Annotated in this window: 47 protein-coding genes (1 of these 47 running past the window's edge); 36 read left to right on the forward strand and 11 right to left on the reverse strand. The window is 49.1% G+C overall.

Going from position 1 to position 57,671, the window contains the following annotated elements; all coding sequences use genetic code 11:
* Positions 1-53 precede the first annotated feature (53 nt).
* The 4 genes from ACS5WU_RS12260 to ACS5WU_RS12275 are packed head-to-tail and all read left to right on the forward strand — an operon-like array spanning position 54 to position 3,976.
* The gene (locus ACS5WU_RS12260) at positions 54-1,541 is read left to right on the forward strand and encodes a sugar ABC transporter ATP-binding protein (RefSeq protein WP_302761133.1); all 1,488 of its coding nucleotides are present in this window, start codon (positions 54-56) and stop codon (positions 1,539-1,541) included.
* The gene (locus ACS5WU_RS12265; RefSeq protein ID WP_052740592.1) at positions 1,538-2,512 is read left to right on the forward strand and encodes an ABC transporter permease; all 975 of its coding nucleotides are present in this window, start codon (positions 1,538-1,540) and stop codon (positions 2,510-2,512) included. Before ACS5WU_RS12260 ends, ACS5WU_RS12265 begins: the two co-directional genes overlap by 4 nt.
* A 15-nt stretch (positions 2,513-2,527) precedes the next feature.
* Entirely contained in the window at positions 2,528-2,935 is a 408-nt protein-coding gene (locus ACS5WU_RS12270; RefSeq protein WP_052740591.1) for a cupin domain-containing protein, read from the forward strand.
* 18 nt (positions 2,936-2,953) lie between these two features.
* On the forward strand, positions 2,954-3,976 hold the full coding sequence (locus ACS5WU_RS12275; protein WP_059109543.1) for a sugar ABC transporter substrate-binding protein: 1,023 nt from the start codon (positions 2,954-2,956) through the stop codon (positions 3,974-3,976).
* Between the two features lie 57 nt (positions 3,977-4,033).
* Here ACS5WU_RS12275 and ACS5WU_RS12280 read toward each other — a convergent pair whose 3' ends face one another.
* Both ACS5WU_RS12280 and ACS5WU_RS12285 read right to left on the reverse strand, forming a co-directional pair.
* A complete protein-coding gene (locus ACS5WU_RS12280) occupies positions 4,034-5,512 on the reverse strand; it encodes a TRM11 family SAM-dependent methyltransferase (protein WP_059109542.1) in 1,479 nt (492 codons plus the stop codon).
* Positions 5,509-6,570 carry an undecaprenyldiphospho-muramoylpentapeptide beta-N-acetylglucosaminyltransferase gene (locus tag ACS5WU_RS12285; protein WP_059109541.1) on the reverse strand — a complete coding sequence of 354 codons (1,062 nt, stop codon included), beginning with the start codon at positions 6,568-6,570 and terminating at the stop codon, positions 5,509-5,511. The genes ACS5WU_RS12280 and ACS5WU_RS12285 overlap by 4 nt, the downstream gene beginning before the upstream one ends.
* Positions 6,571-6,934: 364 nt before the next feature.
* Here ACS5WU_RS12285 and ACS5WU_RS12290 point away from each other — a divergent pair, with 364 nt between their 5' ends.
* Complete coding sequence (locus tag ACS5WU_RS12290) at positions 6,935-8,044, forward strand: MGDG synthase family glycosyltransferase (protein ID WP_046444488.1); 1,110 nt, start codon at positions 6,935-6,937, stop codon at positions 8,042-8,044.
* A 217-nt stretch (positions 8,045-8,261) separates the two neighbouring features.
* Here the strand turns inward: ACS5WU_RS12290 and ACS5WU_RS12295 are convergent, their stop codons facing one another.
* The 3 genes from ACS5WU_RS12295 to ACS5WU_RS12305 form a co-directional block, all read right to left on the reverse strand.
* The gene (locus tag ACS5WU_RS12295) at positions 8,262-8,963 is read right to left on the reverse strand and encodes an alpha/beta hydrolase (RefSeq protein WP_059109540.1); all 702 of its coding nucleotides are present in this window, start codon (positions 8,961-8,963) and stop codon (positions 8,262-8,264) included.
* A 46-nt stretch (positions 8,964-9,009) separates the two neighbouring features.
* Positions 9,010-9,663, reverse strand: a complete 654-nt coding sequence (locus tag ACS5WU_RS12300) for a trimeric intracellular cation channel family protein (protein ID WP_052740589.1) — start codon at positions 9,661-9,663, stop codon at positions 9,010-9,012.
* A 105-nt stretch (positions 9,664-9,768) separates the two neighbouring features.
* The gene (locus tag ACS5WU_RS12305; protein WP_307756990.1) at positions 9,769-11,253 is read right to left on the reverse strand and encodes a radical SAM/SPASM domain-containing protein; all 1,485 of its coding nucleotides are present in this window, start codon (positions 11,251-11,253) and stop codon (positions 9,769-9,771) included.
* A gap of 449 nt (positions 11,254-11,702) precedes the next feature.
* Here ACS5WU_RS12305 and ACS5WU_RS12310 point away from each other — a divergent pair, with 449 nt between their 5' ends.
* The 19 genes from ACS5WU_RS12310 to ACS5WU_RS12400 all read left to right on the forward strand — a co-directional run bounded on the left by ACS5WU_RS12310 (position 11,703) and on the right by ACS5WU_RS12400 (position 35,626).
* A complete protein-coding gene (locus tag ACS5WU_RS12310; RefSeq protein WP_046444485.1) occupies positions 11,703-12,461 on the forward strand; it encodes a DeoR/GlpR family DNA-binding transcription regulator in 759 nt (252 codons plus the stop codon).
* A 67-nt stretch (positions 12,462-12,528) separates the two neighbouring features.
* Positions 12,529-13,788 (forward strand): zinc-binding dehydrogenase, encoded by a 1,260-nt coding sequence (locus ACS5WU_RS12315; RefSeq protein WP_046444484.1) that lies wholly within the window; start codon positions 12,529-12,531, stop codon positions 13,786-13,788.
* A 197-nt stretch (positions 13,789-13,985) separates the two neighbouring features.
* Positions 13,986-14,729 carry a MerR family transcriptional regulator gene (locus ACS5WU_RS12320; RefSeq protein ID WP_302761922.1) on the forward strand — a complete coding sequence of 248 codons (744 nt, stop codon included), beginning with the start codon at positions 13,986-13,988 and terminating at the stop codon, positions 14,727-14,729.
* 188 nt (positions 14,730-14,917) lie between these two features.
* Positions 14,918-15,988 (forward strand): Gfo/Idh/MocA family protein, encoded by a 1,071-nt coding sequence (locus tag ACS5WU_RS12325; protein ID WP_465089180.1) that lies wholly within the window; start codon positions 14,918-14,920, stop codon positions 15,986-15,988.
* A 43-nt stretch (positions 15,989-16,031) separates the two neighbouring features.
* Positions 16,032-17,087, forward strand: coding sequence for a sugar ABC transporter substrate-binding protein (locus tag ACS5WU_RS12330; RefSeq protein ID WP_302761918.1), 1,056 nt, complete (start codon positions 16,032-16,034; stop codon positions 17,085-17,087).
* 110 nt (positions 17,088-17,197) lie between these two features.
* Entirely contained in the window at positions 17,198-19,027 is a 1,830-nt protein-coding gene (locus ACS5WU_RS12335) for a sensor histidine kinase (protein WP_302761916.1), read from the forward strand.
* On the forward strand, positions 19,005-20,594 hold the full coding sequence (locus ACS5WU_RS12340) for a response regulator (protein WP_465089181.1): 1,590 nt from the start codon (positions 19,005-19,007) through the stop codon (positions 20,592-20,594). The genes ACS5WU_RS12335 and ACS5WU_RS12340 overlap by 23 nt, the downstream gene beginning before the upstream one ends.
* A 171-nt stretch (positions 20,595-20,765) precedes the next feature.
* Positions 20,766-21,599 (forward strand): chemotaxis protein CheW, encoded by an 834-nt coding sequence (locus tag ACS5WU_RS12345; RefSeq protein WP_302761296.1) that lies wholly within the window; start codon positions 20,766-20,768, stop codon positions 21,597-21,599.
* Positions 21,600-21,844: 245 nt separating this feature from the next.
* Positions 21,845-22,333, forward strand: a complete 489-nt coding sequence (locus ACS5WU_RS12350) for a complex I 24 kDa subunit family protein (RefSeq protein WP_046444477.1) — start codon at positions 21,845-21,847, stop codon at positions 22,331-22,333.
* Positions 22,334-22,518: 185 nt separating this feature from the next.
* Positions 22,519-24,393 (forward strand): NADH-quinone oxidoreductase subunit NuoF, encoded by a 1,875-nt coding sequence (locus ACS5WU_RS12355; RefSeq protein WP_302761300.1) that lies wholly within the window; start codon positions 22,519-22,521, stop codon positions 24,391-24,393.
* 29 nt (positions 24,394-24,422) lie between these two features.
* The gene (locus ACS5WU_RS12360) at positions 24,423-26,141 is read left to right on the forward strand and encodes a [FeFe] hydrogenase, group A (RefSeq protein ID WP_059109236.1); all 1,719 of its coding nucleotides are present in this window, start codon (positions 24,423-24,425) and stop codon (positions 26,139-26,141) included.
* A complete protein-coding gene (locus ACS5WU_RS12365) occupies positions 26,138-26,380 on the forward strand; it encodes an NAD(P)H-dependent oxidoreductase subunit E (RefSeq protein WP_046444474.1) in 243 nt (80 codons plus the stop codon). Before ACS5WU_RS12360 ends, ACS5WU_RS12365 begins: the two co-directional genes overlap by 4 nt.
* Before the next feature lie 158 nt (positions 26,381-26,538).
* The gene (locus ACS5WU_RS12370; RefSeq protein ID WP_059109244.1) at positions 26,539-28,257 is read left to right on the forward strand and encodes a [Fe-Fe] hydrogenase large subunit C-terminal domain-containing protein; all 1,719 of its coding nucleotides are present in this window, start codon (positions 26,539-26,541) and stop codon (positions 28,255-28,257) included.
* Positions 28,241-29,413 carry a SpoIIE family protein phosphatase gene (locus tag ACS5WU_RS12375; RefSeq protein WP_046444473.1) on the forward strand — a complete coding sequence of 391 codons (1,173 nt, stop codon included), beginning with the start codon at positions 28,241-28,243 and terminating at the stop codon, positions 29,411-29,413. The genes ACS5WU_RS12370 and ACS5WU_RS12375 overlap by 17 nt, the downstream gene beginning before the upstream one ends.
* The gene (locus ACS5WU_RS12380) at positions 29,414-30,982 is read left to right on the forward strand and encodes a hypothetical protein (RefSeq protein WP_046444472.1); all 1,569 of its coding nucleotides are present in this window, start codon (positions 29,414-29,416) and stop codon (positions 30,980-30,982) included.
* Between the two features lie 235 nt (positions 30,983-31,217).
* Complete coding sequence (locus tag ACS5WU_RS12385) at positions 31,218-31,343, forward strand: hypothetical protein (protein ID WP_268904089.1); 126 nt, start codon at positions 31,218-31,220, stop codon at positions 31,341-31,343.
* A gap of 213 nt (positions 31,344-31,556) precedes the next feature.
* Positions 31,557-34,193 carry a response regulator gene (locus ACS5WU_RS12390; protein ID WP_465089182.1) on the forward strand — a complete coding sequence of 879 codons (2,637 nt, stop codon included), beginning with the start codon at positions 31,557-31,559 and terminating at the stop codon, positions 34,191-34,193.
* A gap of 27 nt (positions 34,194-34,220) precedes the next feature.
* Positions 34,221-34,559, forward strand: coding sequence for an Hpt domain-containing protein (locus tag ACS5WU_RS12395; protein WP_302760428.1), 339 nt, complete (start codon positions 34,221-34,223; stop codon positions 34,557-34,559).
* Between the two features lie 14 nt (positions 34,560-34,573).
* Positions 34,574-35,626 (forward strand): response regulator, encoded by a 1,053-nt coding sequence (locus ACS5WU_RS12400; protein ID WP_046444471.1) that lies wholly within the window; start codon positions 34,574-34,576, stop codon positions 35,624-35,626.
* Positions 35,627-35,683: 57 nt separating this feature from the next.
* Here ACS5WU_RS12400 and ACS5WU_RS12405 read toward each other — a convergent pair whose 3' ends face one another.
* Complete coding sequence (locus tag ACS5WU_RS12405; protein WP_465089183.1) at positions 35,684-36,394, reverse strand: hypothetical protein; 711 nt, start codon at positions 36,392-36,394, stop codon at positions 35,684-35,686.
* A gap of 167 nt (positions 36,395-36,561) precedes the next feature.
* On the opposite strand from ACS5WU_RS12405, the gene ACS5WU_RS12410 reads away from it, so the two are divergent.
* The 5 genes from ACS5WU_RS12410 to ACS5WU_RS12430 all read left to right on the forward strand — a co-directional run bounded on the left by ACS5WU_RS12410 (position 36,562) and on the right by ACS5WU_RS12430 (position 41,770).
* A complete protein-coding gene (locus ACS5WU_RS12410; protein ID WP_046444469.1) occupies positions 36,562-37,803 on the forward strand; it encodes a deoxyguanosinetriphosphate triphosphohydrolase family protein in 1,242 nt (413 codons plus the stop codon).
* Positions 37,804-38,112: 309 nt separating this feature from the next.
* Entirely contained in the window at positions 38,113-39,057 is a 945-nt protein-coding gene (locus ACS5WU_RS12415) for a hypothetical protein (RefSeq protein ID WP_302760429.1), read from the forward strand.
* A complete protein-coding gene (locus ACS5WU_RS12420) occupies positions 39,054-40,487 on the forward strand; it encodes a VanW family protein (protein WP_465089184.1) in 1,434 nt (477 codons plus the stop codon). The genes ACS5WU_RS12415 and ACS5WU_RS12420 overlap by 4 nt, the downstream gene beginning before the upstream one ends.
* Positions 40,488-40,522: 35 nt before the next feature.
* Positions 40,523-41,218, forward strand: coding sequence for a PRC-barrel domain-containing protein (locus tag ACS5WU_RS12425; RefSeq protein ID WP_046444466.1), 696 nt, complete (start codon positions 40,523-40,525; stop codon positions 41,216-41,218).
* 168 nt (positions 41,219-41,386) lie between these two features.
* Complete coding sequence (locus ACS5WU_RS12430) at positions 41,387-41,770, forward strand: desulfoferrodoxin (RefSeq protein WP_046444465.1); 384 nt, start codon at positions 41,387-41,389, stop codon at positions 41,768-41,770.
* A 172-nt stretch (positions 41,771-41,942) separates the two neighbouring features.
* On the opposite strand, the gene ACS5WU_RS12435 is transcribed toward ACS5WU_RS12430, so the two are convergent.
* From ACS5WU_RS12435 to ACS5WU_RS12450, 4 genes are all read right to left on the reverse strand, one after another.
* Positions 41,943-42,506 (reverse strand): acetate uptake transporter, encoded by a 564-nt coding sequence (locus ACS5WU_RS12435; RefSeq protein WP_046444464.1) that lies wholly within the window; start codon positions 42,504-42,506, stop codon positions 41,943-41,945.
* Positions 42,507-42,587: 81 nt separating this feature from the next.
* A complete protein-coding gene (locus ACS5WU_RS12440) occupies positions 42,588-43,241 on the reverse strand; it encodes a class I SAM-dependent methyltransferase (protein WP_302760431.1) in 654 nt (217 codons plus the stop codon).
* Complete coding sequence (locus tag ACS5WU_RS12445) at positions 43,238-43,849, reverse strand: hypothetical protein (RefSeq protein WP_059108946.1); 612 nt, start codon at positions 43,847-43,849, stop codon at positions 43,238-43,240. Before ACS5WU_RS12445 ends, ACS5WU_RS12440 begins: the two co-directional genes overlap by 4 nt.
* Before the next feature lie 14 nt (positions 43,850-43,863).
* Positions 43,864-44,490 carry a DUF4004 family protein gene (locus ACS5WU_RS12450; RefSeq protein WP_059108945.1) on the reverse strand — a complete coding sequence of 209 codons (627 nt, stop codon included), beginning with the start codon at positions 44,488-44,490 and terminating at the stop codon, positions 43,864-43,866.
* A gap of 329 nt (positions 44,491-44,819) precedes the next feature.
* Between ACS5WU_RS12450 and ACS5WU_RS12455 the strand changes: the two genes are divergently transcribed.
* From ACS5WU_RS12455 to fliB, 6 genes are all read left to right on the forward strand, one after another.
* Entirely contained in the window at positions 44,820-46,310 is a 1,491-nt protein-coding gene (locus ACS5WU_RS12455; RefSeq protein WP_302760432.1) for a sugar ABC transporter ATP-binding protein, read from the forward strand.
* 17 nt (positions 46,311-46,327) lie between these two features.
* On the forward strand, positions 46,328-47,338 hold the full coding sequence (locus ACS5WU_RS12460; RefSeq protein ID WP_046444460.1) for an ABC transporter permease: 1,011 nt from the start codon (positions 46,328-46,330) through the stop codon (positions 47,336-47,338).
* 77 nt (positions 47,339-47,415) lie between these two features.
* On the forward strand, positions 47,416-48,588 hold the full coding sequence (locus tag ACS5WU_RS12465; protein WP_302760433.1) for a substrate-binding domain-containing protein: 1,173 nt from the start codon (positions 47,416-47,418) through the stop codon (positions 48,586-48,588).
* Positions 48,589-48,897: 309 nt separating this feature from the next.
* Positions 48,898-50,655, forward strand: coding sequence for an L-fucose isomerase (locus tag ACS5WU_RS12470; protein WP_059108943.1), 1,758 nt, complete (start codon positions 48,898-48,900; stop codon positions 50,653-50,655).
* Between the two features lie 115 nt (positions 50,656-50,770).
* Positions 50,771-51,556, forward strand: a complete 786-nt coding sequence (locus tag ACS5WU_RS12475; RefSeq protein ID WP_302760434.1) for an SDR family oxidoreductase — start codon at positions 50,771-50,773, stop codon at positions 51,554-51,556.
* Between the two features lie 256 nt (positions 51,557-51,812).
* The gene (gene fliB, locus ACS5WU_RS12480) at positions 51,813-53,087 is read left to right on the forward strand and encodes a flagellin lysine-N-methylase (protein ID WP_046444457.1); all 1,275 of its coding nucleotides are present in this window, start codon (positions 51,813-51,815) and stop codon (positions 53,085-53,087) included.
* A gap of 9 nt (positions 53,088-53,096) precedes the next feature.
* Here the strand turns inward: fliB and ACS5WU_RS12485 are convergent, their stop codons facing one another.
* Positions 53,097-53,687 (reverse strand): DUF2271 domain-containing protein, encoded by a 591-nt coding sequence (locus ACS5WU_RS12485; RefSeq protein WP_197408896.1) that lies wholly within the window; start codon positions 53,685-53,687, stop codon positions 53,097-53,099.
* Positions 53,688-54,112: 425 nt separating this feature from the next.
* Here ACS5WU_RS12485 and ACS5WU_RS12490 point away from each other — a divergent pair, with 425 nt between their 5' ends.
* On the forward strand, positions 54,113-57,671 hold the 5' portion of the coding sequence (locus tag ACS5WU_RS12490) for an FILTED domain-containing surface protein (protein WP_465089185.1). 1,436 nt of this gene lie beyond the right edge of the window; 3,559 of the gene's 4,995 nt are visible here — the first part of the coding sequence; its start codon is at positions 54,113-54,115; its stop codon lies beyond the right edge, outside the window.

Raw genomic sequence — 57,671 nt, forward strand, 5'->3', positions numbered from 1 at the left:
TACCCATTAAAAACAAGTAAGAGGGGGTGGGATGTGTGGAGCCTGTATTGAAAATGAGAAATATTGACAAACGGTTCGGAAACTTTTATGCGCTTCAGGATGTGTCGTTCGATGTATATCCGGGGCAGGTAAACGTGCTGATTGGTGAAAATGGCGCGGGAAAATCGACACTGATGAAAATATTATCCGGCGCGCATCAAAAGGATGGAGGAACCATTTCCATCGACGGGCAGGAAGTCGAAATCAAGAGTCCGATCCACGCCGAACAGCTTGGAATTGGCACCGTATACCAAGAGCTTATGCTTGTGCCGGAGCTCAGCATTGCGGAAAATATGTTTCTGGGCTCAGACCTGAAAACGAACCGGATTGGCGTTGTGAAATGGAAGGAAATTTACAGGGAGACAAAGCGGCTGCTGCAGGAACTGGTTGGAATTGACGTTGATCCGCATACGAAAGTCAAGGAGTTGGGGATCGCCTATCAGCAGATGATTGAGGTGGCGCGTGTCCTCAGCAGGAAAATCCGTATCCTGATTATGGACGAACCAACGGCGGCGCTGACCGAAAAGGAAATACAAAAGCTGTTTACAACCATACAGGCATTGACGGAAAAAGGGATTGCGATCGTATATATTTCGCATAGGCTGGAAGAAATTTTCCAGATCGGAAATAATATCTGCGTTTTGCGTGACGGACGGCTTGCAGGAAATATGGATACGAAAAAATCCAGTCAAAATGATCTGATCCAGATGATGGTCGGACGTGAAATCAAGGACAAGTTCCCCAAAGTAAATTTTGACGATATTCCCAAGGAAGAAGTCCTGCGTGTGGAGGGACTCACACGGGAAGGCGTGTTCAGCGATGTCTCCTTTACTGCGCGCAAGGGTGAAGTGCTGGGATTTGCCGGGCTGATGGGAGCGGGGCGTACAGAAATCGCAAGGGCGATTTTTGGGGCGGACAAGCTGGATGCGGGGCGTATTTTTATCCACGGCAAAGAAGTGAAAATCCATAATACACGCGATGCAATCCGTAAGGGAATTGCGCTTTTGCCGGAAGACCGTAAAAAACAGGGCCTTGTATTAAAGCACGACGTTGCAAAAAATATCACGATTGCAAACCTGGAAAAAAACAGCGGAAAAATGGGAATACTAAAGAAAAACAGGGAAGAGCAGCAGGCTGCGAAATATATCAGCATGCTCAAAATCAGCGTTCCCGATCCGCAGAAAGCAGTATCGACCTTGTCAGGCGGAAACCAGCAAAAGGTCGTCATTGCAAAATGGATTTATGCGGACTCGGATATCCTGATTCTGGACGAGCCGACGAGGGGGATTGACGTAGGTGCAAAAACAGAGGTATATACGCTGATCAATAATTTTGTAAAGGAAGGAAAAGCAGTCATTGTCATATCTTCAGAGCTGCCTGAGCTGCTTGGAATATGCAGCCGCATCCTGACCATCAGGGAAGGACGGATCACAGGGGAGTTTGATAATACCGTACACCAGGAAGATATTTTAACTGCAATGATAGGAGGGGATCAGGGATGAATCAGGAGATGGATGTTCAATTAGGAAAAAGCAAAAAAAATTTGTTGCACAACAATCAATTCATTTTGGTAATGATTTTGATAGCGCTGTGCGTTGTATTATCGCTCGTCACGGAGCATTTTGCGTCGCTGCTTAACATTTCTGCGGTGCTGACGCAGATGTCGATCAATGGAATTCTTTCTGTAGGGATGACGTTTTGCATCATCACAGCGGGAATCGACCTGTCGGTTGGCTCGGTGCTGTCGCTGTGCGGAGTCATTCTGGCCTCCTGCCTGCAAGCGGGTATGCCTGGGTTTGTCGCCGTCACGCTGACCGTGCTTACAGGGCTTGGCTGCGGCACGCTGACCGGCGCGCTGGTATCGAAGGGCAAGCTTCCACCGTTTATCGCAACGCTGGGGATGATGAGCATCGCGCAGGGGATTGCCCTGATGATTACGGACGGACGGCCCATTACGGGCGTACTGACAAGTATTGTTCCGATTGGTTCCGGAAAGCTTGGAATCATACCAAACGCATGGCTGCTGATGGTCGCCTGCTTTGTAGCCGCATATTTCATATTAAACCACACAAGGATGGGCAGATACCTCTATACCATCGGCGGAAATGAGGAAGCAGCAAGGCTTTCCGGCGTACGGATACCATTCTTTAAAGCCAGCGCCTTTGCGGTAAGCGGTCTGTGCGCCGCCATCGCGGGAATCGTGATGGCGGGAAGGCTCAATTCCGCAGAGCCAATCGCAGGGACAGGACAGGAGCTGGACGCGATTGCGGCAGTAATTATAGGCGGCACCAGTATGGCGGGCGGCGAAGGAAAAATCACAGGCACCTTTATCGGTTCGCTTATCATGAGCGTCGTGCGCAACGGCATGATACAGCTTGGGGTTGGTTCATATCCGCAGCAGGTTGTGATCGGTTCTATTATCATCTGTGTGGTCATGATGGACATGCTGAGCAGGAACAGGAAAAATAAATAAGGGAGGAGAGAAGCAATGGTAAAACGGTTGAGGAACTTAAAGGACGTTCCGGTTGATACGGGCTTGAAGGAGGAAGACGGCTGGAACAAAATGGCAGTGCAGTGGATTTGCTCACAGCAGACAATGGGCTCAAAAAAGGCCGTTTTGGGCCGTACGGTTTTTCCGCCGAACGGTGCGTCGCATGAAAGGCACACGCACGACTGCGCGGAAGAGATCCTGTATGTGGTTTCCGGGCATGGCAGGGCAATCAGCGGGGACGAGGAGTTTGAGATCGGGCCGGGAGACGTGGTCTACGTTCCTGTTGGAGACGTTCACTATTTCATCAATACGGATCCGCAGCAGGAAATGGAAACGATATGGCTTTACGGCGGCGCAGGATCGCTGGAAGCATCGGGATATCGACCTGTAAACGAGAAAAAATAAGAAAATGGGGTGGAAAAAATGAAAAAATTGATGTTGGCAGTCGCTGTATTACTGGTCATGGTGTTTGCGCTCTGCGCGTGCGCTCCGGCGGAGCAGGCCGCGAGTCCTGCGGCAGAATCGGCTGATGCTGCTTCCGCAGGCAGCGAAGGCAGCGCTGCGGCAGACCAAACGGATGGAAAGAAACTGAAATTCTGCTTTGCGGTAAAGAACCTGACCAATCCTTACTTTTTGGAAGAAGCAAGGGGAGTAGAGGAAACGTGCAAGGAGCTTGGAATTGAAATCGACGTTCAGGCGACAAACAAGGATACGGAAATTGACAAGCAAATCCAGATACTTGATAATTTCCTGTCTCAGAAGCCGGATGCAATCATCGCCGCGCCTTTATCGTCAACCGCTATCGTACCATTTATCCAGCGTTGTAACGAGGCGGGAGTACCGTTTGTCAATATTGATACTGCGGCCGACGAAACAGAAATGGAAAACATGGGCGCAGAGTCGGTCACCTGCGTCATCACAGATAATTACGCGGCGGGTGAGGAATGCGCGAAGGCGCTTATCGAAGCGCTGGACGGCAAGGGCAAAATAGCGGTTCTGGAAGGAACGGCAGGCGCACAAACGGCTGAGGAACGCAAAAGCGGATTTTTGAGCGTAATGGAGAAGGACGGCAGCGGGATTGAGATCGTAGCGTCGCAGCCTGCCAATTATAACCGCAACGAAGGATATACGGTATTCCAGAGCATACTTGCCGCACATCCGGATATTACCGGATTATTTGCTGCCAACGATGAGATGGCGCTGGGCGCGATCAGCGCGATTGAAGAAGCGGGAATGACCGGCAAAATTTCAGTTGTCGGAATCAATTTTGCCGCGGACGCGCAGGAGGCCATCAAGGAAGGAAAAATGCTTGGCTCTGTCAATCAGGATCCTTACACGCTCGGAAAGCTTGGCGTGGAAAAGGCATACGCATACCTGCAGGGTGAAGAAGTGGACGACCTTTATATGACGCCCAGCGTGATGATGTATCAGGATGATATCAAATAAAACGGGAAGAAAATAAAAACAGGCGTTGCCCGCTGACGGCAACGCCTGTTTTTCAGGTTACTTTGTTTTTTTCTTGCGGATAACATAAACCGCCGGATAAAGGCCGCCCGCGTCGAAGGTTGCGCGCTTCAATACATTGAACCGGCCGTTGCTTTTGATCAGATTTTCCGTCAGGTTTTTTTCGTGCGTATATAGCACTGCAAGGCCTTCGTCGGTTAATATTTCAGGCAGAATCGTAAAATAAGAGCGGTAGAGCCGTTCATTCCTGGAATGGTTGCCCACCCGCAGCCCAAACGGCATATTGACAATGATTTCGTCATATCTTTTGGCGGTGAATTTCAGGCAGTCGATGTAGTGGAACTGCGGATGTACATGCGCATACCGGCTGTTTTCCTTGGCTGCTTCCACTGCCGTCATGTTGATATCGGCGCCCGTGAGCGAATGGTGCGGATAAAAGCCGCGTTCGTAAAGCATGGTGCCGCTGCCGCAGAAGTTATCGAGCACGCGCGCGTCCGGATCGAAAAATTCGCTTGCGTAAGCGCATACGCTTGCAGCAACGCCGGGATTCACACTGGCGGATATTGCCTTTTTACGGTACGAAAACCGGTCGTCGGTCAGTGGATTCAAAAATACCTGCGCCATATCTCCATCCATTTCGATCAGTATTTCAATGGAATAAGAGGAGGGCGTATTGATAAGCTCATTCATGGCAGCCACACATTTTTTGATGAGGTCCAGACGCACCTCGTGGGAAACGCTGCGCACCTCGAGGCGGTAGCCTGTCACGCCTGTACGCTGCATGATTGCCCGTTCCCTCTGCGCCAAAAATTCGGGGAGCTGGGCGACCGGCGCGCAGCCAAAATAAATATATGCGTCCGTATAAGCGCGGAGCTGGTAAATATCGTAAAAATTGGTAAGGCCGGAAACAGCGATGTATTTTCCAAACTTTTTAGGGCTCAGTCCCGCGTCTTTGCACTGGGAATAAGTTACGTTCAGATTAGGGGAAGCCAGCACGACAATATCGTTGGGAAGAACGCGCACACGCGCCTTTTTACGGATGATAAACCCTGCAAGCGCTTTGTCGAGCGCCGCCTTTTCCTCCTCGCGGTGTTTTTCGAGATCGCTGCGCAGCTGGTAGGAATCCAGAAAACGCTTTGCCCGGTCGTTTTTCGCCCGCCCGATTGCAAGCAGGTAGGAAGGCAGCGTGAACATGGTTTGTTCGTGCATGATCGCGTCGATCAGGTCGTCCAGATACTGGCTTGCGCATGTATTTCCAATGATTTGTGCCGCGTGCATACGCATTTTTGCGTCGCCTGTGCGTAAAATCTTTAAAATGCCGTCGATATTTGCTTTTACAAAATCGGCGGCGCGGCTGTCAGCGTCCGCAATCACACGCAAAGCAGCGCGTGCGCTCGAACCCCTGACCAGGTTAAAGACGGTTTGAAGCTTTTCTCCCTTGATGATTTCAGCAAGGCCTTCCTTGCGTTCGGACGCAGGAAGGGTATGATAGTTTTCTACAAAATTCTGAATGTTCATTTTACTCCGATACTCTCTAAAATAATACGCTGGACGTTTTCCAGACCGTTGGCTTCGGTGCTTTGCTCCATATTGGAAATCAATACTTCGCGGTTTGCCATCAGGTCATTAAGAGCTTCAGGCAATGTGTCCGCGTTCAGGTTCTCCTGCTCTAATACTCTCGCATAACCACGTTTCACGAAGTAATTCGCGTTCAGGATCTGATCGCCGCGGCTTGCGGATAATGGAAGAGGAACCAGTAATGCCGGGAGCTTCAAAGCGAGAAATTCAAAAACCGCATTTGCCCCGCTGCGTGAAAGTGCAAGGTCGGCAGCCGCAAAAATATCATTCAGCCCTGAATCGATATATTCAAACTGCCTGTAATTTGCTTTGCCGTTTAGTGCGGGGTTCAGTTTTCCCTTGCCGCGAAGATGGACAATACTGTATTTTTGCAGCAGCTCGTCCGCCACGGCGTCTACAGCGTCGTTGACCGCCTGGGCGCCCAACGATCCTCCCATTATTAATAACACGGGAAGCTCGCCGCTAAACCCAAGTTTTGCAAGACCCGCTTTTTTATCGCCGGTCAAAAGGTCGGCACGCACAGGCGAGCCCGTGAGGATTCCCTTGCCGTCGTGGGCCTGGGGCGTATCAAAGGAAAGGCATATTTTTTGTGCCTTTTTGGTGCAAAGCCTGTTTGCAAGGCCCGGGGTATAATCGCTTTCATGCAGGATGACGGGTATCTGGAGCTTTGCCGCGGCCCACGCGACGGGGACTGATACAAAGCCTCCCTTTGCGAAAACAAGGTCGGGTTTTATTTCCCGCAATACTTTTTTTGCTTCTCCATAACCCTTGAATATCTTAAAAACATCGCTTACGTTTTTTGCGCTTGCGTAACGACGCAGCTTGCCGGCGCTGATTGCGTGATATGGAATATCGTGCACCAGCGTATGCTCTATGCCGTCCGCCGTGCCTATATAGTGCACTTCTATGCCATGCTCCAAAAGACCTGGAACAAGCGCAAGGTTGGGCGTTACATGCCCTGCGGAACCGCCGCCCGTCAAAACGATTTTTTTACTCATAGCGTAACCACCTGGATATCATTTTGGTATTGTGCGGAAATCCCCGCTGTAATGAGGAATTTTCCAAAACAAACCTTACTTATCATAGCATAACGCTTTGCCTGCCGCAACCAGATACCGAAAGAAAAATATGGGGCAGGATAAGGAGAAGCGGGCTCATTATTGCAGTTTGCCAAATGGTTATGCAGCAAGTATTTGTTAGAAACTGCTGTGCAGCGAACCTTATGGCGGCGCAGTCATGTGAAGCCATAAGTGATACGCTGTAAATCGTAAGAATACTTTCATTTTTGATTTATTGAACCTGTTTTGGGTTTATGTTATATTAAAGTTACAATGATAAGAATAATAGTTGGAAGGAATCAACATGAAGGTACTCGTATTAAGCATGACCGTCGGACAAGGGCATAACTCCACCAGTAAAGCCCTTCGTGCGGCTTTACTGAAAAAAGGGCATGAATGTGATATACTTGACACTTATAAGTTTCTGAATAAAGCGATTGGCCTTGGTTTTGACAAGGGCTATACGGCAATGGGAAGGTTTATTCCCAAGCTCAATGAAAACATCTACAAAGCCGCGGAAAAAGCAAATGGCCGCGCAGATATGAAAATGTATTTTCCATGGGCGTTTGCAAATCTTGCCAAAAACAAGCTGCAGCGTTATATTGACGAGGCAAAGCCGGATGTAATCGTTTGTTCGATTGTAATGACGGCAATGCTGATTACCGCGTTAAAAGAGGCGGGAACCTATGACGAAAGCATTAAAAGCATCGGGATCGTCACGGATTACGCTCTGCATCCGTTCTGGGAATATACGGCAATGGATTATTTTGTCGCGGCGAATGAGCTGATGATACCGGAGTTTACACAGCGCGGCATACCGGAAAACAAAATACTTGCGACGGGAATTCCGATTGCACCAAAATTTGCGCACTCGATGGATAAGTGCGAGGCGCGCACGGCGCTTGGACTGAACCAGGATGTTTTTACCGTACTCCTTGCGGCGGGGGGAATGGGCTTTTCGGGCATGATTCCGGTTATGGAGGAAATAGACCATCTTGAGGATATGCAGCTTGTCGCAGTGTGCGGTTCCAATACGCGGCTCAAAAACAAGCTGAAAGGAATGGAGTTCAAAAATCCTGTGCATGTGCTTGGGTTTGTGGATAATATGGAGCAGTATCTTGACGCGGCAGACGTGGTCGTGACCAAGCCGGGAGGTTTATCGACCTCCGAGGCGATCGGAAAATGCAAGCCAATGGTTTTGATGAAGCCCATGCCGGGCGTTGAAAACATGAACCTTGCATTTTTGCTGAACAATTCGCTGGCAGTTCATTCCAATCAGTATCAGCCGGTTGGGCAGGTGCTTTCCCAGTTGCGGCTCAATGATATCAAAATGAAGGAAATGGAACGAGCCCAAAAGAAGTGGGGTAAAAAGCACAGCGCGAAAACGCTGGCGGAGTTCATCGAAAAATTATAAAAAATCAATCATGTAAAATCCCTTTCCAGATTTTCGGAAAGGGATTTTTTATGATAGGACATTCAAGGTAAGGCGGGCGATAAAATAAAAGAAATGAAGAGGTCGGTTATTGTGGAGTTTCCGTTGCGGAGGAAGTGGCTCCCATCGAACACTTCGGAGACAAAAATTCCACGCTGCGGCATAAACAGGTTGGAAACAGGGCTTTGCCATGTGCCGGCTAAAGAGTTTTTTTGATCCAGGCCTTTAAGGCCTGAAGCTCTTCCGGCGTATGAAAATAATGTTCCGCATGCTCTGCAATTTGCAGATCGCAGGGGAATTTTGCCACAAAATCCAATATGGTCTCTTTTTCGCAGAGGTCGTCATGAGCGCCGTACAGGATATGCGTGGGCGTGTTCCATTTGGCGACAGGATGCGATTTCACATAACAATAATAGTCCCAGTACAAAGTTTGTCCAACCGGCGTACAAACGGCCTGCTCTTTTTGAAGCTGCGTTTCAGTAACGTGGAACCAGTCCATCATGTTTTCGATCAAACGCCGCATATCCAGAACGGGAGAAAGAAACCATGCTTTCCAGAGGTGTTCATCCGCGTAAGCAAGCAGGCTGAAATAAACGCCGATACTGTTTGCATAGAGGCCGATTTTCTTCCAGCGCGCTTTGGCGTACTGCATGACGGCAATCAAATCGGCTACGCAATACTGTACCTTGCAGGGCGTATCCTCAGTCTTTCGTTCGCCGTGCTCCGGCAGGTCAAAGCTAAGGAGCTGATAGCCGTTTGCCGCTGCCTCTTCGGAAAAAATCCGGATCGGCGTATCTTTTTTGTTTGATTGATTTCCATGGACGGCGATGACCACCGTTTCAGAATCCCCGCCCCAGACAATCGATGGGATACCGTTTATTTCTATTTCCTTGCTTTGCATTTGTTTTCTCCTGTCAGGGGAAGGCCCTAGAGCCAGTTTGATCAATTTATTCCGCGTGGTATTTGAGCTTTGGAAGCCCAACGCCGCGGAAAATGCCCAGAAACCGCAGGCCAAGGATCAGGCCGAAGCATATCCCGGTGACCACTTCGCGCGGCAGGTGTCCATAGAGCAGGTATAGCATCACCGAACCGGCGATGCAGCAGGCCGCGTATATCGTTCCTGAAAAGATGATCGGCATACGCAGTACAAGGATGTCGCGCAGGATGCCGCCTCCGCAGCCGGTGATGGTGCAGATAAAGACGCAGGTAAGCATATTGCCGCCCTGATCCAGAACCATCAGCCCTGCGGACGTGCCAAAGGTAGCAAGGCCCACCGCGTCGGCAACATCAAGAACTTTGCCTACATTGTATTTTCTCAGCACAGTATGGCTGCGGGAATAAATTTTGTTGAATACAAGCGCGCCGACGATTGCGATTGCAACCGTGACGATATAAGAATAGTTCGTAAAAAAAGCAGGGATACCTTTATTGAGCAGGATATCGCGCAGGATGCCGCCTCCGCACGCAGCCGTGATCGCAAGGACAATAATCCCCATGAGATCCAGATGCTTTTGCAGCGCAATGATTACGCCGGATACACTGAACGCAAGGAGGCCGATGATTTCAAGCGCGGTGGGGAAGGTAGAAATAATCTGTTCCAATTCGATACTTCCTTTTGAAAATTGCCACTGCTATTGTAACATAGATTGAGGCGGGGGAGAATAAAAAAAGCATCCTTTCAAAGGATGCTTTTTGTTTGTCCGGGATTAGTCCAAACCAGCGGGTTTTTCTGTTGCACGGTCGCACGGAACATGTCCGCAGTTACCGCATGCAGCAGCGCCCTGGCCGTTTGTGGTATCAACGCGCTTATCCATAGCGTGGTTGATGATGCCGTTGAACGGATAGTGACCGCAGCTCCAGATTTCGTCTGCCTTGGTCTTCCAGTTTTTCGCAATCGTATCTGTCTTTGCCGTCAGCACGTCAACGCCCTCAAGGTCGAGGTCCTGCGTCGGATGTGCGCCGGATTCGTTGACGGCCTTACGCAGACCGTCCGGATTATCAAGCAGCGGACACGGACGAAGCAGGTTATCGGAGAACGGCTGGCCTTCCTGATATTTCCGGAAGAGCGGGCTGCCAAGAGCCTCTTCAAGCGTGCACTCGTTGATATTGTGCGTCGCATAATGGATGAACGCGCACGGCTCGCAGTCTCCGTTGGAGTTGATGTGGAAGTAACGCCTTCCGCCTGCGATACATCCGCCGACATATTCGCCGTCGTTCCAGAAGTCAAGGATAAAGATCGGCTTGTATTCACGCATTTCGCGTACTCTCTGATACATATGAGCCCTTTGCTCAGGCGTTACGCACAGGTCAAGCACAGCGTCTTTGCCGATAGGCATATAGGTGAACAGCCATCCAAACAGGCAGCCGGCTTCGATCATTGTGTCGTTCCATTCGTCGCTTGCGATTGTCTTGTAGTTCTGGCTGTGGTAGCAGGCGGAATAACCAAACGGAATACCCGCGTCCTTCAAAAGCTTCATCGCCTTCATAACTTTGTCGTATGTGCCCTTGCCGCGGCGGGCGTCCGTTTCCTCGGGCGTGCCTTCCACAGAAATCATAAACGTAAAGTTACCCACACGCAGCAAATCCTGAACGAAATCCTCGTCGATCAGCGTCGCGTTCGTGAATGCGCCAAACGCACAGTCCGAATGCTTTTCTGCAAGGCGAATCAGGTCCTTTTTACGAACGAGCGGTTCTCCGCCGGAGAACAGGTATACATAGATACCAAGCTCTTTGCCCTGCTCGATGATCTCGTCCATCTTTTCATAGGTCAGGTTGTAGTGCTTGCCGTACTCGGCAGCCCAGCAACCGATACATTTCAGGTTACAGGCGGATGTCGGATCCATCAGGATCGCCCACGGAACCTGAACGCCCATTTCCTTGCCCTTCTCCTGTGCGATCGGCATACCCTTAACGCCGGAGTTCAGGAAGAAGTTCAGGATGAATCTCTTCAGGTAATTTGTATTGACGTCCGTCAGCACGCGCTTCATCAGTACGCCCTGCCAGGTCTGCTCATCCCACCAGTCCTGGAAGTTCTTAACAGAACTGTTCCAGCGGTTTCCTTTGGTGAAGTTATCCGCCCACTTCAACAGCTTGGGAAGATTTTTCACCGGATCTTTTTCCAGATACTTAAAGGCAGCCGAGAAAGCAACGTTTGCTCCCGCCCCTTTAATTGCGTTTTTCATACTTGCCATAATAAACCTCCATATAAGTCCAATTCTTTTGCTACCAGGTAGCTGTCCATTTTTGTAAACAAAACTTCTATATCTAAAGCGCCCTGTTTCGGACGATTGATGACGGAGCATTTTTCGTCAAAATTTAATACGAACCATAGTTCATTTAATAAAATAATAAAGACATTTGGGTAGGTTGTCAAGCCGAAAAAAGGCTTTTTAATGCGCTTAAATAAGAATTTGGAGACTTGTGAACATGCGTTCATTTAAAAAAAGCGATATTGACGCATTTCCGCAATTTTTTCAGGTTTCGTTCAAATATAAAAAATTAAAAATTTTTTTTATTAAATTATGAAAACAACAGAAATCAAATATAAAAATGATAAAAATTATCAAACAGATTTACATTTTTGTTGAGAAATGAACATTATTATGTTACAATATAAAAAAATACGCAAAGGGATTTGAAGATGAATACGGAAAGACGGGAAGAGATCAAAGAATTGCTTCGCGAGCGCGGAGAGGTAAAACTGAAAGACCTAGAACAGCATTTTCCGAATTGCTCCAGCATGACGCTGCGTCGCGACCTCAAGTTTCTGGAAGACAACGGCTATGTAAAGCGTACACGGGGAGGGGCGGTGGCCATGAGCAGGCTGTCGATTGCCGCGGAGGATATTTATTCTGAGCGCGCCCTGGAAAACGTAGCGGAAAAATATGTGATCGCCAAAAAGGCGTTGCAGTTCATTGAGCGGGGGCGCTCCATTTATGTGGACGCAGGCACGACGATGATGCTGTTCACACGCGAAATGGAGGACGAATACCTTTCCATTATGACCTCGGGCGTGAATATCGCAATGGAGCTGATCAAAAAGCAGAAGCCGAGCGTTACGCTCATCGGCGGACAGGTCAACCGTTCTACGATTTCCGTTTCAGGAATCAATTCCTGCAATTTTATCCGTGAGGTAAATATCGATATCGCCTTTATGGCGGCAAGCGGATTTTCGGTAGAAAATGGCTTTACGAGCGGAACCTACACGGAATGCGAAATCAAAAAGGAAGTTGTTAACCGGGCGCGGAAAACGATTATATTAATGGATAGCAAAAAAGTCGATAAGATCATGCCGTTTACATTTGCATATATGGAAGATATCAACGTACTTGTTTCAGACGACAGCCTCGAAGGAGAGATCGTCCGTGAAGCAAAACGGCGGGACGTTCAAATCGTATAAGTTTTATGGTATGATTGCACCAAAGGGTTTTTTACAATGATAGAATCTTAGGAGTAGGAGAATTGGTATGAAAACAAAAGCGGTTAGATTGTATGGAAAAAGTGATTTGCGGCTGGAGGAGTTTGAACTGCCGGAAATGAAGGACGACGAGATACTGGCAAAAGTGGTATCAGACAGCCTGTGTATGTCCAGCTACAAAGCGGCAATCCAGGGGGGAGACCACAAACGCGTGCCAAATGACGTTGCGGAGCATCCGACGATTATTGGTCACGAGTTTTGCGGCGAGGTTGTGAAGGTTGGCAAGAAGCTCGAGGGCGTGGCAAAGCCGGGCGACAAATTCACCGTGCAGCCGGCAATGTTCTATAAGGGTTCGCTGGAAGCGCCGGGATATTCTTATCAGTATTATGGCGGGGATGCAACATATATCGTGATTCCGCCGGAAGTATTTGAAACCAACTGTTTTTTGAAATATGAAGGGGATTCCTTCTACCAGGGTTCGCTTGCAGAGCCGATGAGCTGCATTGCAGGCGGCGCTCATGTGAACTATCATACGAAGTTTGGTTCGTATGAGCATGAGATGGGCATTAAGGAAGGCGGAAAAATGGCGCTTCTCGCAGGCGTGGGCCCGATGGGCCTTGGCACCATCGATTACGCGATCCATGCAGACCGCCGTCCGTCGCTTTTGGTGGTCACGGACATTGATCCGGTAAGGCTTGCGCGCGCGGAAAAGCTTTTCACCGTGGAAGAAGCCAAAAAGCAGGGCGTGGAGCTTCACTATGTAAATACGGCTGAAAAGGACGAGGCTTATGTGATGGGCCTTTCCGGCGGCACGGGTTTTGACGACGTTTATGTGATGGCTCCGGTGAAGCCGGTTGTGGAGATGGGAGACAGGCTCCTTGGCATGGATGGCTGCCTCAACTTCTTTGCAGGCCCTACCAACACCGAATTTACGGCTGAATTTAACTTCTATGACGTACATTATGCGGCAACGCATATCTGCAGCAACTCCGGCGGGAATACGGACGATATGCGCGACGTGCTTAAGATGATGGCAGCGGGCAAGCTCACTCCATCCGTCATGATTACGCATGTGGGCGGCCTGAACTGCGTGCCGGAGGTTACGCTCAAGCTGCACGATATCCCGGGTGGTAAAAAACTGATCTATACGCAGATCGATATGCCGCTTGTGGCGATTGACGATTTTGCAGAGCTTGGAAAAACAGATCCGATGTACGCGGAGCTTGCGAAAATCGTGGAGAAAACGAATGGCCTGTGGTCCAGCGAAGCGGAGAAATACCTGCTTGCAAACGCAAAACCGATCGGCTGAAAAAAGAATATGACAAAAACAGGCCGGGTATCCGGCCTGTTTTTTATATCAGGATTTTGCCTCTTACTGTTTGCACGGAAAACGAATCAAACTTTTTTTGTTTATGCGCTTGACTCTCACGTTACGTTATAGTGTAAGGTAAGCATATGGGGACATGCGGCCTGCGCGGCCCAGCCCCCGCGCCAAAGGGGAAAACGATGAAAAAGACAGTCAGGGAAGTATCGAAGCTTTGCGGAATCAGCGTGCGCACGCTGCATTATTACGACGAGATCGGGCTTTTGCACCCAAGCGAGGTCACACCGGCCGGTTACAGGCTGTATGGCAGGGAAGAGCTCTCCCGCCTGCAACAAATCCTGTTTTTCCGTGAACTTGATTTTTCCCTGAAGGAGATCGCAGAGATTATGAACGATCCCGCCTTTGACGCGCGCAAGGCGCTTTTGAACCAGAAAGAGCTGCTGTTGCTCAGGCAGCGCAGGCTTGGCAGGCTCATAAGCCTTGTGGATAAAACCTTGGAAGGAGAAACAAAAATGAGCTTTGAAGAATTTGATATGAGCGAAATCAGGGAAGCACAGGAAAAATACGCCGATGAAGCAAAGCAGCGCTGGGGCGGAACGGAAGCGTACCGTGAAAGCAGCGAAAAGACAGCGGAATACGGCGCGCAGGACTGGGAGCGCATCGAGCACGAGGCCAATGAAATCTATGCGGGCTTTGCCGCACATCGATCGGAAAGCCCGGACGCGCCGCAGGTGCAGGCGCTGGTGGGAAAATGGCAGGAGCACATCTCGCGCAATTTTTACCGCTGCACGGATGAAATACTTGCTGGATTGGCGGAAATGTATGTGGCGGACGAACGGTTCCGCAACAGCATCGACGCACACGCGCCGGGGCTTGCAGAGTTTATGGCTGCCGCTATCAGGGCTTATGTCAGCGTGAAGGCATAGCGCGTTGGCATGGTAAAATTACAGGATTGAAAAAACAGGCAGGGATTCCGGCCTGTTTTTTGTTTGATCAAAATCCATCCGCATGTAAAAATAGTTCTTTTTTATAAGAATTCTTTTTTTATTCTATGTATTGCGGGAAAACAAATTTTTATAATAAAAGCATCAAAACACGAAAAGGAGAATGACGGATGGGGAAAGTAAAACTGGCGCTTGTCGGCTGTGGATTTATTTCCGACGTTCACGAAAAAGCGTTTCGTGAGTTGCAGGATAAAATTGAAGTGGTGGCGTGCTGCGATATTGTAATCGAACGCGCACAGAAAATGGCGGAATTTTTGGATTGTCCGCTGGCTGTTGAGGATTACAGGGAGCTGATGGATGTAGCGGACGCTTTCCTGCTGGCGCTGCCGCATGACCTGCATTACGAAATTGGCATGGACTGCCTGAACCATAAAAAGCACGTGCTGATGGAAAAACCGCTGGCGCTCAGCGAGGACGAGTGCCTGGGGCTCATCCGGGCCGCGGAAGAAAACCACGTAAAGCTGATGGTCGCCTATATCATGCGATATCATCCGATGATCGCAAAGCTCAAGGAAATCATTGACCGGAAGGAGTACGGGGAGCTGTTCCAGATGTCGATCTGGACGGAACAGTACACCTATTATGAGGATGAGTGGACAACCTCGGCGACGCGCCTTGGCGGCGGGCAATTTTTCAGCCACGGCTGTCATTACGTAGACCTTTTACTGTGGTATCTCGGCAAACCAATAAAGGGTGCGCATATGGGAACAAACCTTTGTACGCCATGGATGGAAATGGAGGGTACCAGCAATGCGATCTTCGAGTTTGAGGGGGGCAGGCTCGCCTATCATTTCGGGACATGGGGAGCAAAAGGGACGCGCCACAGCTATGCAATTAATACATTTTTTGAAGATGGTATGGTAGAATGTTGTTTAAACGAAGGTAAAATGTATTTGCACAAAAGCAGTAACTTTACAAAATATTTCGAAAAATCAGATCAGGAAATCCTTATTTTTGAATGCGAACCCACAAGCCATCTTCCCAAATATGAAATCGAACATTTTGCGGATTGTATCCTTGAAGACAAGGAACCGCTTACTTCAGGCGCGGCAACCTTACAGGGGCATCGCGTAATCTGGCGTATGTACGAAGCGGAAAAAAAGAATGTAATCGCCGACCTGCGGGGCTTGGCGCTTGACGATCCATGGGACAGGACAGGAGCGGGAAAGCTCCCTGTGTGAAGAAAAGCAAACCGAACAGGAAGGGAAAGTGAGGAAAATAGATATGAAAAGAATTGGTGTATTGCTGCTTGCCGTTTTGATGGCAGCTATGTTATTTGCGGGCTGCGCGCAGCCCGCAGCGGAAGCCTCCGCGAGTGAGCAGGCGCAGTCCTCCGCGGACGGAGCAAAGGAAAGCGCCTCTGAAAACAGCGCCGGCGGCGAAACGGACGGAAAACGGCTCAAAATGGGACTGTCGCTTTATTACCGTACGGATGAATATTATACGGATATCGAAAACTGCATGAAGCTGGAGGCAGACAAACTTGGAATCGATTTGATTGTGCAGGATGCGAACGCAGACCTTTCCAAGCAAATCCAGCAGGTGGAGGATTTTATTTCGGAAGGCGTGGACGCGATTATTATGTCGCCTGTAGATCCGGTTGGGAGCGTAGCGTGCGTGGAAGCCGCCAAGGCGGCGGGAGTGCCTGTTTTCACCTATGACGGCATTATGGAAGACAATACGGACGTTACCGCGTATACCATCTGCGATTTTTACGCGGACGGATACAGCATGGGCGAATGGGCCGCCGATTATATCACCGAGAACCTCGATGGCAAGGCAAACGTAGCGATACTCGACTATCCCACGTCGCCGGTTGTCTGCGGAGAGCGCGCCAATGGATTCTCGGATGCAGTTTCAAAGCTTGAAGGCGTGAACGTCATTTCGCGTCAGGATGGCAAAGCGACCAGAGCGGACAGCATGGCGGTAGCGGAAAATATTTTGACCGCAAACCCGGACAATGTAGATTTGTTCTTTGCAATCAATTACGAGTCGGGAGCGGGCGCCGCCGCTGCGATCGAGTCTATGGGATCGGATGCTGTGGTAACGTGCGTAGGCTGGGGCAAGGAAGCGCTTGAAAAGCTTTCCTCCGGCGATAAGCTGATGAAAGCATACCTGCTTGGCAATCCGATGGACCATGCAAAGATTTTGGAGGTCGCCAAGGATTTCATTGAAGGCAAAGAGATTGAACAGGAAGTAACCTATCAATATATCGCTGTGGACAGCGAAAATCTGGACAGCAAGGTGGACTGGAAGAGCATTATTGAGTTGCGCCAGTGATTTTTCTTCCTCCTGGAGGCGGGGCGGACGCGCTGCCTCCGGGGGAAACTCCTATGGTTCCGGAAGCAAAGTGGGTTCGTAAAACAGAATAAGGAAAACGCACAGGGTGAATGGATTTATTTCTGTCGCCCTGTTCGGCTATGATCGAAATGGGTGGGGAAAACATGCGAAAAATTCATACCTGGTATAATAATCTGGAGTTCCGTAAAAAGCTTGTTATTTGGTTTTTGCTGCTTGCGTTGCTGCCGATTTTATTTCTTGGCGCGTTTACCTTTCAAAATTCCCTCCAATCAGGGGAAGAGCGTTATATGAAGGACATGGCTTTCGACCTGCGGCAGGTGCAACAGCAGGTGCAGGAACAACAACGCGGGATTGAGCTGCGGGCTATTGGGCTGGGCAGCAATAAACGCATGATAGAAGTTTTGTCGGAGGCGGACGCAGGGACGGAATACATGAATGTCAATTTCCAGGTGGAGAAGATGCTCTATGAGGATTCTGTAACTTCCGTAATGGATGCGGCTTATATTTTTTCGCGCGGGGAAGCTTATACAAACCAATCCGGCCGTAAATATGAGGAGGCCCTTGCGGGCAATCTTGGGGAATACCAATTAAGGCTTGCAAACGGGGAAAACGGCTTTTGGGGAAAACCGATTGACGCGGGCGGCGCCTATACCCTTCCATTTATCCGCGGAATCAAAGATTATGGCACAAAAACGCAGCTTGGGCTTGCAATAGCAAATTACGATGAAAGCAGGATCAGCGGCATTACCTCAAACGGAGTACGATTTGCGGATAATGTCCTTGTGGTAGGCCCGGATGGAACCGTTTTATCCTCCTGGGATAAAGCTCTCATTGGAAGCAACGTGCAGGAGCTGTTTGGTTTTTCCATGCCGGATGAGGAAGAGAGCTCCTTTTACCAAACCGTAGACGGACGAAAAAAATTATTCTCCTATTATGCCACGCCGCCGTCGGGATGGAGATATTTGGGCGTTGTGGATTACGCGAGGGTAATTGCCGCGAGCGATTCCATCATCGTCATAACGATAGCCGTCCTGATTTTTGCGGTATGCCTGTGCGCGCTGCTTGCATTTGTGGTATCCAAAAACATTACAAAACCGATCAAAAAGCTGATTCGTATTATGGACGCGGTAGAGGATGAAAACCTCACGCCGCGTTTTATCCCGCTTTATACAGACGAGATCGGCAGGCTGACGCAGAGCTTTAACAATATGACGCAAAGGCTGCGGGTATCGCTCGCGAAAACGATCGAAATGCAGCTGCAGCACCAGAAAGACCAGTACGACGCGCTTACCTCACAAATCAATTCCCATTTTTTCTATAATACACTGTCCTCCATTATCTGGCTTACCAACAGGGGCAAAAAAGAAGAAGTCATTGAACTCGTGAACGCGCTTTCCCGTCTTTTCCGTATTACGGTCAGCGAAGGCGCGGAATTTATCCGCGTGCGGACGGAGGTGGAATGCGTCAGGAGCTACCTCGAGATACAACAGATACGGTATCAGGACCGTTTTAAATTTATATTTGATGTAGAAACAGGCGTGCAAAACGGCTTTATGATCAAAACCGTGCTGCAGCCTCTTGTGGAAAATGCGATCTACCATGGAATCAAGGACGCCGGAGGGAAAGGAACGATCCGCGTGATTGGCAAGGCGGAAGGAGAGAACCTCGTTTTCGAAATCTGGGATAACGGCAGGACGGCGAAGGAAGCCGGATTTGAACGGATCAATTACAATCTGGAGCACGGGCTTCCGATTGAAGGAGACCACGGGATCGGACTGAAAAATGTCAACGACAGGATACGGTTCCATTTTGGCCGGGGATATGGCGTTACACTGCACCGTGTGGACAACCAGACGGTTTGCATCGCGCGCATGAAGCAAAGAAAGGAGGCGCCGGATGTACAGGATATTGGTTTGTGACGATGAATGGCTGGTAAGAGAGGGGATCGTAAAGGAGGCCGAAGCGTTTCCTGAACTGGAAATATCCGCAGTAGAAAACGGGGAGGAGGTGCTTTCGGTGCTCAGGGAAAAGCAGGTGGACGGCCTGATTCTTGATATTTGTATGCCAAAGGTGAGCGGAATCGACGTCCTGCGTGAAATGAGCAATATGCAGGGGAACAATACGGCAGTTATTATCCTGAGCGGCCATGATGAATTTGAATACGCGCAGGCGGCGATGGCATACGGCGCAAGCGAATACATTCTAAAGCCCGTAACGCCGCAGGCAGTAAAAAAAGCCCTTCGGACGCTGGTACGCCAGATTGAGAAGCGCAGGGCGCTGCAGGAAGAAATAAAGACGCTGACACAGCAGTTACAGAAGATACGGCCGGCTATCCGCGACCGATTTTTCCAGGATTTGTTAGACGGAAAGATCGAAATGGAGCGCATTGCAAATGTAAAAAGCTTTCTTGGAATTGACGAAGGCGCGGCGCAATACCAAGTGGTTTTATTAGGTGCGGTAATCGAAAACGGCAGTGATTCCAAAGGGGAGGAAGAATACCAGTTAAAACTTTTTGCGCTTGGAGAGATCATTGAAAAGAAGCTTTCCGGGCTCAGGGAATGTATTCTTTTCCATATTTCAACAAAGCTGTTTGCATTGCTTGTTACGGACTGCGGCGGGATCGCTGCGCTTATGACTGAGGTGGAGGCGCTTCAGGAAACCTTTGGAACGGATTACGGTGTGCTTTTGCGCGCGGGCATCGGCAGCAGTGTGGAAGACCTGCGAAATTTAAGACAATCATATTCCGACGCGCAGCAGGCCCTTTTTTATGCGGAGGAGATCGATGCGGGCAGCATCGTTGGAATCAAGGACATCAAAACCAATCCCGATCCTTTGTCCTTCCAGATTGACCGGGAAAATATCATGACTCAGATCAAATACCAGAATATTCCGGAGGCAATCACAATCCTGGAAAAAATTGGTAAAAGGCTTCAAAGCGAGGCGGGCTTTGTTTCCTTTGACGCGCTGCAGCTTTTATGTGTGAACGCAGTGGCAGGCGCGTTGGGCGTTTTGGAGGAGGTGTGCGGGAATCTGGAAAACTATTACAAAGCGTCGGGCGGTTATCCAGTCGCAGTTTTGGCGGATAAGCTGACTGCGCGCGAGTTGATGAAAAAAACGACGGAATACCTTCTTGAAATTCAGCAGTATACGAAAACGAATACAAGGCAAAAAAACAGGGCGATCATCGAAAAAAGCAAGGCCATACTTGCCCAAAGATGCTGCGAAGCGCTTGGCGTTGGAGATGTGGCGGAAGCGCTTGGCCTGAGTAAAAACTATTTCGGACAGCTCTTCAAGAGCGAGACGGGCAGCACGGTAAGCGAATACCTGAACCTGCTGCGTATCGATCAGGCAAAAAAGCTTTTAAGGCAGACCAATTTGAAGATTTATGAAATTGCTTATAAAATTGGCTTTTCCGATCACTTTTATTTCAGTATCGTATTTAAAAAGCTTGTCGGAATATCGCCCAAGGAGTACCGCGAGATGTAGCCGCGGGTAACGTTGCCCAATAAATGACGCGCGTTACCCGAAAAAAGTAAGAAAAAATCAAAGCCGGAGCTTAACTTTCTATTGTGTTCAGGCGCTACAACGACTATAATAAAGAAAATAATACCAAACATAACAGGTAAATATAGAATAAAACCGCAGGAAGGATACGCGATGGAAACATATGATGAAAACAAGCTATGGGTCACATTTAAGCTGAACAATGCGGATTACTGCATTACCAGTGAATTTGTCGATTCGATTGTGATTCCGGAAAAGATTACGGAGATGCCGGGAAACCCGCCGTATCTTCTGGGCGTGACAAATTATAACCACCGGACCATTCCGGTGGTGGAGATGCGTACGCTGTTCAATATGATGAACCTTACGGAATATGTGAACCGATTTGCTGAAATGAAGCAGATGCACGTGGATTGGATTGAAGCGTTGGAGGAAGCTGTGGAAAAGCGGGTAACCTTTACAAAGGCCGTTGATCCGCACAAGTGCAAATTTGGGATATGGTACGATCAGTTCCATACAGATAATATCAGCCTGAATTTTGTGCTGAAAAAGATTGCCGCGCCGCATGAGTTTATCCATTGCTGCGGCGGGGAGATCAACCAGCTTATGGCCAGGAAGGAATGGGAAGCGGCAGAAAAAAGGCTGGAGGACGCAAAGCGCACCTGCTATAACGAGGTCATCCCGCTGCTTGATCAGCTGATCGAGACGTATAAGGAAGTAAACCGCGGAGTTGTGATCGTGCTCAACAGGAACAACCAGTATACAGGTATTATGGTGGATGAGATCACAACGCTTGTCGCTTACTCCAAGACAGAGCTGCAAAGTATTCCAAGCGGGGTTGAGCGCAGCGAATATGTTGATTTTATCGTGCTGTATGACTCCAAAACAATGATGGGCGTGGATGCGGAGCGTATTTTGGATATCACCGTTTCCGAAGAAGAAAAAGAGCAGCTTCGGGAAGCGGCTCTTGCAGAAAACGCAGGATAATCAAAAAGGATTGGAATATGGCCGGTTTTCGCAATTTGCGAAAACCGGTTTTTTGTTATTTATACGCTTTTCAGGAGGCGTCTGCAAATGGAAAAAACTCCAGAGTATAATTTAACAAAAAGTTCTTAGAAATTCCTATAATAATGATTGAATATTTCCCGTAAAACAGATACAATATAATAGTATGTGTTAAATATTTAACAAAGTATGTAAAATCGTTTTGCAAGAATACAGTATCTGGGAGGATGGGACACGTGGAGAACGCGGAAGTAAAGCAGACAGTTGACAGGATTTTGTCAGAGTACACCAAAAAATCGGAGGTTATACCGATTTTGCAGGAAATCCAAAAGGAATACCGTTATTTGCCTGTGGACGCGCTTTGTTATGTGGCGGAGAAGCTTGGCGTAGGAGAGGCCAAGGTTTTTTCAATCGCTACATTCTATGAAAATTTTTCTTTGGAACCCAAAGGGAAATATGTAATCAAAATTTGTGATGGAACTGCATGCCATGTCAGGAAATCGATTCCGATTCTGGAAGCGCTGCGAAAAAAGCTGGGGCTTACGGAAAAGAAAAAGACGACGGAGGATATGCTGTATACGGTTGAGACCGTATCGTGCCTCGGAGCGTGCGGGCTGGCGCCTGTCCTTACCGTAAACGACAAGGTATACCCGGCAATGACGCCGGAATCGGCGTGCAAATTGATAGACGATCTTGTAAATAGCGAACCTGCTTAATAGATGTCGTCAGGAATAAATTGGTTTCGTGAGCGGGAACGCGAAATGAAACATCTTTAAACGGGGGGATGCCCAAAGGGGAACGTATTTTCCCCTTTGGAAGCACCGTCAGGTGCGCTATTCAGAGGATACGCTGAAATAGGCCGTCGCGCCGGATCGATGAATGCAAGGGAGCTTAAATAGATATGATACAAAATATAAAGGAATTAAATGATTTTAAAGATCAATATAAAAAGTCGCTTGACGCGCAGTACAAGAAGGTGCTGGTATGCGCGGGCACAGGCTGCGTCGCCGGCGGCTCGCTGGAAATCTACGAGCGCCTGAAAGAGCTTGCCGAGGAGCGTGGATTGCCGGTTTCGGTGGAGCTCAAGGAAGAGCCGCACGAGGAGATCGCTTTTAAGAAAAGCGGATGCCACGGTTTTTGCGAGATGGGGCCGCTGCTGCGGATCGAGCCGCATGGATGGCTGTACCTGAAGGTGAAGCCGGAGGACTGCGAGGAGATTCTTGAAAAAAGCCTTGTGGGCGACGAAGCGGTAGAGCGTTTGCTTTTCACACGTGATGGGAAAGCATATGCGGCGCAGGAGGACATTCCCTTCTACAGCAAGCAGACGCGGATGGTGCTTTCCAACTGCGGGCATACGGATACGGAATCGATAGAAGAATATATTGCGCGCGGCGGCTACCAGGCTGTTGCGAAGGCGTTGTTTGAAATGCAGCCGGAGGAAATCATACAGGAGATACTTGACAGCGGCCTGCGGGGCCGTGGCGGCGGCGGTTTCCCCACAGGGAAAAAGCTGCAGCAGGTAGCCCGCCAGAAGGAGCCGCAGCGTTATGTGGTGTGCAACGGCGACGAGGGAGATCCGGGCGCGTTTATGGACCGCAGCATTATGGAAGGCGATTCGCACCGTATGATCGAAGGAATGATGATCGCGGGAATCGCCGCAGGGGCGCACGAGGGATATATTTACGTGCGTGCGGAATATCCGCTCGCGGTAAAGAGGCTGCAGGTGGCGATTGCGGCAGCGCGCAGGCTCGGCCTTTTGGGCGACGACATTCTGGGAAGCGGCTTTGCGTTCGACCTCAAAATCAACCAGGGAGCGGGCGCGTTCGTGTGCGGCGAGGGAAGCGCGCTCACAGCTTCTATCGAAGGAAACCGCGGTATGCCAAGGGTAAAACCGCCGCGCACGGTAGAGCATGGGCTGTTTAATAAGCCGACGGTGCTTTCCAACGTGGAAACATATGCAAATGTGCCGATGATCATCTTGGAGGGCTCCGGGGAGTACCGTAAAATGGGAACGGAAAACAGCCCCGGAACGAAGGCTTTCGCACTCACGGGGAACGTAAACAATACGGGCCTGATCGAGGTGCCGATGGGTACGACGCTCCGCGAGATCATATTCGATATCGGCGGTGGTATTAAAAACGACAAGAAATTCAAGGCTGTGCAGATCGGCGGCCCGTCGGGAGGATGCCTCACGGAAGAGCATCTCGATCTTCCGCTTGATTTTGATTCGCTTAAAAAAGTTGGCGCAATGATTGGCTCCGGCGGCCTTGTGGTGATGGACGAAGACACCTGCATGGTTGAGGTTGCGCGGTTCTTCATGAACTTTACGCAGAACGAATCCTGCGGGAAGTGCGTTCCCTGTCGCGAGGGTACGCTGCGGATGCTTGAAATTTTAGAGCGCATCGTTGCAGGCAAGGGAGAAAAAGAAGACCTCGATATGCTGCACGAGCTTGCGGATACGATTTCCAAAACGGCGCTTTGCGGGCTTGGGAAAACGGCTCCGTCGCCGGTAATCAGTACGATGAAGTACTTTGAGGACGAATACATGGCGCACGTTGTGGATAAAAAGTGCCCGGCGAAAAACTGCCAGGCCATGAAGCAATATGTGATCATAGAAGAAAAGTGCAAGGGCTGTAGCAAATGTGCGCGCCAATGCCCTGTAAACGCGATCACAGGCGTGGTGAAGAGCCCTTATACGATTGATGCTGAAAAGTGTATCAAATGCGGCGCATGCGAAGAGGCGTGCAGCTTCGGCGCAATCGAAGAGCAGTTTTAATTACCGGCAAACGAAAGGAATTTAGTGTGATGACAGATAAAAAGCACATGATTATAGATGGTCAGATTGTAGAGTTTGACCAGGAACAGAATATTCTCGCGGTGATCAGGAAGGCGGGAATCGACCTGCCAACCTTCTGCTATTATTCGGAGCTTTCCATCTACGGTGCGTGCCGTATGTGCGTGGTGGAAGACGAATGGGGCGGAGTAATCGCATCCTGCTCTACGCCTCCGCGCGATAAAATGAAGATCAAAACCAATACGCCGCAGCTCTTCCGTCACAGGAAAATGATTCTGGAGCTATTGCTCTCGAGCCATTGCCGCGACTGCACCACCTGTCCGAAAAACGGCAAGTGCCGCCTGCAGGAGCTGGCGCTGCGGTTTGGCATCGATAACGTCAGGTTTGAAAACACCAAAAAGCAGACGGAGATCGACGACTCGTCGCTGTCTATTATCCGGGATGCGTCCAAGTGCATTCTCTGCGGAGACTGCGTGCGGATGTGCACGGAAATACAGAATGTGGGCGCGATTGACTTTGCGTACCGCGGCTCGGAGATGACGGTCTCTACTGCGTGGAACAGGCCGCTTGCGGAGACAAACTGCGTGAACTGCGGACAGTGCGCTTCTGTGTGCCCGACAGGCGCAATCGTGATCAGGAACTGTACACAGAAATTCTGGGATGCGATTTACGACGACACCAAGCGCGTTGTGGTACAGTTTGCACCGGCGGTTCGCGTGGCACTGGGCGATGAATTCGGCCTCGAACCGGGGACGAACGTCGCGGGCAAGATTGTCGGCGCGCTGCGGAAAATGGGCGTGGATGAGGTTTACGACACCACAATGGGTGCAGATCTTACCGTTATGGAGGAATCCAAGGAGTTTTTGAAGAAATACAAAGAGGGCAAAAAGCTGCCCCTCTTTACATCCTGCTGTCCGGCATGGGTGAAATATGCGGAGCATAAGCATCCGGAGCTGATGGAGCAGGTTTCCACCTGTAAATCGCCGATGCAGATTTTTTCCGCGGTCATCAAAGAGCACTTCAAGCAGGTACAGGAGGTGGACGGTAAGGAAACGGTCGTATTTGCGATTATGCCGTGCACAGCCAAAAAAGACGAACAGGTCCGTCCGGAATTTGTCCGCAGCGATGGCGCGCGCGATACGGACGGCGTTATTACAACGCAGGAATTTGCCAGTATCCTGAAGCAGGCGGGTATCGTATTTGACGATATCGATCCTGAAGCTGCGGATATGCCGTTTGGTATCACATCCGGCGCGGGCGTGATCTTCGGCGTGACCGGCGGTGTTACGGAAGCTGTTATTCGCCGTGTGGTGGACGATAAGAGCAACAATATGCTTCATAATATCGCATATACAGGTGTGCGCGGTATGGAAGGCATAAAGGAAGCGAGCCTCCCGTTCGGGGATGGAAGACTGCGGATTGCCGTTGTAAACGGCCTTGCAAATGCGGAAAAGCTGATTGAAAAGCTGGAGAGCGGAGAAGCGGAATACGATTTTGTAGAAGTAATGGCATGCCCCGGGGGATGTATCGCGGGCGCGGGCCAGCCGTTTGCGCGCAAGCAGGAAAAAGAGGACAGGGCTAAGGGCCTTTACGATGCGGATAAGCTTTCGCAGGTGAAGCGTTCTGAAGAAAACCCTGTAATGATGGCGCTTTATGGCGGTGTTTTGAAGAATAAGATTCATGAGCTGTTGCACGTGGATTATAATAAAGGGGAGGAAACAGTAAAATGATGGTGATCAATGTATGTATTGGGAGCGCTTGCCATTTAAAGGGGAGCTACAATATTGTCAGCGAGCTGCAGGAGATGATCGAGGAAAACAAGCTGGGCGACAAGGTGGAGCTTACGGGCGTATTTTGTCTCGGGCATTGCACGGACGCGGTTTCGGTGCAGATCGGTGAAGAGATTTTTTCCGTCAACACAGATAATGTAGGCGAGTTTTTCAAAAACCAGGTGCTGGCAAAGGTTTGACACTGCTTGAGAGATAGTATTATTTTCTGAATTATGATAACCGTGGCGGAGCGGCAAGCTCTGTCGCGGTTTTGGTCTATTTTTTATTACTGACAGGGAAGGCTCGCGAAAGGGATGCAATCTTTTTCGTGAAGCGACCGAAGGGAGCGCTGTATAAAGTGAGTATTATTCAATTTAAAGAAGCAAATTGTAAAAATTGCTATAAATGTATCAGAAGCTGCCAGGTGAAATCGATCGCCTTCAAAAACGAGCAGGCGGAGATCACGGAAAAGGAATGTATTTTGTGCGGACACTGCTTTTTGGTTTGCCCGCAAAATGCGAAATATATCAACAGCAGTATCGAAAAGGTAAAGGGTTACCTCAAAAACGGGGATAAAGTATACGTTTCGGTTGCGCCTTCGTTTGCAAGCTGCTATAAAGACGCGACGTTTCCGAAGATTTCATCCGCGCTCAAAAAGCTTGGTTTTGCCGGTGTAGAGGAAACATCCATTGGCGCCGCGCAGGTGTCGCGGAATTTTGGCGAGTTGATGAAGGAACACAAGATGAAAAACATCATCACCACCTGCTGCCCGACGATTGTTTTGCTGGTGGAAAAGTACTATCCGGAGCTTGTGCCATACCTTGCGCCGGTGGACGCGCCCATGACGGCGCATGGCAAGATGATGAAAGAGGTCTACGGGAGCCGTATCAAAACGGTTTTTGTCGGCCCGTGCATCTCCAAAATCCATGAAGCGCAGGATGAAGCGGGCGGCGGCGCGATTGACGCAGTATTGCTTTTTGACGAGCTGATGAAGTGGCTGGAAGACGAAGGGATCGACCTTGAAGCGGAGGATCCGGACGTACGGGAAATGAAAGCGACGATCAACAGGCTGTATCCAATTCCGGGCGGTATCATCAAAACCATTGATAAGCCGGTCCGCAAAAATTATAAATGCGTGGCGGTGGATGGAGTAGACCGCTGCATGGAAATACTGGATTCGTTGAAATCCGACGATATGAAGGACTATTTCCTTGAAATGAACGCATGCACCGGCAGTTGCCTTGGCGGGCCGGGGCTAAAGGAAATCAACCATCCGTTCCTTCAGGTAAAGGACCGCACGTTGCGTTATGCCAAAAACCGCAGCACGCCGCATGCGCCTGTTTCGGAGGATGTAAAGCTTGATTTTTCGCATCCGTATAAAGACCGCAGCGCGCACAAGCGCCAGCCCTCGGAAGAGGAGATCGAGCAGATTTTTGTCAAAATGGGCAAAACGTCTGAGGATAAGAAGCTGAATTGCGGCGGCTGCGGATACCCGACCTGCCGCGATAAGGCGATTGCCGTGCTGCAGGGAAAAGCGGACATCAAAATGTGCCTGCCCTTTATGCGTGAGAAGGCGGAAAGTATTTCCAACGTGGTGATCGACAATACGCCGAATGCGATTGTAATACTGGACAGCGACTTTAACCTGATGGAATACAACAGCATGGCTGCGGAGCTTTTTAAGCTGAACGAGAAGAATTATGTGGGCAGGCCTGTTTCCATGATCATCGATTGCGACGACATCGACGAGGTCAGGCAAAGCGGGGAAAATATTTACGACCGTAAAGTGTACTATAAGGACCTTGACATCACAGTGGAGCAGTCCACCATTTATGTGAAGGAAAACTCGATGTACCTGCTGCTCATCAAGGATATCACCGAGGATGAGAACCAGCAGAAAAAGATCAATGAGATGCGCGCGGAAACAGTAGAGGTAACGCAGGAGGTTATCAACAAGCAGATGCGTGTGGCACAGGAGATTGCGAGTCTCCTTGGAGAGACCACTGCGGAGACAAAACTGGCGCTTACCAAGCTGAAGAATTATATTCAGGAGAGCGAAGATGAGCGTATATATTGAAACCAGTAATGAAAGCCTGTTCAAATACGGCGAAGAGCTGTGCGGGGATAAGGTGGAGATCATTCGTAAAGGAAACTTTACGACCATCGTACTGGCGGATGGCCTGGGCAGCGGGGTAAAAGCGAATATCCTTTCCACGCTTTCGAGTAAGATTGCGGCAACGATGATCTCCGAGGGCGCGGATATCTATGAAACGGTGGAGACAATGGCATCCACACTGCCGGTATGCGCGGTGCGGGGGCTCGCGTATTGTACCTTTACCATTCTGCGCGTACATGAAAACGGCGAAGCTCACCTGATGGAGTTCGATAATCCGCAGGTTATCATTTTACGTGACGGAAAAGAACTGCCGGTTGATAAAACGGAAATTGAAATCGGTGACAAAAAGATACTGGAAAGCCATTTTGTGATGAAGGAAGGCGATATGTGCATTGCCTTTTCGGACGGGGCGATTCACGCGGGCGTCGGACAGACGCTGAATTTTGGCTGGCAGCGCGATAATATTGTGGAATATGCCTGCCGTGCTTACCGCAAGGAGATGCCCGCACGGGCAATGACCAAGCTGATGCTTTCGGCCTGCAACTCGCTTTACGATAATAAGCCCGGCGACGATACGACCTTTGTAACCACGCGGGTGCGGCATTCCTGCCCGGCGCACATCATGGTCGGGCCGCCGGTAGACTGCGGGCGCGACGAAGAAATCGTGGGACGGTTGCTTGATGTGGATGGCATCAAGGTGGTGTGCGGGGGGACGACCTCGCAGATCGTAAGCCGTATTTCCGGCAGGGAGCTGCGTGTTAAGATTGACTATAAAGATCCGGGAGTCCCGCCAATCGGCATGATCGACGGCATTGACCTTGTGACAGAGGGCGTGGTTACGCTCGCGAAAACGTTTGAGATCATGCAGACATATCTTTCCGAAGAAAGTAAAATGGAAGAGATATTCGATATTTTTAAACAGGACGGAGCGTCTAAGCTTGCAAAGCTGCTTCTGGAGGATTGCACAAAGGCACACTTCATTGTAGGGCGCGCTGCAAATCCGGCGCACCAGAATCCGGACCTGCCAATAGACCTGAGCCTGAAGCTTCGTATGGTAAAGGATATTTCAAGGCTTCTGAAGAAAATGGGAAAAGATGTGGAGATTGAGTACTGCTAAATGGTGATCAAGACGGTTGTCCTGAAACTGCATAATCTTTCGGGCGCGAAAAAAGCGGTAATCGACGATGCGATAAGCCGCTATAATCGTGCGCTTACCTACCTGTTTGGGCATACAAGGGAAAACGTCGGGCCAATCGCCAGCGAAATGAAGTCCGGGAGCGGGTTCCTGACGCGGCGTATTACGGCGCTGCTCAAAAAGGAAGTCATGGATGAGTTAAACCAGTTTGGAGTACAGCCTTTTAAGGATGCGCTGAAGCTCGATTATGCGATGACAATGGTTGGCTGGCTCTCCCTGCGTAAAACGCAAAAGACGGCTCGCTACCCGCATGGGGCATTGGACGAGGAGGCGTTTCAGGAGCGATTTACAGAGCTTGTGGGGGAGTTTGACGAACGGAAAATATGCCGAAAGGAATTTGAAGCCCAACTGGGAAGGCTGTATTCCTCGCTGCATATGCAAAAGCCGATCCTGTTTGGCCGTTATGCGAAAAACAGGGATTACTGTTTGCTTTATGATGAAGAGTCCGGCCGGTTTTATGCAAAAATATACCTGATGAGCGTTAAGGACAAGGCGCGCAGGGGCGGCATAGCGCGCGGTGATACAAAACTGAGGTATGTGTATGCGGGCAATGAACCCCTCGAAACAGACAACCGGCAGGAGCGGTATCTTGTCGTTCCGCTTTCCTTTGGCAAAAGGCAGCACGAGATTTTGCTCCAGGGCCTTAAAAATCCCAAAATGTTTAAAACAGCACGTTTGTCCTGTAAGGAAGGAGAGTATTATCTTTCTGTCAACGTGGCCTGCGAATATCCGCAGACAATCAGGAGCGAAACTTATCTTGGCATTACGCGCGGTCTCAGCTGTGCGGTATGTTACGCGGTCACGGACCGTGACGGGACGCTTGTTGCGGAAGGAAGGATACCAAAAGGGAAAAGCTTTCGCAGTAAAAACGGCATGCACGCCCTTGCAAATGGTCTTGTAGGCATTGCGCAGCAGTATAAAAGCACGGTAATCACCTACAAGCTGGGGAGCATCGGCGACAGGCTCACAAGCGGTGAGGAGCATGCACAGCTGACCTCAGGGGAATTTAACAAGCTTGTGGCTGTGGTTTTGTATAAAACGGAAGCGGCAGGACTGGAAAAGCCCGTGCTCGTAAGCCCGCGTGGGATATTTTACACTTGTCCGCGCTGTGGCAGGAATTCCTTCCGGAACCGTTTTTTTGGAGGCAGGATGATTTGCCTGAAATGCGGCTTTTCGGATACGCTCGAGCATATTGGGCCGCGGAACGCCGCCCGGCGCCTGATACAGTACGGATCGGCGGCACTTGTCTTCTATGCAACGCAGGGAAAGGACGATATCCTGATTGAAAATAAAATGCTGGAGGTAAAATACCACGCAAAAGCTTCTCGTGAGGCGGTGGAGCATTTTTATGATTATGTGGAGCAGCTGGCTTGTGATATGCGTGAGGGAAGGCTGCCGCTTGCAAAGAGGGATTCCAAAAAAATAAGTTACCAGAAGCGCTTTATGCAGGTAAAAGACGCGCGCAGGGAAGTTGTAATTATTGATCGATAAGGTTTACGGTGCATTTTGCTGCCGCATCGTCACGCTGGCGCTTGCCATATGACAAGCGCCGGGTGGACATCCGCCGAGCGGAACGCTATTGCGTAAAAGAGCAGCTATCTGACTCGAAGACACAGGTCTCCTGTGTCTTCTTTTATTGTAAAATAATAAAAAAATGTTTTTTATTCATTGCGACGGTTTACAAATATCTTGGCATTGTATTTATTTACCTGTCAAAGAGGGAAAGATGAAGCATTTTATTGCGGGATCAACAGGAAAATCAGCAATAATGGCGGTAACCATTATACCGGCCTTTCAGGTTGTTGCACAAAAAATTATACAGGGGAAACCCACGGTTTGGAAAACAGAATAAGCAGGCATATCCTGGCGCAGGGCCGGAAGTGTCTGCTTTTATTTTTTTAAAAAACAGGAACCAAACAAACATGTCTCGAAATAAAATGATATGGGGTGAATTTTGCACGGATGGTCACAATAAAATGCAAAATTCAAGATTTTTTATGAAAATACGACTGAAATGGGAATATTTATTGAATCCAGAACATATATACATTAATAGAGGGAAGTTATGAAGCAAAAGAAACAGTGGAGCCCCAAAAATATTAATGCGCTTTTGGTCATAACAGTGATCATAATATCAATCCTGGTCACAGCTTTTGCATATATGACGATTGGAAACACAGATAATCTGGCAGAGTATACCAGCCAGATTTACCAGAAACCGTATGCAGTAAACGATGCCGCGTGGAGGATGCGGCTGGAAATATTATATGCGCGTAATACGATGCTCGATTTGCTCAACTCGGATGGAAACCGCCAGCAGCAACAGGATGCGCTTGATAACATGTATCGGTACAGGGCGTTGCAGCAGGAACTGAAGAACACCCTGATGACGCAGTATGAGGGCGATAAAGCCACGGTAGAAAAGCTTTATGAGGATTTTGACCAGATACAGGCTCTTCACGACCAGGGAATTGCGTTGATTAAAGCCGGTCAAAAGGATGCTGCCACCACATTGCTGATGGATGAAGCATATCCGTTGTACCTTGAGGCGGAGGAGCTGGTACAGGAGATTATTGACGATTCACAGCAGGCTATGAGCGGCTATGTTCAGGAATCCTATATACTCAACGAGCAGACCAACCAGGCGGCGGTTGTATGGGGAATTGCGCTTGTAGCGCTTACCCTCCTGCTTTCAGTGCTCAGTGTGCGGACGATCAGCAAACGCAATGCAAATATTTATCACAACGACAAGCTGTTCAGCATAATATCGGAAAATGTAGACGCAGTTTTTATGGTGTATGACTGTAAAGCGCAGAGAGTGGAGTATATCAGTGAAAATGCAGAGCGCATTTTGGGATTTGCCGCGGAAGATTACAAAAAAAATATGGAAATTTCCCGCGCCTATTTTGAAGAAACCGAATTTTACAAAACAAGGGATTTTTTCAACACGAGCCCTGGCGAAATTCTGGAATATGAGTATCAGATAAAAGATCCGGATACAGGGCTCCAGAAGGATATTGTAACCAAGCGCTACCCGATCATTGAAGGTGGAGAGGTAGTTAAATACGTTCTGATGACAAGTGATCTTACAGAATTTAAAGAGTCGCAGAGCGCGCTGAAGGCGGCGTTGGAAAACTCGGAAAAGGCCAATTTGGCAAAGCGGGAATTCCTGTCAAGAATGAGTCATGAAATCCGTACGCCGATGAACGCGGTGATTGGTATGACGCGCATATTGGAATATTCCATGGACGATCCTGAGAAGGCGCAGGGGTGTCTCAGAAAAATCAATATGGCCTCTATGCACTTACTGGAACTGATCAATAATATATTGGATATGTCCAAGATTGAGAGCGGTAAGCTAGAGATCGAAGACAAGGAATTCAGTATTAATAAAATGCTCGGCGACATTGCGGTTATCATCCAGCCCAAAGCGGAAGAAAACAAATTGCAGTTTGACGTTGTGCTCAAAAACGTTGTGCATGACAGGGTGAAGGGAGATGAAATGCGCATCAAGCAGGTGATGCTCAATTTTCTTTCCAATTCTGTCAAGTTTACAAAAGAGGGGGGCATGATCAGGGTTACAGTCCGGGAGCTTGAAAAGCGCGGCAACCAAATTTGCCTGAGATTCAAGGTGAAGGATAGTGGAATCGGCATGAATGAAGAATTTATGTCGCGTATTTTTGAGCCGTTTGAGCAGGAGGAAGCGTCCACATACCGGAAATATGGCGGAACAGGCCTTGGAATGGCATTGTGCAAAACGCTTGTAGAGTCTATGGGCGGTACGATCGAGGTGGAAAGTAAAAAAGGTGAAGGAAGCGCATTTTCGTTTAACCTGTGGCTGGAGGCGCTCGCGGATCAGGAGCCGGGCGAACAGTTGTCCGAACATCTGAAGGAGCTGAGTGTGTTGATCATTGACGACGACATTGAAGTGCGAGGCCATCTGGAGCTGCTGTGCAGGCAGATGGGCGTTCAGGTGAAAGCGGTTGCATCCGGATTTGACGCAGCGTTGCTTTTTAAGGAAAACGCAAACAGGTTTGACGTATGCCTGATCGATCTGTATATGCCGGATGTGGATGGAATCCATACGGCTGAGTGGATCAGGGAAAAGGCAGGGAATGACATTTACATTGTGTTGATGTCGGCGTATGATTACAAAAATATTGAAAAAGAGGCGCTCATGGTGGGCGTGAACGATTTTATGCTGAAGCCCGTGATGATCGAGGATATTTCGAGCATACTGCGGCGTGCGGGCGGCGAGGTAGAGGCGCTTCCTGTTTGCAGGGAAACGAAATACGATTTCAGTGGCAAGCGCTTATTGATTGCAGAGGATAACGCGCTCAACCTTGAAATTGTGGAAGAACTCACAAAGCGTGTCGGGTTTGAGGTAGAGACTGCCGAAAATGGGAAAAAGGCCTTGGAAAAATTTCTGGAATCAGAGCCGGGGTATTACGATGTGGTACTAATGGATGTGCATATGCCTGAGATGGACGGATATGAAGCGACAAGGCTGATTCGTGCAAGCAACCATCCGCAGGCAAAGGATATTATTATTGTAGCAATGACGGCGAACGCTTTTTACGAGGATGAATTGGAAGCGTTGAAAAACGGTATGAATCTTCACATGTCAAAGCCCATCGAACCGGAGATTATATTTGCAGCTTTGCAAAAAATTTTGTATGATAAGAAGAGTAGGGGAATTTAATGAACGGCAGGGTGAGGAGGTTCACGAATGAATCGGGAAAAGTTAATTGCAGCGGGAATCGATTATGACGACGGTCTGAAACGCATGAGCGGGAATGAAGCTCTGTATGAAAAGTTTTTGATTAAATTCCTACAGGATGACAATATCCATATTCTGGAAAAGTCCGGACAAGTGGATACGGATACGGTATTTCGCGCGGTGCATACGCTTAAAGGTGTGAGCGCAACGCTTGGAATCAAAGAACTTGCCGAAGCCTGCGATGTGATTTGCAAGAAAATCAGGGCAGGCGAAACGGATTACGAACTGGACGAGGTTTACCGCCGTTATGGAAACGTGGCACAGGCAATCGAAGCGGAAGTAAAGTAAAGCGGGGGCGGCCTATGAAAGAAAAATTATTAATTGTCGACGATGTCGAGCTCAACCGGGCTGTGCTTGAGGAACTGTTAAAGCCTGAGTATGACACGGTATGTGCGGCGGGAGGCAAAGAAGCCGTAAGGCTTTTGGAAGAGAACGAAAATGAATTTGCGCTGGTTTTACTGGATGTTGTGATGCCCGATATGGACGGTTACGACGTGCTGCAATATATGGGCTTTAACAACATGATTCAAAATGTGCCTGTAATCATGATTACCGCTGAGGATTCTGCAGAAGCGGAAGAAAAAGGCCTTTCGATGGGCGCGGTTGATTTTATCAGGAAGCCTTTTGTACCCGAGGTCGTTTTGCGTCGCGTCAAAAATATGATTGCGTTATTCCGGTACCAAAATGATCTTGAAAACGTACTGGAAGAAAAATCAGAGACGCTGTCCAATATCAATGAAATTATTGTGGCGGTACTGACTTCCGTACTGGAAACGAAAACGCCGGAAACAAAAGAACATATGCAGCGTGTGAGGCTTTATACCAAAGAGTTGCTGAAATATCTCTACGAGTATTACGACGATAAGTATGGATTGACGCCGCAGGTGATCGATACGATTTCCATCGCGTCGATCCTGCATGATATCGGGGAGTTGCTGATCCCGGAATCGATTGCGAATAAGACGGGCGGATTATCTCCTGAGGATACGCTGATCTGGCAGCAGCATACGATCAAAGGATGCAAACTCATAGAGCCGCTTGGCAGTATTGAAAATAAAACGTATGTCAAATATTGCTATAATATCTGCAGGTATCACCACGAGAAGTGGGACGGTTCCGGTTTCCCGGATAATTTATCCGGCGATGATATTCCAATATGCGCGCAGGCAGTAGCGATTGCCCACAAATACGATTATCTTACAATGACAAAAAATTGTTCTCATGAGACGGCGATGCGTAAAATCAAAGAAGGCGAATATCATGCTTTTTCACCTGTACTCACAGAAACGTTTATGCTTGTGGAAGATGAAATCTGCGCGATTCGCGAAAGGAATCCAAACAGGACGAACGGATGATTTATTTGAATCAAAACAAAAAGCTCCCGATCAAACAGGAGCTTTTTTATTGGTTTTTTATTTTGCCTGCGCGTCATGCACAAGGATTGTCTGTGCGTTAGCCTGCGGGGGAATTGAGAAAGTCATACGTCCGTCCGTAGAAACCGTTACCTTTTGGCCGACCGCTAAATCCGCCACAGCCATGTTACTTCCAGTGTCTTCCGAAGTGATTTTTGTATCGGAAGAAACGACTGCACGCAAATCGTTGACTGGCTCGCCATCCGGCTCGTTTTGCACGTATACCAGATAGTAGTCCTTATCTTTGGTGATTTCCGTAATCTCACCGGTAACGCTCGTTTGTCCGGTTGAGCCTTCAAGCAGCGTTCCGCCGGACTGTGCAACGATAACGATAGAAACGGGAGTGGCCTGCGGCGGCTCGGAAGCGGTCACAGGAGTGGTGGGGGAGAGGTATACCTCAATCGCGTCGCCGACTGAAATAGCGCCCTCTTTAAAGTTTTCAGTCTGGCCGTCCAGCGTAACGGGCACGTTTTTGTCGACATTCAGTATCATGAGCGAATAATTTGACTGGCTGCTGCCGTCTTTTCCTGCATCCACCGTGATCTGCGTTACATCGTCGGAAGGAACGATCTCCGTTACCTCTCCGGTAATTGCAAGAATAAGATCCTCAGTGGGTACGGGCGATTCCGAAGCCGGTGCGGGCGCGCAACCCGCAAATAAAAACAGCGAGCTTACAGTGACCGCTAATATTCCAAGAAAGCTTTTTTTCATCATGTTTATCCTCCATTGATTTTCATCACTATAATAATACACTCTTGCCGGGCCGGTCAAACCTTGCCCGTCAGCCGATCAATATTTTTAATGATAATGGCCGCTACGCGAAAATACTGGATTTTTTTGATTTTATGGTATAATAAGGCTGTAAAGGATGAATGAGCATGAAAAAGAAATACATTGAACTCGATCCGCAGGTACAGGCAGCGGTAAGCGCGGATCTGGAACGTAAGCAAAATGAAATGTGCGCCTATGCAACACGTGATGAAAGCTCGATGCGCAGGGAGGAAGAAAAATTCCGTATACAGCGGCCTAATTTCTCCAAGGACAGCGAGAGGATTTTGTATTGCCGGTATTTTAACCGGTATGCAGACAAAACGCAGGTGTTTTCTTTGTACAAAAACGACGACATCACGCGGCGTATTTTGCATGTTCAACTTGTGTCGCGCATTGCGCGCAATATTGGCAGGATGCTGAATTTGAATCTTGACCTGATTGAAGCAATCGCTCTGGGGCACGATTTGGGGCATACGCCCTTTGGGCATGCCGGAGAACGGTTTCTGTCCGCGCTTTATTATGCGCATACGGGCCGCTATTTTAATCACAATGTGCACAGCGCGCGCATACTGGACAAGGTGTTGTCGCTCAACATCAGCCTGCAGGTGCTGGACGGCATACTGTGCCATAACGGGGAAAAGGTCAGCGGGGAATACCGCCCGCACACATATGGCACCGATAAGCCGGAGGAAGCTTTTGGCAAATTTGACGACCTGATGGAGGAATGCTATACCGACGAGAGCATGGTTGGAAGGCTCGTTCCTTCCACACTGGAAGGATGCGTGGTACGTCTTTCCGACGTTATTGCTTACCTTGGAAAGGACAGGCTGGACGCGGAAACGCTCAAGATCGGCGGTGTGCAGCCGTTTTCTGAGAATAATGTGCTTGGTTCAACCAATTCGGAGTTTATCAACAACCTGATTACAAACGTGGTGTCAAACAGCTACGCAAAACCATATATCAAGCTGGACGCGGAATACGCCCAGGCGCTCGCTTATGAAAAGCAGGTGAATTTCCAGCGGATATACGAGCCGCAGGATAAAAACGAACCGTATCCAACGATCAAAAAAATGTTCGAACGGGTGTATGAAAAGCTCCTGCAGGATTTTGAAGCCGGCGACGAACGAACGCCCATTTTCCGGCATCACATCAACCATGTATACCGTGGCTTTGCGCGGGCGGCCGGACTGAAGGAAGCTTATCTTAAGGAGGAGCCGAATCAGGTAGTGGTGGACTATATCGCCAGCATGACGGATGACTACTTTATGGACCTGCATGAATTCTTGTTCCCGGATGCTCCAAAGCTGGAATATATTTCCTATTTTTCGAAGAAAAAGGATAAAAGATAAGCGGTTCGCGAAAACGTGGATATTTGATTGCCCCTGTTGATAAAACAGGGGTTTTTTAAAAACAAGACTGAAACAGTATTGTTTTTAAAAAAGGCAGTAACCGCTGTATATATTATTGAAAATGCCAAAAAATGTGAACATAAAGGCATTTTTTCATGAATAATAGTTTGATTTTCAATCTGGATAATGATAAAATAAAATACGCATGAATATTTTTTATTACAAGATAAACGGCGCTTGGAATTGTTTTGACGCGGCTGTCACGCATGGTTTCCAAAATGCCGAATTAAGAACAGGGAATGATACCGGATGCAGTATATAATCGGTCTGGCTGTAATAGGAATCATAGTGGTCTTGGTGATCAACCGAAAGAGTCCGGCTTATCGTTTGGGCGGAATTCTGATTGTTGCGCTTGCTGCTGTTGCGGCGGCGCTGTTTTATCATTATGCGCTTTCTTTTGACGATGTCGGGCAGCTGATTCTGGCCGGGATGTTTACGGTTGTATTTCTGATTGTGCTGTATTTTGTAATTTTCCTTGCGAGGAAGAAGGCAAGGGAATATGCTGCCGCAGCTCCGGAGCGAAGGGAATTGCGCGAAGAGAAGCAACGGCTGCGTATGCAGGAAGCTGAAAACAAACGCCAGTTAGTGCAGGCGGAAAGAAAGCCAAAAGGGGAACGGCCTTCCCGCCGCCGGCTGGATGTTGATACGCAGATGATGGAAGAGCTTGCCGGCAGGACGGTGGGCGAGGTACTGGCAAATAGTGAACCGGATGAAGCGTTGGCGGATACTGCGGAAACACATCCGGTAATGGAAGAGGAAATTGAGGTTGCGCCGGCGAAAGAGGAAGAACCATATTTTGCCGATTGGAAAGAACCTGTGGACGTACCAGTGGATAAGAAGGCAGAAACGCAGGCAGAAAACGCAGGTGAAACGGTACAGGAAGAGGTCTTGGAGCCAGTGGAACTTGAAATAGAGCATGAAGAAGAACTGGAATATCAGGTAGAAGATGCCATGGAAACGGAAACGCGGGAGGCGGTTTTCGTGGAGGAACATCAGGAGCCGGAAGAACCGGAAACAACAGAAGAAGAGAAAAAGAATGAACAAATGAAGGAGCTTCTTGGATTGATTCAGGAAAAGCAAAAGCAACAGGCTCTGGAGAAAGTATTTATGATGTTAGGGGAATATCAGTGGAGCAGCGATGAGAAGCAGAAGCTGAAATTGGTACTGCTTACACTGGAGAACAGTAAGGAATGAGAAGGAAATCTTCCGACCGGTACCCTGGAAACAAGGGGAAGGATCAGGGAAAAAAGAATACTGGACAACACAAACTTGCGATCAATCTTCTTGTCGTATTTATTTTTGCGGGCGCAACGGTATTGCTTGGAATAGGCGCGGGGATGAAGAATATTGTGGAAGCGCCTGTTTTTGGACAGGGAGTTTGGATCGATGATGTGGACGTAAGCGGCTGGACGCGGGAACAGGCGGAAGCGACATTATGCCAGACCGTTGAACAGGAAGCGCAGGACGTTGAAATCAAGCTGACATTCAATGACAAAGAGAAAACGTTCAACGCCCAGGAGCTTGGGATCAAGTCCAATATCCATGAGATAATAGATCAGGCGTTTGAGGCAGAGAAAGATCCGGATAAATCACTTGTACAAAATTATGAAACCGCACTGGAACAAAAGGCCGGAAAACGGTACTATTCAGGCATAGAGACAGACAAGCAAACGCTTGGAAACAGCGTGGAGGAATTTATTGGGAAAAACAGCGTGCAGGCAACGGATGCAAGCACGACGTTTCATAAAGATACGCGCCGTTTTACCTATACCGCGTCAAAACAGGGAATTACAGCGGACACAGCCGGTGTGATCGCCGAGCTTTCAGAGCGTATCCAAAACAAAAATTTTGACGCGCTGCAGGTAATGGGGGAGATCGTTTATCCGAAGGTGTCTGAGGAGGATCTGAAAGAGAATACGGTTTTGATCGGCTCGTGCGAGACGATTGCTACAGATAATGCGAACAGGAACACAAATATACGTCTGATGTGCGAGGCGGTAAACGGGCTTAAGCTGGAACCGGATCAGCAGCTTTCCATTAATGAGCTGGTAGGACAGAGGACGGCTGAAAAAGGTTTTAAGGAGGCGGCGGCAATCGCAGACGGTAAACGCCTGGTAAATGAGCTTGGCGGAGGGATATGCCAGTTGTCCGGCACGCTTTATAATGCGGCTCTCAGGGCGAATATGGAGATCGTGGAGCGTGTGCACCACAGCTTTCCGTCGGAATATCTGCCGATTGGCCTGGATGCGACGCTCAACTGGGACGATAAAGACCTGATCATCAAAAACACGAGCGAATATCCAATCTATATCAGCGCCGAGCTTGACGGAAAGATCGTAAGGGTAAACCTCTATGGCCAGCCGCTACCCGATGGAACCGAAATTGAAATCGTCAATAATATTTTAAAGGAAACCGATCCGGGCGATCCGGATATTATTGAAACCGACGAGATTCCCGCCGGGACTCGACAGTTGATCCAAAAAGAGCATAAGGGCTACGACGTTGAGGTATACAGGAACTATTACAAGGACGGCAAGCTGGAGAAAAAAGAACTGATATCAAAAGACCACTTCTCTGCAATCAAGGCGGAAATCCTGCAGGGAACCAATAAGGTCATTAAATAAAATGATATGAAAAATAAGATCAGGAGGATATGATCATGAAAAAAACGACACAGTTGCTCGGGTTGCCGATTATGGGAATCAAGGAAGGTATGCAGAAGGGAATCGTAACGGATTTCATGATAGATGCAAATACAAAAAAGGTAAAGTACCTGATATTGCGCGAAGGGAAATCGTATTTCTTTTCGGTTGTAAAGGTGGAGGATATCTTTGGAGTGGGTGAAAATTTTGTGACGACTCCCACGATAGAAAACATCAAAGCATTGGGTAATACGGAAAGCGAAATGATGGAAGCCTTTTATATGGAGGGGACGACAGCCGTATCCAGCAACGGAAATATTATCGGAACCATAGAGTCCTATGATTTTGACGAGAAAACAGGAGAAATTATTTCGCTTGACCTCAAGGACGGCGGCGAGATTGAAGGCGATAAAATTGCGACAATGGCAAACGATATGGTATTTATCAGTGAGGAGGGGGCAGCGTCCATTCCAGCATTTACGCAGGAAGTAAAGCAGGAGAAACCACAGGCTGACGCCCCAGAAAAAGCAGAAGAGCTCACCGATTACCAGAAAAAGCAGCGTGAGTTCCTGATTGGCCGCAAGGCAGGCGCGGATGTGCAAAGCAAGGACGGCAGCTTTAAGATCGAAAAGGGCACGGTACTCACCGACGAGCTGATTGAAGCGGCGGAGAAAGCGGATGTTGCGCTCGAGCTGACATTGAATGTGGAATAAGTAAAATCCCCAAAACGGTATTTCCTGGAAATACCGTTTTTTTTTTCGGGATATCTGTGAAAATCGGGTTTATGGCCAGAAGGAAGGTTTATTAAAATAGTATACGGCGGAAAGGCCGTCAAAAACAATTACAAAAAATTTTAATGGAAGAATTCAGGGGTGAATGTGATGAAAGAAAAAGCGATATTTTACAGATGCGAATTATGCGGAAATATTGTCGGTCTCATTAAGGATGGAGGCGGAGAGCTTTATTGCTGTGGCAAACCGATGGTGAAGCTGGAAGCGAATACAGTAGACGCGGCACAGGAAAAACACGTACCGTATTTTGAGAAAAACGGAGATAAACTCCATGTCCAAATTGGCAGCGTAGAGCATCCAATGCTGGAAGAACACCATATTGAATGGATCGCTGTGGAAACGCCAAACAGGATGCAGAGATATCTCTTAAAGCCGGGCGATAAACCGGTGGCTGACTTTATAATTGATTCTGATGATTTTGTGATCTATGAATATTGTAATCTGCATGGTTTATGGAAGGCTGCTTCCAAGTAATGAATCGTTGATCGCGTAATGAAAAGCCGGTTTCCTTTTGGAGACCGGCTTTGTGTTTTATATTGATTTGTACAAAGCAACCCGGCGGAAAGCTTCCCCGGGCGCCAAGGCGATTTCACTGAAAGCAACTTATGCAAAACATACGACAAATTGCTATAAAAAGTCGTATTTTTTACAGCGGCATAACCTGCCTGCCGTGTTCGGTGTTCACCACCTGGCCCATAGCGGTATAGATTGCGCTTGCGCCACATACGATGCCGATGTACCCGGCGATTGTTTTTATCACTTCCATGCCTGTAAAGTCCGCGATAGACAGGCCCGCAAATAATAGCGCCAGTGTCAGGAAAATGACCTGCATGGAACGGTTGTGCTTCAAAGTACCAATAAACATAAACAGCGTGAATACGCCCCACAAAAGAAGGTAGAAACCCATGGACTGTCCGTCCGCCGCAGCGATACTGCCGCCTGTCGGATTACACCAGATGAAAATCAGCGACCACCAGAAAAAACCGTAGGCGGTAAAGGCCGTTCCGCCGAAGGTGTTTCCGTTTTTAAACTCCAGTACGCCCGCGATGATCTGCGCTGCGCCTCCAAGGGCAAAACCCATTGCCACAATGACGACAGACAGCCCAATGATACCCGCGTTGTGCAGGTTTAAAAGAAGCGTCGTCATCCCAAAACCAAGCAACCCCAGCGGAGCGGGATTTGCTTTTTTTGCCTCGTTATCCGTACTCATTTTTATTCCCCCCAATAAAATTGCGAATTGTGTGGCGCAAACGCGACACAAATCAAATCTTACTATATTAGAAGAAATAATTCAATCACTGAACGGATATTTTTTAGCTGCACAACACGGCGGATTTGTTTTCTTTGCTTCCAGTATGCAGACCTTGTAGTTTGGCTTGCGCCAGTCCGTCATCTCGAATCCGCTTCCTGAAAGCATTTGCCCGAATTGGCGGCGGGAATAAAACCGAAAATCCCCGCCCTCCGAAAAACGGACAAAGAAATTCATCAGCCCGCGCAGCGCTGCGGGCGGGTTGGGATCGCCAATCAGCAACCTGCCGTCATGCCTGAGTACCCGGTTCATTTCGCGCAGCACATCACCGGGCCGGGGATAATGGTGAAAGGAGGCATTGCACACAATAAGGTCCATACATTCGTCCGGATAGGGCAGGCTTTGCGCGTCTGCAACGATAACCTCCGCACGTCCGGCAAGGCGTTCGCGTGCAACAAGTACCATCTCCTTGCTCAGGTCTACGCCATGAAGCGAAATTCCGGAATCCGCAAGCGGGAGCAGCAGGTTCCCGGTCCCACAGCCAACATCCAGCAGGGATGCGGGAGCGATCCCTGCAATCCGTTCGAGCATCTCCGCGTACATGGGCGCGACAAATTTTCCGTCGCTGGAGTTATCATAGTCGCGCGCCTGCCTGTCAAAATATTCCCTTGACCTGGTTTTGCTGTCAGTGCTCATTCCGATACCTGAGTATAGTTTCCAGTGATATTTTTCACTTCCGCCTTGGGATCGACGTAAAGCGTACCGTTGCAATCAAGGTTCCCGATCCTGCAATATGGCCCGATACGGACGTCCTGCCCGTTTACGGTTCCTGCCGTCACGCCGCGCAGTTCAATGGTCGTGGCTTCGATCAGCTGCACTGTGGAAAGGTCCTTTGTAAACAGGCGCAGGAATTTGCTGACATGTGACTTGATGACGATATGATCGCCAACGATCTCATTTGCGCTGATGCAGCCGTGCGCCTTGATCCGGTCGGCGGAAATCTCGCCTTCTATGCGAATAAGGCCATCGCACAAAATTTCCTCCGCTTCGATCCGTGTGCCGTTTTTCACCTTCATCATGCCGTCCACATCAATCCTGGTCGCTTTGACATACGATTCAAACTCAGCTGCACCGTCGCAATCCAAAAATTCAGTCTCCACGCTGCCCATACATTTAAAGGAACCATCCACGCTGATGTGCCTGGCTTTGAGGTCGCCCGTGCACTTTCCGCTTCCGTCAATTTTTATTTCATCAAATACGCCGCCGGTCATCGTACCGACTCCGTTCAAAAAAAAGTCATTCATTATAATATCCTCCGTTAATCTGTAAAAATTTTTTGATAATCAAGCTTCAGCTCGCTTGCAGTTTCATTCATAGAAACGCAGGCTTTTTTTTCAATGCGGTTGTCAAAGACAAGCTCGTCCGTATCCTTCGTAAATACGATATGGGGATTTCCATCCGCAAAAAATATGCAGCACATCCGATCCAGCTTTTTTTGCCTGGACGCTGCGGGGATGCACTCGCGCAGCAAGGCTTCTATCTGCGGCATTAAGAGCCCTGAGCTTTTTGCGGCCCGGGCGGCGCACAAAAGGATTACGATATCTGAAAAGTCGTACCGTTCCTTTCCAAACAGTGCAGGCAGCATGGGAAGAAAATCCTTAAGCTCGGCGATCGTGCCAAGCTCCTCGATACTGACCGAGGTATCCGAGGTTTCCGGCGAGAGTATTTTTGCAAGCTCCTCCATGGAATACTGGTCCTTCAGCTCCAATATGGATTGGATGCGGCTTAACATTTGTTCGCGAGGGAAGAAAGTTTCCTGCCCCGTATAGGACGACTGCTTCAAAAACCATTCGTCCGGAATCAGCCGCTGGCGCTTCCAGCGGTATAACTGGCCATAAGAGATGCCTGTTACTGCGAGCAGGTCTTTTTTTGAGATCAGGTTCAATGTCAGTTCACTCCTTTCGAACGTAACAATGTTATGTTCTATTGGGATCAGTGTAACATAACATTGTTACACTGCCAAATAAAACAGGAATTTCCATCATTACGCTAACCAAATTGATTTTGCAATGATTTCAAACAAAACTATGAAGAATTTGTAACAAATCATGAATTATGAAAACAAGTGTATGGAATCGTTAATGTTTTGTATGGTTTTGTTTATTATCTTTTGACGCTTACCGCTTTATATTATAACTATACCAAATCGGTTCTTCCAAATTTTCATCAGTTAATAGTTGTAATTGAATTATCTGCAAAGGGGTGGTTAGTAAAATGGCTGAAGTTGTTGTAAGCATGAAGAAGATACAGAAAAGCTTTCCGGGTGTTCATGCGCTTGACGATGCACAGATCGAGCTGAAAAAAGGCGAAGTGCACGGGCTTATTGGCGAAAATGGCGCTGGGAAGTCGACTCTTATGAAAGTGCTTACCGGAATTTATGAAAGGGATAGCGGGACGGTTGTCGTAAAGGGCCGCGAGGTTCATTACAAAACACCGGGCGATGCTTTGGAGGATGGAATCAGCATGATCCACCAGGAGCTGAACCTGATGCCGCACCTCACGGTGGCTGACAACATTTTTATCGGACGCGAACCCAAAAAGGGTTTGGTGCTCGATAAAAGGGAAGTGAACAGGCAAACAAAGGCGCTTTTGGAATCCCTCAATCTGGATATCGATCCAAATACAACGGTTAGCAGGCTTTCTGTTGCGAAGCAGCAGATGGTAGAGATCGCCAAGGCGATTTCCCTGAATTCGGATATCCTGATTATGGACGAGCCGACGGCAGCGCTTACAACGTCTGAAATCGACGAACTGTTTAAGTTTGTGAACGACCTGAAAGCAAAAGGCGTAGGGATTGTTTATATCTCTCACAGGATGGAAGAACTTAAAATCATTACCGACGATATTACAGTAATGCGCGACGGGCAGTATGTGGATACGGTCAGGACCGGGGACACGGATATGGACCAGATCATCAGCATGATGGTAGGGCGTACGATTTATGAGGAACCAAAAACAAAGAGTTCGGTTCCGGATGGCGCGCCTACTGTGCTGAAGGTAGAACACCTCTCCTCACCGGACGTGCACGATGTTTCCTTTGAACTCAAAAAAGGCGAAATACTGGGACTTGCGGGCCTTATGGGCGCAGGACGTACGGAAACGGCCAGACTTATTTTTGGAGCGGATCCGATGACGGATGGAAAGATATTTATCAACGGCAAACAGGTCAATATCATGGCTCCGTTTGACGCGGTAGAGAATGGAATCGGTTATCTCTCGGAAGACAGGAAGGCATTCGGCCTTGCGATTGGGCTTTCCGTTGCAGACAACACGGTCATGGCGGACATGGACAACTTTGTGAACGGCGGGATTGTCAACGAAGGAAAGATCGCAAAAGTCACAAACGAATATGTGGATAAAATCAATATCAAAACGCCGTCAATCAAACAGCTGGTAAGGAACCTGTCCGGCGGAAACCAGCAAAAGGTGGTTATCGCAAAATGGCTGGTAAAAAATTGCGACATCCTGATTTTCGATGAACCGACAAGAGGCATTGACGTTGGAGCCAAAAGCGAGATTTACAAGCTGATGAACCAACTGGCAGGCGAAGGGAAATCGATCATCATGATTTCATCCGAAATGCCGGAGCTGCTGCGTATGAGCGACCGGATCATCGTAATGTGTGAAGGAAAGATGACCGGCGAGATCGACATTGCGGAAGCGACACAGGAAGGCATTATGAAATTTGCCACATTGAGAAGTTAAGTGAGGGGTAGGGAAAAATGAGTAATGAAGCAAAAGCAATCAAACAAAAAAGTGGAAAGAAACTGGAGCTGCAAAAGCTGCTCGCGCTGGGCGCGCTGATTATATTATTCGCATTCTTCTTTTTATACGGGGTAATTGGAAATAACGTAGACGGCGTCCAGTTTATTACAAATATCCTTGAGTCCGCGTACTTTGTCGGATTTCTGGCTCTTGGCGTAACGTTTGTTATCATCACAGGCGGTATCGACCTTTCGATCGGTACGATCATGATGTGCGGCGCGCTCATCGGCGGATATGCGTACAACACAGGCGGCTGGCCGTTCATCGCAGCCATGATCCTGACGATCATGATCCCGGTAGCGTTCGGACTTTTAAACGGCGTGTTGGTGGCAAAGCTGAAACTGCCCGCATTTATCGCAACGCTCGGCACCATGATGATCTCCCAGGGTCTTGGCTCGATCATCACATCGGTACAGACACAGCGCTGGCCCACAGCGGCAGAGGCGGACGGTTGGTTTAAAACAGTATTCCTGAAAACAAGCGGGGGTTTCCCGACAGGTATCTTCTGGCTCGTTGGCTTTTTCCTGCTGGCGATGTTCCTGCTCAACAAAACAAAATTTGGTAAATATACCTTTGCAATCGGCTCCAACGAAGAAGCGGCGCGGTTATCCGGCGTGAAGACGGCAAAATGGCTGACGCTCGTGTATGTGGTAAACGGACTTTTCTGCGGCTTTGCGGCACTGATGTATGGCGCTACTTATACGACGGTATTGCCCGGAACCGGCAACGGACTCGAGTTGCAGGGAATCGCGGCAGTTGTAATCGGCGGCACATCGCTCTCCGGCGGCGTAGGCTCAATGTCCGGCACCATGATCGGCGTATTTATCATGGCGGTCCTCAAAACAGGGCTGACGGCAATCGGGCTCCAGCCGCAGTGGCAGACGTTCTTTGTAGGCGTAGTGGTTATTCTCGCGGTGCTGATGGACATCTACCGCCAGAAATCTGCAAACAAGGTGAAGGTAGCATAACAGTTCAATCAAATTGTGCTTTGTCAGGCGAAAGCCTGCTGGCAATATAAGCGACTATTCTTTAAGGAGGAATAAAAATGAAGAAAAAACTAGTTGCAATTTTAGGAGTGGTTCTCGCATGTGTATTGGTAGTTACGGCATGCGCAGGCGGAGGGACAATGCCGTCGGCGTCAGCTTCGACTGAGGCGTCCACAGCTCCAAGTGAATCGGCAGAAGCTTCTCCCGCGGCGTCCGAATCCAAAGCGGCAGGCGGAGATATGACGGTAGAGCTCGTGGCAAAAGGGTTCCAGCATCAGTTCTGGCAGGTCGTTAAGAAGGGCGCGGAAGCGGCTGCGACGGACCTTGGGGTTACAATCAACTTCCAGGGACCTCCGAGTGAAAGCGATATCCAGGCGCAGGTTGACATGCTCAACAGCGCTCTCTCCAAGAATCCGTCGGCAATCTGCCTTGCAGCGCTTGCTACAGATTCCGTTACTTCCCAGCTTGCAGATGCACAGGCAGCAGGGATTCCGATCATCGGTTTTGACTCCGGCGTTCCGGATGCACCGGCAGGACAGGTAGCTGCAACGGCGGCTACGGATAATGCAGCTGCAGCAGGCATCGCGGCGGAAGAAATGATGAAAGACGCTGCATTCATGGAAAAAGTGAAAGCTGCTACAGCAGATAAGCCTGTAAGGGTTGCGGTTCTTTCTCAGGACGCTACATCCACATCCGTTACACAGCGTACGCAGGGCTTTATCGATACATTCAAAGCTGCTGCAGAAGAAATCTTCCCGGATCAGGTATCCGTTGAAGGGCATGACCTGTATGCTGCGAAATCGGCAAAGGATCCGGCGGTCATCATTTCCGTACACATCGCTCCCACAACAGACGCAGCTGACCTGAAAAATATCGGCAGCGCAGCTCTGGGCGAAGAGAACCTGATCGGCGTGTTCTGCTCGAATGAAGGCAGCGTAACAGGCTTCCTGAATGCGACGAACGACGGCGCAGACCTCGACAAGGAAAATGGAAAATACAAAGACCTCACAGTTGCCGGCTTTGATGCGGGCAAAACACAGAAAACGGCTGTTAAAAACGGTTGGTTCCTGGGTTCTGTAACACAAGACCCCTACCAAATCGGCTATCAGGCGGTTGACCTCGCAGTGAAAGCTGCGAAGGGCGAAAAAGTTTCTGATGTTGACACAGGTGCAAAATGGTATAACGCATCCAACATCGACAGCCCTGAGATTGCTGATCTGGTCTATGATTAATTCATAGAACAACTTGGATAAGGGACGGGGCGCAATCCCCGTCCCTCATTCAAACTAAAGTGGAAAATAAGGACGTATGTTTACGAATGTAAGGACGTAGTTTTATCAGGAGCTCGAGACTATAATTCTTAGTAGACACATCATTTGGCGCTCATAAATCCTGAAAAATAAATACTACGGGCAAACGCAAACCATTTATGGTTTTGCGGATTGCTCACAGAGCAATGTGCAAAGCGATAAGGTTTTAAAACGCGGACCGGAAGGCGGTTTGCGGCAAACACACGATTTTGTGCAAAGGAGAGCAAAGCAATGGTAAAAATAGGGGTAAGACCGACAATCGACGGACGGGAAAAGGGAATCAGGGAAAGCCTGGAAGAGCAGACGATGTGGATGGCGCGCGCAGCGGCGGAGTTGATCACATCGAATTTAAAGGATAGATTTGGAAATCCGGTGGAATGCGTGATCGCGGATTCCACAATCGGCGGGTTTGCGGAGGCGCAGGCATGCGCGGAAAAATTTGCGCGCGAGGGCGTATGCGCATCGCTGACAGTAACGCCGTGCTGGTGCTATGGAAGCGAAACAATGGATATGGACAGGCACATCCCAAAAGCAATTTGGGGGTTTAACGGAACAGAGCGTCCGGGCGCGGTGTACCTTGCGGCAGTGCTGGCAGGGCATTCGCAAAAGGGACTTCCGGCATTTTCGATTTATGGAAAGGACGTGCAGGAAGCAGACTGTACAGAGATACCGGACGATGTTAAGGAAAAGATACTGCAGTTTGCACGCGCAGCGGTAGCTGTGGGCGAAATGAAGGGGCAGTCGTATTTATCGGTTGGAAATGTGGCGATGGGAATCGCCGGGAGCATGGTAAACCCGGACTTTTTTGAGAAATATCTTGGGATGCGCTGTGAATATAAGGACATGAGCGAAATCATCCGGCGGGTGGAAAACGGTATTTACGACAAAGAAGAGTTCAAACGTGCGCTTGCGTGGGTAAAGGAAAACTGCAAGGAAAACGACGATATATATAATGGAGAAAACGGTCACAGCCGTGAGCAAAAGGATGCGGAATGGGAGTACGTCGTCAAAATGGCGCTGATCGTGCGGGACATGATGCAGGGCAGCGAATACCTTCGGAACAATGGGTTTAACGAAGAGGGTATGGGAAACTGTGCGATTGCGGCGGGTTTCCAGGGCCAGAGGCAGTGGACGGACTTTATGCCCAATGGCGATTTTATGGAAGCAATGCTCAATTCGAGCTATGACTGGAACGGAATCCGGCATCCGTACATTGTTGCTACGGAAAACGACTGCCTGAACGGGGTGTCGATGCTGTTCGGACATTTACTGAGCAATACGGCGTCGATTTTCAGCGACGTAAGGACATACTGGAGCCCGGAGGCTGTAAAACGGGTAACGGGAAAGGAATTGACGGGCTATGCGAAAAACGGGATTATCCACCTGATCAATTCAGGCGCAGCGACGCTGGATGCAACGGGCGCGCAGGAAAAGGACGGAAAGCCGGCCATGAAGCCTTTCTGGGAAATCAGTGAGGGCGAGGCGCAGAAGTGTCTTGACGAGACGGTATGGACGCCGGCAAACGTGGGATATTTCCGCGGAGGCGGATTCTCGTCAACGTTCAGGACGCGCGGTGGGATGCCTGTGACGATGTGCAGGATGAATCTTGTGGCAGGGCTTGGACCGGTGCTGCAAATCGCCGAGGGATACACGTGCGAGTTGCCGGAAGACGTAAATAAGACGCTCTGGGACAGGACGGATCCGGGCTGGCCGTGCACATGGTTTGCGCCTAACCTTACCGGCGAAGGGGCATTCCGTGACGTATACAGCGTAATGGCGCACTGGGGGGCAAACCACGGGGCGATCAATTACGGACACATTGGAGCAGACCTGATTACGCTGGCGTCGATGCTGCGGATACCGGTGAATATGCACAATGTGGACAGCAAGCGGATATTCAGGCCGAGCACATGGGATGCGTTCGGGACGTCAGACCTTGAAGGTGCGGATTACCGTGCATGCAAGGCTTACGGACCGGTTTACAAATAATTTGCTTCCTCTGCTTTATGGATTGCCGGGAGCCGCCGCATTTTTGTGGCGGCTATTCTGGCGTTATGCAGCGGAAGATAAATAATTCAAACAAACAGGTAAAGGGGGCAAAAGAATGGAAAGATGTATGAAGTTAAAAGGTAAGGTGGTCGCGATCACGGGAGCGGCGCAGGGACTTGGGCAGGCGCTGGCACAGCGTTGCAGTGAAGAGGGCGCGCAGGTCGTAGTAGGCGATATGAACCTTGAAGGGGCGCAGGAAACGGCGCGGATGCTGCCGGATGCAATCGCAATGAAACTTGATGTGACGGATTTTGCGGACTGCGAAGCCTTCGCAGCCGCAGCCATCGAAAAATATGGCAGGATCGACGTACTGGTGTCAAACGCGGGTATCGTTATTTCCGGTGCAATCGGGGAATTTAACCCGGACACATGGAAAAAGGTAATCGACGTGAACCTGTGCGGTTTTTTCAATGTGGCGAAGGCTGTGGTGCCCGCATTTCGTAAGCAGAGAAGCGGCGTGATCGTGCAGATCAACAGCAAGTCAGGCAAAAAAGGCTCAGCCAAAAATTCCGCTTATGCGTCGTCAAAGTTCGGTGGGATCGGGCTGGTGGAAAGCCTTGCGCTGGAGCTGGCGGCGGAAAATATCCGCGTGAACGCGATCTGTCCGGGAAATATGCTGGACAGCCCGCTTTGGGTAAACAGCCTCTACAAGCAATATGCCAAAAACCAGGGGATCACGGAGGCAGAGGTCCGCAAGAAATACGAAGCGCAGGTTCCGCTTGGACGGGGCTGCAGTTACGAAGACATTGCAAATTGTATGATTTTCCTTGCAAGCGAGGATTCCTCCTACATGACAGGCCAGGCAATCAATGTAACCGGCGGACAGCAGATGCAGCCGTAACGGGAATTTTACAGCGATATAACTGAAAGCAGGTTATGTAAAATCGTTTGCGTACGCAGTTTATACCAATAGCTTGTAACCAACCTTTTGATAAATTGCTGTAAAAAGTTCCTTCCGGAAATGGAAGGAACTTTTTTTGTTCTTTGGATGACTAATATTTTGGGGTGAAATAACGATATAAATAAAGAATCATATTGCAGTTTTCAATTTGTTCTGTGCTGTAAAATTTATCAAAATATATTGGAGAGGTATACAGATGCCCCAAAGCTTGAAAAAAGAAGTAATTTGTATTGCGCCGGATTTTCTGGGAGAATTTGAATGTATTGGATCGAAATGCCTGCATACGTGCTGCTCCAGCGCCTGGAAAATCAGTATCGATAAAAGAACCTATCAGAAATACCTGCGTGCGCCGGTCTGTGAGGATACGAGACGGTTGCTCGAACGGTATACCAGGAAAAACAACTCCAAAAACGTTGCGGATCCGGTCAACGAGTATGCCGATATTGTATTTGAAGAAGGAAACTCCTACTGCCCGTTCCTTGACGGGGAAAGGTTATGCAGGCTTCAAAGGGAATTGGGAGCGGAAGCCCTGGGCAGCGTCTGCAGGACGTTTCCCCGTGTCAAATATATTATTAACGGGGTGTATTACCGTGGGCTTTCGCTTACGTGCGAGGCCGCGGCGGCGATAACGCTTTCAAAAAAGGATGGAATCTGCTTTGTGAGGATTCCTTTTGAAAACGATACGTACCATGCGCCTGCAAGTATTATCGATAAGCAGAATGAAAAGATTGTGGATACGCCGCTTTTTTACTTTGAGGACATCCGTTTTTTCATCCTCTCTCTTTTGCAAAACAGGGATTACAGGGTGTGGGAGCGCGTCGTGATTCTTGGGATGTTTATGAAGGCGCTTGACGATTGCGGGAAGGAAGGGGCGCTTGCCCTGGTCAGGAAGTATGGCGCGATGGCAGGCGAAGGTTTCTTCCGGGAAGAGCTTAAAAAGCTGCCCCGGCGTTTTGATATCCAGCTCCAGATGTCCAGCATAATCAGTAGTGTGCAAATCGTATCTGAGGAAGAAAAAGAGCAGCCGTCTATGGAATTTTTGGAATTTATAGACAGGGTATCAAAAGGGCTTATGATTTCCGATGAGCTCTCTCCTGAAGAGGAAATACAAAATTACCAAAAAATATTTGAGCAATATTATGCGCCATATATGGAAAAAAATGAATTTATTCTGGAAAATTTTCTTGTGGCTACTGTGTTTAACGCCGCTTTTCCAATCTCTATGAAAAAGAATAATGCGTTTGAAGAGTTCGGACGTCTTGCGATGTTTTTTGCACTTGGCCGCTTTTTTCTGGTGGCAATGGCGGGCGCGCACAAGGGACTTGATGATAAGCTTGTGATAGATACGCTTACAACCACTGCCCGGCATTACGACATCAGGCACACTACAAGCATCAATGGAAGTGGTAGAATATTGAAAAAGCTTTCGGCAGATTCCCTTGCATGGTATGCGGGACTTCTGAGGGAATAGCAACCGCCGTCAGGGGGTATAGACTGCCTGCACGCTGCCGATCATATCGCATTCCTTTGAACCGTGACCAAAATATTGCGGCTTTGCCTTTGAGGAAGCCGCTTTTTGATTGACGTCGATCGTTCCCGTATACAGTACGCGGCTTTCCCAGCGAAGCGTACCCTCCACAAAATACCGGTAAACGCCCTGGGGAACAGGATTACCGTCTTCATCTGTGAGATCCCATGTGTAGGATAGTTCCCCGGAGGACGGCGTAGCGCCGGTCACGGCGTCGATATCGCGCGGGCCGTCATACCCGATACCGGATTGCGCCACCCAGTTGGGGAGAGCGTCCTTTCGTTCAAGATACCCGATATCAGCAGTGAATTTTGTTACAAATAAAGTTTTGATATATTCGCCGGACTCGTTTTCGATCCATACGGCAAATTGATTGGTAGCCACCCCATCCTGGCTTGTAAAGGGGAAGGAAATGGTTACGCTGCCGCTTGCCGTGGCAGCCGTGCCTTGCGCGGACGGAAGCGATGGAGCGGCGCATGATACGCAACCCACAGCCGGTAACAATGCCAGTAAAATCAGTAATAGTCTTTTTATGCGGGACATAAAATTGCCGCCTTTCCGGTTCCCGGGACACATGTCCTTGTTTTCGCCCCGATCAATATCCATACTAAAACAATTATATTATAAACGAAACAAAGCGCCGATGAAACCATGAATTTGAGATTTGGCGCTGTCTTCAATTTGTCACACTACACTCACACATGTCGCGTGAAAATAGTACTGGCCTGTCGATGAAAAAACAACAATATGAGATAATAAAATAGCCCGGAAACAAGATGATTTGCAGACCGGAATATCGTTGGTTTTGATCTTGAAAACAGCATGAAACGGGCGTCCAGAGTGATTTTAGAAAATAGAAAATATAGATTTCACACGGCCCCAAATGCTGTGTGGCGAAGATATGAAAGGATGGTTTGGTGACAAAGAACAGAAGAAATTTGATTAGCGTGATATGTGTCTTGCTTTGTATGGTATTAATTGTGTCCGCACCGGTTACGGTGTTTGGAGAACCACTGCATGATACGCAGGCCGAAGTGGCAAATGATAGTGCGGAAACGAACGAACCGCCGCTTGAAAGCGGAAACGGCAGCTCCGGCACGCAGGAACAGGAGGCGATGGAAGAACCGGCAGGAGAACCTGAAGAGCTGCCTGAACCAACACAGAAAGCGGAGCCTGAAGCAAACAGCATTCAGGGCAGCGGCAGCCTGCTTGGGGCGGGCTCGGTTGGCCTTGGGTGGCTGAAAAGCGGAACACTTTCCTCTACGGTAGAGGTAGGCCTTGCCGATTCTTTACAGTTTTCCCTTGTAAGGGACGGCTCGGACGAAGCGGTGGGCTACAAAATTGTAGCGGTTTATTATAACAATGATCCGGGCGAAACAGAATCAGGCTTCCGTGTGGCAAATAGCGGCAAATTTATTGCCGGAAGCCCGGTTGACGGAAATCCATCGCTTGTTTATGACGTGGCTCCGGGAACCGTGAGCGCTGAAACAAGCGTCACGTTTGAGGCGGCTCCCCAAAAGGTATACCCAGACGAAAAGCTGCGCGTGGATGTGAAGCTCTACCGCGTTGTTGATGGGCTGGATGACGAACTGGTTGAAAGTAAAACCGCATATCTGGACGCCTTCTTCAAGTCGGCTGGCCTGAGCAACATGGTTTCCATGAAATCACCGGTCAGCATTACGGAAGGGGCGTCGACAGGTTTATATGAAGCGGGGTTTGCGGTTGTTTCTATGAAAACCGCGGGCGTGGAAACGAACGGCGGCGTGTGGGCAGGCTATTTCGGAGCAAACTATATCGGCTATGACCAGGTTGAAGTAACGCTTGATTTCAGTAAGGTAAGTGTGACTGCCGGCGGGAATACGCACACGTATCTGGAGTGGCAGAACCCTGCGGTATACGGCAGCTACGGTTTTTTGGCGCCGCCGGTCACTTTTTACCGCGACGACCAGGGACTTGATCCTGTGGAGGAGGATAGCCCGGCATTAACTTACACGCAGAGCGGAACGAAAAAGAGCGCTGACTATAACCCGGGATATCACCCCTTTTATTTCAAAACGACGGAGGATTTCAGCGGGGAAAATACATCCATCGATTTTCAGGATATGGAGATACTGCGGACGATGGAGATTAACGGAAAGCGTTATACGTTTGCGCCGGACAAAGGAATGGCTGCGGAATTTACAGATTTCAATGACCGCGGCGTTCCGCTGATTAATGTAAATATACCCTCATCGATGATCATAAAGCCTGTAACAAGCGATGAAGCGAGCGTTGTGATGCGGCGCGCCGTCGCGGACGGATCGGCAGGTTACCTGCAATATAATTCAGCGCAGTATGCGGGCACGGGAGCGAAAACGGAGCATCTTTATTATCAGGAGCTTTTTAAAACGGAGATTATTTTACCCGGTATGAAGGGCGATGTGGAGCTTACGTTTAATATACCGGCAAATACCAAGGTGACGCACCTGCGTATTCCCGGTACAAACGGAAATAACCAGTACGACAGCGTTACGGTCAACGGCGTTACAAAAATGGCTCCGCAAGACAAAAACTACGATACCATTAACGTGCAGGGGCACAACTTTGGGGAACCGCTTATTGTTACGGTCAATGGGATACAGGCAATTAAAAGCGCTTCGGGAAGGCCGGTTGAATATCCGAAAAACCTGCTGCAATTTGCCGGTGTGACCAATGACAATATGGCTGTGGGCAGTACGGCAACCTTTACGCTTGCATCCGCGGTGAACGGGAACGGGGAGCCAGTTAACCTGAAAGGGACGCTTTCTGCAAAGGCTGTGGTGGCGGACGATTATTGGGTGGACGTATATACGGATGGAACGACGCTTGCGTTTGCGCAGCCAAACAGCACCCAGAATCCTGTAAGCTCAATCGAAAAGGGCGAGCAGTTTTACCTGACCATGCAGTTTTATCCGTCGCATTACCCGTATTCCGCAACGCTGCGCTCGGATGGGAATGATCCGCTCAATACGACGCTTTTGCCAAACCCGGTGGTATATTTCCTGCTGCCGGATGGAATGGAGGCAGACCTCGACAATATACAGCTTTTTAAGAACACGACGGGAGGCAGGGGCTTTAAGCTTTTGGGAGACGATCCTGCAAATCTGCAATATACGGCGAAAAGCCTTGGAAAAAACAGCGACGGCAAGGAAGTCATCGAGGTGAAAATCCACGGGGAGTCCGGTGCGGACGTGTGGATAGAGGGCCACTATGCCAGCAGGCTGCGCGTGAGCGTACCAGTCAATATGCCGCCGGAAGCATCGGCAAGTTATATTGAGATGACGGCAAACGACGTGTTTGTCGGCACATGGGGCGACAAGGCGGCGCGCGTCTATATGAGTGGTGCAGGAGGAGCGACAGTCAACACAAGCGGAGTATTGCCTGAGGGAGCGATCCTCAACGGCAGCTATGCAGTGCGTTCCAACAACTCGCGTACAACGTCAATCGACCTGACCGCTTCAAAAAACGCACAGGTATATGCCGCAGTCCGCACAGACGCACAGCGTGACCGGTACCAGTCCTACAACAGCAACGTTGCGGATTCTTTCCCGCAGATAAGGGCAGGCAGCCGCAGCGAGCAATTTTTGGTACAGCTTTATAACGGTATGGGCAGTAACCTTACGGATGCACAGGCATATTTTATCCTGCCCGCAAGGAACAACCATTCTGATGAAAAATGGCGTACAATGCTGACAGGACAGCCGGTATTCACCGCGGGGGCGGGAACCTCTTACGAGGTCTATTACACGACGCAGGAACTGCTGTGGGAGAAATCCGCATGGACGCTCGACGAATTAAAAACGCTTGGAACCTGGACGAAAGTAAACGGGCATATCCCGGACGGAGACCTTGGAAAGGTGACTGCGTTCCGCTATGAGTTCAAAACTCTGGGCGACAAAGAGCAGTTCAGGATGACTGCACAATTTGGCGTGCCGGTGGTCGTGGAGAATACAAAGCCGGAATACGGCTCTACGGCGATTGGACAGATGCTGTTTGATTTTGGCGGCGAAATGAAAGGCGAGCGTGCAAACACTGCCGCAGTCAAGCTGAGAAAGTCAGACGCACCGATTTTAGCCGCACCTGACGGTATGGGTGAAAAGCCCATCGAACAGGAGACAACTGTAGCGATGCTGGAGGAGGGCAATATTCCCGTATGGGATAGCGTGATCGCGTATGACGACTTTACAGAGCTTGCGATCGATTCCGTGAAGGTGGAATTCACCCCGGCAGACGGACAAAAGACGACAGTCGCAGAGTTCAATGGAAGCGGAGACTTCCAAAACAGCGGTTACAATGCGCCGGGTATGGTTCCGGGCCTTGATATCGGCTATGCACAGGGAACCAGAAGCAGCATTGATTTTGGCATCAAGCAGGCGCTCGATTACGTCAATGCCTCAAAAGCAGGTACCTACGTGATTACGTATACGACGCAAAGGGATGGCGACGCGCAGGCGACAAGCGTTACGCGTACGATCCATATCGAACGGCCGGAGAATACGCTTCAAAAGA

The sequence above is a fragment of the Christensenella sp. KGMB01412 genome, from assembly GCF_055522415.1.

Bases quoted from the DNA above. Each gene is read 5' to 3' on its own strand.
- ACS5WU_RS12325 (WP_465089180.1), top strand. From the start codon at position 14,918: ATGGGGAAAGTAAAACTGGCGCTTGTCGGCTGTGGATTTATTTCCGAC.
- fliB (WP_046444457.1), top strand. From the start codon at position 51,813: ATGCCCCAAAGCTTGAAAAAAGAAGTAATTTGTATTGCGCCGGATTTT.
- ACS5WU_RS12380 (WP_046444472.1), top strand. From the start codon at position 29,414: ATGGTGATCAAGACGGTTGTCCTGAAACTGCATAATCTTTCGGGCGCG.
- ACS5WU_RS12385 (WP_268904089.1), top strand. From the start codon at position 31,218: ATGAAGCATTTTATTGCGGGATCAACAGGAAAATCAGCAATAATGGCG.
- ACS5WU_RS12395 (WP_302760428.1), top strand. From the start codon at position 34,221: ATGAATCGGGAAAAGTTAATTGCAGCGGGAATCGATTATGACGACGGT.
- ACS5WU_RS12440 (WP_302760431.1), bottom strand. From the start codon at position 43,241: ATGAGCACTGACAGCAAAACCAGGTCAAGGGAATATTTTGACAGGCAG.
- ACS5WU_RS12280 (WP_059109542.1), bottom strand. From the start codon at position 5,512: ATGAACATTCAGAATTTTGTAGAAAACTATCATACCCTTCCTGCGTCC.
- ACS5WU_RS12285 (WP_059109541.1), bottom strand. From the start codon at position 6,570: ATGAGTAAAAAAATCGTTTTGACGGGCGGCGGTTCCGCAGGGCATGTA.
- ACS5WU_RS12355 (WP_302761300.1), top strand. From the start codon at position 22,519: ATGATACAAAATATAAAGGAATTAAATGATTTTAAAGATCAATATAAA.
- ACS5WU_RS12430 (WP_046444465.1), top strand. From the start codon at position 41,387: ATGAAAGAAAAAGCGATATTTTACAGATGCGAATTATGCGGAAATATT.
- ACS5WU_RS12485 (WP_197408896.1), bottom strand. From the start codon at position 53,687: ATGTCCCGCATAAAAAGACTATTACTGATTTTACTGGCATTGTTACCG.
- ACS5WU_RS12295 (WP_059109540.1), bottom strand. From the start codon at position 8,963: ATGCAAAGCAAGGAAATAGAAATAAACGGTATCCCATCGATTGTCTGG.
- ACS5WU_RS12350 (WP_046444477.1), top strand. From the start codon at position 21,845: ATGGGACACGTGGAGAACGCGGAAGTAAAGCAGACAGTTGACAGGATT.
- ACS5WU_RS12420 (WP_465089184.1), top strand. From the start codon at position 39,054: ATGAGAAGGAAATCTTCCGACCGGTACCCTGGAAACAAGGGGAAGGAT.
- ACS5WU_RS12460 (WP_046444460.1), top strand. From the start codon at position 46,328: ATGAGTAATGAAGCAAAAGCAATCAAACAAAAAAGTGGAAAGAAACTG.
- ACS5WU_RS12270 (WP_052740591.1), top strand. From the start codon at position 2,528: ATGGTAAAACGGTTGAGGAACTTAAAGGACGTTCCGGTTGATACGGGC.
- ACS5WU_RS12310 (WP_046444485.1), top strand. From the start codon at position 11,703: ATGAATACGGAAAGACGGGAAGAGATCAAAGAATTGCTTCGCGAGCGC.
- ACS5WU_RS12405 (WP_465089183.1), bottom strand. From the start codon at position 36,394: ATGAAAAAAAGCTTTCTTGGAATATTAGCGGTCACTGTAAGCTCGCTG.
- ACS5WU_RS12265 (WP_052740592.1), top strand. From the start codon at position 1,538: ATGAATCAGGAGATGGATGTTCAATTAGGAAAAAGCAAAAAAAATTTG.
- ACS5WU_RS12475 (WP_302760434.1), top strand. From the start codon at position 50,771: ATGGAAAGATGTATGAAGTTAAAAGGTAAGGTGGTCGCGATCACGGGA.
- ACS5WU_RS12400 (WP_046444471.1), top strand. From the start codon at position 34,574: ATGAAAGAAAAATTATTAATTGTCGACGATGTCGAGCTCAACCGGGCT.
- ACS5WU_RS12305 (WP_307756990.1), bottom strand. From the start codon at position 11,253: ATGGCAAGTATGAAAAACGCAATTAAAGGGGCGGGAGCAAACGTTGCT.
- ACS5WU_RS12330 (WP_302761918.1), top strand. From the start codon at position 16,032: ATGAAAAGAATTGGTGTATTGCTGCTTGCCGTTTTGATGGCAGCTATG.
- ACS5WU_RS12410 (WP_046444469.1), top strand. From the start codon at position 36,562: ATGAAAAAGAAATACATTGAACTCGATCCGCAGGTACAGGCAGCGGTA.
- ACS5WU_RS12340 (WP_465089181.1), top strand. From the start codon at position 19,005: ATGTACAGGATATTGGTTTGTGACGATGAATGGCTGGTAAGAGAGGGG.
- ACS5WU_RS12425 (WP_046444466.1), top strand. From the start codon at position 40,523: ATGAAAAAAACGACACAGTTGCTCGGGTTGCCGATTATGGGAATCAAG.
- ACS5WU_RS12470 (WP_059108943.1), top strand. From the start codon at position 48,898: ATGGTAAAAATAGGGGTAAGACCGACAATCGACGGACGGGAAAAGGGA.
- ACS5WU_RS12375 (WP_046444473.1), top strand. From the start codon at position 28,241: ATGAGCGTATATATTGAAACCAGTAATGAAAGCCTGTTCAAATACGGC.
- ACS5WU_RS12435 (WP_046444464.1), bottom strand. From the start codon at position 42,506: ATGAGTACGGATAACGAGGCAAAAAAAGCAAATCCCGCTCCGCTGGGG.
- ACS5WU_RS12415 (WP_302760429.1), top strand. From the start codon at position 38,113: ATGCAGTATATAATCGGTCTGGCTGTAATAGGAATCATAGTGGTCTTG.
- ACS5WU_RS12290 (WP_046444488.1), top strand. From the start codon at position 6,935: ATGAAGGTACTCGTATTAAGCATGACCGTCGGACAAGGGCATAACTCC.
- ACS5WU_RS12465 (WP_302760433.1), top strand. From the start codon at position 47,416: ATGAAGAAAAAACTAGTTGCAATTTTAGGAGTGGTTCTCGCATGTGTA.
- ACS5WU_RS12455 (WP_302760432.1), top strand. From the start codon at position 44,820: ATGGCTGAAGTTGTTGTAAGCATGAAGAAGATACAGAAAAGCTTTCCG.
- ACS5WU_RS12315 (WP_046444484.1), top strand. From the start codon at position 12,529: ATGAAAACAAAAGCGGTTAGATTGTATGGAAAAAGTGATTTGCGGCTG.
- ACS5WU_RS12345 (WP_302761296.1), top strand. From the start codon at position 20,766: ATGGAAACATATGATGAAAACAAGCTATGGGTCACATTTAAGCTGAAC.
- ACS5WU_RS12365 (WP_046444474.1), top strand. From the start codon at position 26,138: ATGATGGTGATCAATGTATGTATTGGGAGCGCTTGCCATTTAAAGGGG.
- ACS5WU_RS12335 (WP_302761916.1), top strand. From the start codon at position 17,198: ATGGATTTATTTCTGTCGCCCTGTTCGGCTATGATCGAAATGGGTGGG.
- ACS5WU_RS12445 (WP_059108946.1), bottom strand. From the start codon at position 43,849: ATGAATGACTTTTTTTTGAACGGAGTCGGTACGATGACCGGCGGCGTA.
- ACS5WU_RS12360 (WP_059109236.1), top strand. From the start codon at position 24,423: ATGACAGATAAAAAGCACATGATTATAGATGGTCAGATTGTAGAGTTT.
- ACS5WU_RS12260 (WP_302761133.1), top strand. From the start codon at position 54: ATGAGAAATATTGACAAACGGTTCGGAAACTTTTATGCGCTTCAGGAT.
- ACS5WU_RS12320 (WP_302761922.1), top strand. From the start codon at position 13,986: ATGAAAAAGACAGTCAGGGAAGTATCGAAGCTTTGCGGAATCAGCGTG.
- ACS5WU_RS12390 (WP_465089182.1), top strand. From the start codon at position 31,557: ATGAAGCAAAAGAAACAGTGGAGCCCCAAAAATATTAATGCGCTTTTG.
- ACS5WU_RS12275 (WP_059109543.1), top strand. From the start codon at position 2,954: ATGAAAAAATTGATGTTGGCAGTCGCTGTATTACTGGTCATGGTGTTT.